The following is a 57671-nucleotide window of genomic DNA, read 5'->3' on the forward strand; positions in this document are numbered from 1 at the left end:
GCCGGCAGCTTCCAATCGACAGATCAGGCGCTGATCGTTCGCGCAGAAGCAACGGCGTCTACACCGGAGCGCATTAAGGAAGTCATCATCCGAGATGATATCCAGATTGGTGACGTTGCGGAGGTAACGCTTGCACCCGCCAATGCAAACAACCTGCTTCGCTTGAATGGCGAGCCAATCATCGGCCTCGGGGTGGTGCGTCAGGCGCAGTCCAACACAATTCAGATTTCCGACTCCGTTCGAGAAGCGGTCGAACGCCTGAATAACCGGATTGAGGGCGTCACGATCAGTGTCACGTCCGACGATGCCGTGTTCATTCGAAAATCCGTTCAGGAAGTTCTGATCTCTCTTCTGATCACAGTCGCTATCGTAATCGCAACGATCTGGGTGTTCCTCGGATCATGGAAAGCGACGATCATTCCAACTGTAGCGATTCCGATTGCGCTTGTTGGCACGCTGACCGGCATTTGGTTGATGGGTTTCTCGATCAACCTCCTCACCCTGCTTGCTCTGGTTCTGGCAACCGGCCTGATTGTAGACGATGCTATTGTTGTTCTTGAAAACATTCAGCGACAGCAATCTCAGGGCGTTCCAAAGCGCGCCGCAGCCGCCATAGGCACGCGTCAGGTTTTCTTCGCTGTAATTGCGACCACAGCAGTTCTTGTGGCGGTGTTTGTGCCACTTTCATTCCTGCCGTCTACTGTCGGTCGTTTGTTCCGTGAGTTTGGTTTTGTACTCGCTTTTTCTGTGATTATTTCTTCGTTCGTCGCGCTCACGCTATCACCGGCAATTGCCGCGAAATTCACGCTCGTGGAAAAGTCAGATAAACCGAACTTTTTCGCACGCATCGGCAATCCGCTTCGTGACCTTTACGGCCGAATGCTCAAGCTCTGTCTCACCTTCCCGCTGATAACTTTCTTTGTCAGCCTCGCAGCAGCCGGTGGCGCTTTCTTCGCATATCAGAACATCTCATCACAGCTCGTCCCGAGCGAAGACCGCGGACGTATTGAAATCTTCGCATCCGGCCCTGACGGCGTAGGACTCAATTTCATGGAACGTCAGGCCGACGAGGTCGAGACGATCCTTCAACCGTATCTTGACTCAGGTGAAATCCGCTCAATCTTCACCGTCGTCGGTCGCTGGGACCCTAACCGCGTGGGCGTGACCGCCGAACTCGCTCCATGGGAAGAGCGTTCGCGTTCTCAGGAAGAAATTGTCGCAGAACTTCGCCGCCCGCTTTCACAGGTTCCGGGTATTCGTGCCAGCGCCTTCGGACCTAGCAGCCTGAGCTTTGGCCGTGGCGGACGAAGCTCCGGCCTCGAAGTTGCTCTCACCGGGCCAGACTACCAGTCAATCTATCTTGCGGCGCGCCAGCTCGCTGACACAGTCGAGACAGAATCGACCATCCTCTCAAACGCCGAGATTTCTTATCAGCCAACACAACCACAACTATCCATTCAGGTGGATCGCCGGCGCGCGGCAGATCTCGGCGTGTCACTCGACCAGATCTCATTGACGCTCCGCGCGATGGTTGGCGGTGAAGACATAACCGACCTCAATGTTCAGGATCAGGCTATCCCAATCATGTTGGAAGCAGAAACCAACGCCATTGAGACGCCAACTGATCTTAGTAATCTGTTTGTGCGCTCTAATAGCGGCGAGCTGGTTTCACTTTCAAGCCTGACAACACTCGTCGAAGAAGGCGTCGCCGCCGAGCTGGACCGTGTCGAGCAGCGCCGCGCGATTGAAGTTCAGACGGATATTGCCTCTGGGGTTCCTCTTGCTGATGCGATTGAGGAAATGCAGCGACTAGCGGCGGACACCTTACCTGAAGGCATCTCTATGATCTTCCGTGGTGAAGCCGAAACCCTAGGCGAGTCCAACCGCGATCTTTTGATCACCTATGGGTTTGCCCTTTTGATCGTCTTCCTTGTGCTGGTCGCCCAGTTCGAGAGCCTGTCCAGCCCGCTCATCATCATTATCACTGTGCCTTTTGCTCTGGCTGCCGCGATCTATGCTCTTTTCCTGTCCGGCGTATCACTGAACATCTATTCCCAGATCGGGCTCGTTCTGCTGATCGGATTGATGGCAAAAAATGGCGTCCTGTTGGTGGAGTTTGCAAACCAGCTGCGCGCTGAAGGACTGGCGCTCAAAGACGCGGTCTATGAGGCTGCAACGGTGCGCGTACGGCCAATCGTAATGACAGTCATCTCGACCGCATTCGGAGCGATTCCCCTTCTCCTCTCAAGCGGAGCGGGCGCAGAGGCGCGGAATGCTATTGGCTGGGTTATCTTTGGCGGACTTGGTCTGGCGTCGGTCTTCACGCTATTTCTCACACCGGTTCTGTATCTCTCAATTGCGCGTTTCAGCTCGCCTAAAACGCAGACTGACGATGAGCTCGACAGCGATCTACAACGATACAGCGAACAGGACGAGCAACCTCATGCGGGGCCCGCGGAGTAATGACATCAATTCGAATTTTAGCACTCGGCGCCACTGCGTTCTGCGCAGCCTGTGCCACGAACACCGTAGAGCCAACGTTAGATCAATCTCTTCCGGAAAGTTACGTCACAAACCTTCCGGCAGAAAAAACAACTCTCTCCTATGCTGACTGGTGGCTTGGGTTCAATGATCCAGTTCTGACTGAGCTGATAGACCGTGCTCAGGCAAACAACATCAGCGTCGCCCAAGCGCTTTTACAGACGGATATCGCGCAGCTTCAGCGAGATGCATCTCAATCAGATTTGCTTCCTACGCTAGACGCGTTCGTAAACAACCAGCTGAGCGGCGTCATCACTAGCGGCTTAGATGGAAACTTTACTGGCTCAACCGGCATTGGCGGCACTTTCGATCCTGACCTGAATGGACGAACTGCTGCTCGCATCGCCTCGGTTCAGGCGGCTTTGGAATCAAGCGCTTTGAACGCAAATGATGTTCGTCGTTTGATAACCCGCGCAATTGCGCTCCAGTATATCGAGTATCGCCGCGCCAGCGCCCGATTGGCTTTGCTTGAATCCACGTTGGAACTTCAGCAGCGAACGCTTCAGATCGTGGAGTCCCGCTATCGCGCCGGCTTGTCACCAAAACTCGACGTAGACCGCACCCAGGCAGATTATGCCCGCACAGCTGCCCAGCGTAGCCAGATCATTGCAGCACGCAGGCAGGCGGAATTTGAAATCCAGCGCCTGATGGGCGAGCCGTCCGCTCTGGACCAGATTACAAACCCAGACAGAGAGACGATTCCTCAAATCCAGTTTGCCTCTGATATCGGTATTCCAGCTGATCTGGTGAGACGTCGCCCGGACGTTCGTGCCGCGGAAGCTGACTATCGCTCCGACTTGGCCTTGATTGATGCTGAACGCGCAGACCTTTTGCCGTCCATTCGGATACCAGGGCAAATTCAGGCAGGTTTTGGTGACGTTTCAGGTCGCTCTGACGAGATCGGTTATAGTCTGTCCGCGGTCGTAGACATTCCTGTATTCGATTTTGGACGCCGTCAGGCAGAAGTCGACATACAGATCGCGCGTACGGAATTTGCCGCTCTCACGTATAGAGCGACATTGCTGGACGCGCTTCAGGAAGTTGAGATTGCACTGGTCAACATTGAGGCCATTCAGGAGACACTTGAAGGACAGCTACGCGCAGTGGAGGCCAGTCAGGCGGCGTATGACCAGCTCGACGCTCTATACCGCGAGGGTCTTGCCAGCTTCATTGATGTTCTGGATTCCCAGCGCACACTGATTTCCAGCCGTGAAACCATTGTTCAGACCGAAGCCAATCTTGCTGCTGCAACCGTTTCTTTGCTCGCCGCGCTCGATGCAGGATGTGAAGAGACAGGCATAGTGGCTTGCGAAGGCGACTAGTTCGCCTCCGCAAACTGCTTTTAGATTACACGAAGCGCTCTTTAAGCTCACCCTTCAGGATTTTGCCGTTCGCATTCCGTGGCAGAGGTTCACGTTCGAACTCCACTCGTTTTGGGACTTTGAACGCAGCGAGTTTACCTGCAACGAAGTGACGAATTTCCTGCTCGCTTACGTCCATGCCTGGTTTCAGCTGTACCACGGCGCCTACTTCTTCACCAAGCACCTTGTCCGGAATACCCACGACGGCCGCATCCATAACAGCCGGGTGTTCGTAGAGCGTGTTCTCAACTTCGATACAGTAAATGTTCTCGCCACCACGGATAAGCATATCCTTGGCGCGGTCTACCAGATACAGGAAGCCCTCTTCATCCATACGCGCCAGATCACCTGTAACGACCCAGCCATCAATAAAGGTTTCCGCCGTTGCGTCAGGCCGGTTCCAGTAGAGTTTTGCATTTGATGGGCCGAAGCACCAAAGCTCTCCAACCTCACCGCGCGGCACTTCCTTACCGTCCGGACCAACAATTTTGAGAGACATTGCGAAGCCCGGAAGACCAGCACTTTGCGGGCGCATAATATAGTCTTCTGCAAGATTCAGCGTAGCAGTGGCGCAGGTCTCGGTCATGCCCCAGCCATTCGCCGCATGCGCATCTTTGAAAGTGCGTTTAATCGTTGCGACAAGTTCAGGTGCAGACGGCGCGCCGCCATATGAAACGCCTTCCACTGATGAAAGATCGTACTTTTCGCGATCCGGATGTTCCAGCACCTGCCATGCGATCGCTGGAACGCCGCCAAATGTCGTGATCTTTTCCCGCTCAATGATAGGGAGCGCTTCACCGGCGTCCCATTTGTACATCGAGACGATCTTCTGACCGTTATGCATCGTCGGAGCCAGCACGGCAAAAGCGCCCGTCGCATGGAAAAACGGGATTGCGAGTAGCGTCGCCTTTTGTGGCTCGTCAGGACCGTTTACCGGGATCTCGTCACCACGTCGCAGAAGCGCGCGCGCCTGATTACCCATCGAATTGAACATGTTGGATACGATCGCCCGGTGCGTCGCCAGAATGCCTTTTGGACGACCTGTAGTTCCTGACGAATACATGATTGTTGCGTCGTCATCCGGCAGAAGTTCAACCTCTGGAAGCCCGATGACCGGTAGTTTGGCCCAGTTGCCGACATTGCCGATAACTTCTTCGAGAGCCGTTACATTCGGGTCCGCGTAATCGTCCTGATCCGCACGCGCCACGATCACTCGCTCAAGAATTGGAACATTTGGCCAATGCTCCTGAATCCGCTCGAAAATCTGCGGATCGACAATAGCGACGCGCGCGCCGCTGTTTTCGAGACCGTATTCGAGCTCTTCACCCTTCCACCAGGAATTCAGAGGCGTAGCTATGAGCCCGCTAACAAGGCACGCCCAGAATGCGACCGGCCATTGAGGGTAGTTACGCATACAGATCGCGACGCGATCGCCTTTCTTCAGACCAAAATCGTTGAGCAATGCCTTTGCCAGATGTTCCACAGCCCGGGCATTTGCCTCGAAGGTTACACGTTCGTCTTCGAACACGACCATATCGCGCGGTCCCCAAGTCGCACGACCATACTCAAAAAGAGCCCGCATAGTAGGATAAGCGTTCTTGTACACAGGCATACGAACGCCATTGACGGATTGCATCTCCATCTCAAACGGCAGGCCTGGTGATGTAAGAACTTTGCTTGCGTCCTCAATGGACATAACGGGCCAGCCTTCTGGTAAGGCGGCTACTGGTTGACCGGACAATGATATCTCCCTCAGACGATTTTTATATTTCAATCTGAGTGCCGGTCATCACCATTAAAATCAAGGGGTGCCGTAAGGTGAAGGCGGCTAGACTGCCGCCTTGTTGAGCTCCGCTACACTTCCCCGGCCGAGAGCAGAAATGGCTTTCTCGGCGATATGTCGAGCACTGAGGCCTGCAAGTTCGTACATAGCCTCAGGCTTGTCCTGATCAATGAAGATATCAGGCAGCGTCATAGTGCGTACTTTGAGCCCCTGATCGAGATGACCTGCATCCGCGAGATAGTGCATCACGAACGCACCAAAACCGCCGACAGATCCTTCTTCCACAGTTATGAGAACCTCATGGTGACGCACCAGCTGGTCGATCAGAGCATGATCCAGAGGCTTTGCGAAACGAGCATCTGCCACAGTGGCAGTCAGGCCCTGCGCATTGAGCAAATCTGCTGCCTTGAGGCACTCTGCCAGACGGGTCCCCAATGACAGAATGGCGACCGAACTTCCCTCACGAACAATACGGCCTTTGCCGATCTCCAAAGGCTTAAGGAGGTCGCCGGTCGGAATTTCGACACCCACGCCCTCTCCTCGCGGATAACGGAACGCAGACGGAGAATCGTCAATCATAGAGGATGTTAGAACCATACGCGCAAGCTCAGCTTCATCCGCCGCAGCCATAACCACCATATGCGGCAAATGCCCCATAAAGCTGATATCGAAGCTGCCCGCGTGTGTTGGACCGTCCGCGCCAACAAGACCAGCACGGTCGATTGCAAACCGTACAGGTAGCCTCTGAATAGCTACGTCATGTACCACCTGATCATAGGCGCGCTGAAGGAAGGTAGAATAGATCGCGGAAAACGGCTTGAAGCCATCTGCCGCCAGCCCCGCCGCAAACGTTACCGCGTGCTGCTCTGCAATGCCTACATCGAATGTGCGCTGGGGAAACGCGTCCGCAAAGAACGAGATGCCCGTACCAGAAGGCATCGCAGCCGTGATACCTACGATTTTATCATCGGTCTTTGCGAGTTCCGTCAGCGTCTGACCAAATACTTTCGTGTAGCTCGGCGCAGCCGGTTTCGCTTTTGCCTGCTCGCCGGTTACGACATTAAACTTGGAAACACCGTGATATTTGTCGTCAGCATTTTCAGCCGGCTCATAGCCCTTGCCTTTTTGCGTCACGGCGTGGATCAGAACAGGGCCATCAAAGCTGTCCCGAACGTTTTCGAGCACAGGGATCAGGACCTCAAGATCATGTCCATCGACCGGACCGATATAGTAGAAGCCAAGCTCCTCGAACATGGTGCCGCCCATCGCGAAACCGCGCGCGTACTCTTCCGCCTTACGAACCGGCTTTTCGAGCCCCATAGGTTTTACGAGGTTTTTTGCGAGCTTGCGCAGCGAGCGATACGGCTTACCAGAAACCAGCTTGGACAAATAATGGCTCATCGCACCGACCGGCGGCGCGATCGACATATCATTATCGTTCAGAATAACGATCAGCTTCTTGTTGAGCGCGCCAGCATTGTTCATTGCCTCATAGGCCATGCCAGCAGACATCGCGCCATCGCCAATCACACAGACTGTCTGGTCTTCACGCCCATCGAGAGCGCTGGCAACAGAGAACCCCAGGCCTGCTGATATAGACGTCGACGCGTGAGCCGCGCCAAACGGATCGTACTCGCTTTCCGCGCGTTTAGTGAACCCCGACAGACCGCCGCCCTGACGAAGCGTACGGATACGATCGCGGCGTCCCGTCAGAACCTTATGCGGATAGCACTGATGCCCAACATCAAAGATCAGCTTGTCATTCGGCGTGTTGAAGACGTGGTGAATTGCCACCGTCAGCTCTACGACACCCAGACCAGCACCCAGGTGACCACCCGTCGTCGAAACGGCGTTTACGACTTCGGTGCGTAGCTCGTCACAGATCACCTTCAGCTCGTCGCGGGATTTATCGCGGAGGTCTGAAGGCAGGTGAATTTCGTCCAGATGCGGCGTGGCAGTCATTTCAGCAATTTCCGACTATAATCGTCTTATTATCTAGTTCTGTCGTTCTAGTACAAAATCAACGGATTGAAGCAATAAGGTGGCACTATTACGGAATATTGCGAGATGTTCTTTGGATTGTGTGGCTAAAAACCGCACACGCTGGCGTGCATCTTCAACACCCAAAACGGATACAAAATTCGCTTTGCCGGCCTCTTCATCCTTCTGAGTCTGTTTTCCAACGACTTCCGGATCGCCTTCGACGTCCAGCAAATCATCGGCGATCTGATATGCCAGACCGAGATCATGGGTAAAGCCCTGAATTGCATGTCGCTCGGCATCGCTGGCTCCGCCAAGTATGCAGGCTGCTTCACCAGCATAGGAAATCAGTGCGCCTGTCTTAAGGCGCTGCATTCTGGTGATGGAGTTGAGATCCTGTCGCACATCGCCGGACAGCATATCGATCATCTGTCCACCGACCATACCTTGAGCGCCTGAAGCCTTCGTCAGCTTTTCTATAAGCTTGCAACGGACATGCGCATCCGGATGGGTTTCCGGGCTAGCCAGAATTTCAAACGCAAGCGTGAGCAGAGCATCCCCAGCCAGAACTGCAGTCGCTTCGTCGAACTTTTTATGAACCGTCGGCTGACCGCGCCTCAGATCGTCATCGTCCATACAAGGAAGATCATCGTGAATCAGCGAATAGGTATGCACGCATTCCAAGGCAGCCGCGGTGCGCATCAGAGATTTTTCCGGTGCATCAAACAGTGATCCGAAAGTCAGCACATAGAATGGACGCAAACGCTTACCCGTTGCGAGCGACGCATAACGCATGGCGCGCATAAGCTGCGCCTCTGGCCCGTCCGCTGGCGCAATCAGACGGTCAAGCACGACAGTTACTTTGTCAGCGATTTCAGAAAGCTTGGTTTCAAAATCCGTCACAAAAACACCAATCAGCTGTCTGCAGAGACGGGAGCCGCCGAGACGTCACCGTCTTGATTCAGCACGATCTGCTCGACCTTGAGCTGGGCGTTTTTCAGCTTTCCGAGGCAATGCGCTTTAAGCGCAGCACCGCGTTCGTAAATCTTGATAGACTCTTCGAGTTCGACATCGCCGCCCTCAAGCTTCTCGACAATTGTCTCAAGCTCTTTCAGCGCGTCTTCAAAACTCAGGTTTTCAACGGATGTCTGATCACCCATGTTTTACTCCTACAGGAAAAAAGCCGAACATCTTACGCTACAGGGATACACGTCATTCGTCGAATGTGTACAGCCGATATGACCAATACCGATCGCCACCATCCTGCTTACACGTCCAGCCGCGCTTCCTGAGACGCGGACGCAGCATACGATTGAACCAACCATGCGCGGCCAGAAACACTTGTCCCTCCTGAGCGCGATCGATCAGGTAGTCTACAGCCTGTTCAGCGCGCTCTTCAGCTTCGCGTATGCCTTCACCGTCCAGTTTGTGCCCGCGAAGCCATGCAGCTCGCGCGAGGATATTCCATGTTTTCGGCAAAAACCGCACTCGCTCCCAGGTCGGGGGCGGTAAATTAGCTTCCCAGAACAGCTCAGATGATTCGATATCAGCCCAGGGTGCGGCCTTCATTGCTGTCTCGCGTGCCCGAGGACGGCTGGAAGACAAAACGACATCACTATCCGCGACTATGTCTTTGAGCTTTTGAGGCGCCTCCTGACCTTCGGCGAGACTGCCGACTTCATAACGCGCCCACCAGTCTTTGTATTCCTGCCAAGACAGGCGTGGACCCGCGGCACGATCAAGAGCAGGACGACCATGGCGCGCCACGATAATCGGTCCCGGCTTCTTTGTTGAAGCCTGCGTCTCTTCTGAAGGACTTTGCGTCATGTGACTGTCCGTTTCTGTCGCCACATGGACCTCCCCGAAAAACGATACCATTCAGGTGTTAACCGTCGCTCCGGACATGCGCAAGCCATTGCGGGCACAGATCGGTAAACGTCTTCAGGTTTCCGTATCTTCAGGCAACTCTGATAAACGTTTTGATCCACTGACAACATTTTTTGCAGCACTCGCCACACCGGCCATGCGACCACTGAAGCTCGGTTCAGCGGAGCGGATAATCTCATAGCGGCGCCGAATCTGCCCCATTACGTGACTGACCTTCGGAATATGCGCGTCTTCCAGCTTCAACCAGAGCCGTTCATTTGCCCCGCCCAGTGTCGACATAACCGAAGAAGACCGGATCGCACCTCGAATGACAGGTATCTGATACTCGACATAGTATTTCTTATAATGACCGGCCGAGACACCGAGATCATAGAAACTCAGACCGTAGTCTTCCATTCCCTCGATAATGAAATCCTGCAGCATATTACCCGGAGAATAGCTGTGAAACTCCGGGTCATAGGAAGGAACCCAGCCGTGAATCGTGGATTTGTTTCCGAGGTTGAACTCAGCAGCTACGAGCCTGCCCTCATGGGTCAGAGTATGTAGATACCCTCTGCAATCGGCGTCATCGCTTTTCCAAAGCTTGTAGAGCATGTCCTGGACCCATTTCGGGCCAAGCACATTATGGCGCCCAGTCTCATTGTACTGGCGCTGCTTCCAGCGCATCAATGTTGACCAGTGCTCTTCATTTCGATCATCAAAATCGAAACTGATCGGACCGACCTCACGCTCCATCTTTCGCTTGATGCGCCGCTGCTTTTTTGCGTGCCGTGAATAGAGTTCTCGCTGCGTGTCAAAATAGGCATCCACGCCCTTACGAACATCAACGACAAATGCGCCATCAAATTCCTGCGCATAGTCGTGCAGTCGACACGCCGGGTCATGCACACCCATCATTCTGATCACGCTCAGGCCCACAGCATTGATCAACTCTTCCGGATCAAAATCTGCACCGACAGCCACAATGGGGCCGTGATAGTCGGAGAATGGCGCCCCAACTGGCTCAGCTACTCGTCCGGCCTTTTGCATAGGCCATATGAGTTTCAATTTGCCGTCTTCGCGACCAAGGGCAATCCAGACATCATCTCGAACTTCAGATACAACGCGCGTAAAGGCGGGCTCAAAGAACGGGCTGGAAAGCGCAATGTCGCCGGAGATGATGGATTTCCAAACGGAAATATCATCGTCTGACAAGTCGGCGAAGCGAACGAATTCATACAACATTGAGCAGTCCCTCTACGCGAAGGAGGCTCTCATAAACTGGCTAATTAAGGGATAATCAGGCCTACAAACTTTTCCAGACCCGACCTTCCGGACAGCCCGATTCGTAACGGCTACAGAAGTTCAGAGTGAACAGAACCGTATCCGCACGACCAATCAGGTTATCAAACGGCACAAAGCCGATACTAGCTTCCTGACCATAGCGGCGCGCCGGCGTGCAACCTGCACGATCAATCACGCCTTCCGAATTCTGCGGACAATGTCCCGACAGAGCGCGCGCGTCCGTAGAGTTGTCACGATTATCGCCCATGAAGAAGTAATGCCCCTCTGGCACGACAAACACCGGTGTTGCGCGTGGCTGACGGTCGCCCGGCATTTCTTCTACAATGTCATGCACGAGATACGATACGCCATCAGTTGTCGTCTCCATCAGTTCGTCAGCATTTAGCAGCTGGCCGTAGCGATGCTCATGATAGCTGACACGGCGCACAGGTTCCTGACGCATCGGTTCACCGTTGAGGAGTATCAGGTTATCCACCACCTGAATTCGGTCGCCCGGCAAACCAATCAGTCGCTTGATCATCACGCGATCCTGGTGGGGATGGCGAAACACGACGACGTCACCACGTTCAGGATCACCTGCGAACATTCGCCCCTCACCCAAAGGCAAAAACCGGCCTACGCCGAGCGGAAGGGAATAGCGGGAATAGCCGTATGCGAATTTAGATACAGCAACGCGGTCACCAACCTGAAGGTTCGGCACCATACTTTCACTCGGAATAGAGCGGAGTTCATAGAAAAATAGCGAAACGAAAAACCAGACCGGTAGAAATACCGCGATGGTGACAATCAGCTCTTTCAGTTCGCCAAGACCACGCTCAAGAAGCGATGCCTTTTCCTGATTGTCCTCAGTAATATCGTTCATTTCAGACGTACCGCCGTTCCATAGGTCATGATCTCAGATGAGCCTTGCATGATAAGGGATGTCGTGAACCGGACATTCACGACGGCATCTGCACCCATTTGCCGCGCAGATTCAAGCATGCGGTCGTAAGATTGTTCACGCGCTTCGGCCATAAGCTTGGTGTATTCGTCGACTTCACCGCCGACAAGCGTTCTGAAGCCTGCGATAATGTCCCGCCCAACGAAGCGTGCACGCACAACATTGCCCTTGGCGATACCAATCACCTCAGAGATTTCACGGCCGGGAATTGTCTCAGTTGTCGTGATAATCATATCAGCGCTCCACATTCTTCGAATAATAGTCGTCTTCTTTGCTGTTCAATCGGTCTAAGACGACCTGAATGAGCAGAACGAGCATGCCCAATCCCCCACAAATTGGTAGCAGTGCGCTGAACACCAACGATGATTGAACAGTGCCCGACGATCCCGCAACGAAACCGAAGAGCTGCAGGCCGATCACGGCAATCCAGCCCAGAACGCTTAGGCCGATCAGCCCGATACCTATGCGATACATCCGCTTCTTTTCACGTAACATCAGCTCACCCTTTCATACCGCCATACGCCATCGTCCCCGAGCGTACGAACAGCCTGACCACGTCCAATCAGACAATTGAGATGGGCCAGAGTTTCGCCCGTCGCAAGCGAAAGTATGTCCGGACTGATTTCACGAACAAAAATTGCGCCGAAACACTCCGGTACCGTTTTTGGTTCGTCCAGCCTGCGTAACAACCTGCGCAACGACTTCTCATGTCCATCAATCAAAGCCTGAAACCGCGCCTTTGCTCCACGGAATGGGAGATTATGCGCTGGCAGAACCAGAACATCTTCCGGCAATGCATCACGTAATCGAGCACAACTCTCGATCCAGTCAGTCAGGGGATCAGCGTTTGGCTCGGTTGGGTGCACTGAAACATTGGACGAGATCCGCGGCAGCAACTGATCGCCCGAAATGAATAAATTCTTTTCAGCATTGAATAGACACGCATGCTCCGGCGAGTGCCCGGAGCCGACTAAAACCTGCCAGTCACTTCGATCGATAGAAAGCACGTCTCCATCAGATAGACGCTCGTAGGAATCAGGTAGTCTTGAAACGGCGAGCCCAAACCGTCCGAAACGGTCCTTGTAGGTTTGAATTGCCTCATCATCCCAGCCTGACGCCTTGAAGAACCGTATGCCCGCTTCAGGTGCCCTACGACCGGTATCGCCAACAAGCGTGCGGCACATAAGATATTCTAGCTGAGACATATGAAGTGGCGCATCGAACTTTCTCGATATCCACCCAGCCAGACCGACATGATCCGGATGCATATGTGTCACGATCACACGCTTGACCGGCAAACCTTGCAGATCGGTGTCAAAAATAGTCCGCCAGTGCTCACGGGTCTCTTCCATTCCCATGCCGGTATCGACAACCACCCAACCGTCATGATCGCGCAAGAGCCAGAGGTTGATCCATTGCAGAGAGAATGGCAGCGACATACGCACCCAGAAAACGCCGTCAGCGACTTCTTTTACCGTCCCCTGCTCGGGTGCTTCGCTCTCTTCGTATGGATAGTCCAACTTCACCTTGGGCGATTTTCCGATCTGCTCGTCAGGTGATGTTTTTGCATCCATATCTCTATTCCCTTATATTTTTTATATGTCGTATAATGCTGGTACAACGAGCCGTCCGCTGACGTCAAAGGTAGCAACCAACAATAAGAGTTTATGTCGTCCTCTTAATCCGGTATCAGCCCCGCATGACAAACTGCACCGCTGCAATAGAATTGCTCTACGTAGGCGAATTGATCGGCCTCCCTACCGAGACCGTTTACGGGCTTGCCGCGGACGCGACCAATGCGGACGCTGTGGCAAAGATTTTCGCGCTTAAAAATCGCCCGCAGTTCAATCCGTTAATCGCGCACGTCAGCTCAACGGATATGGCGTTGGCGCAAGCAGAGTTCAGCGGAAAAGCATTGCAGCTCGCCGCGGCCTTCTGGCCCGGCCCCTTCACTATGGTCCTTCCGAAATCCGCTTCTAATACAATATGCGATCTGGCGAGAGCTGGTCTCGGTACGCAGGCGCTGCGCTTTCCGGCCCATCCCGTTGCGCAAGAAGTGATCGACGCCTTCGGAAAGCCGGTCGCCGCCCCGTCCGCCAACATTTCCGGCCATGTGAGCCCGACTTCAGCGCAGCATGTTAGGGATGAGTTTGGGGCCAATCTCCCACTTGTGCTGGATGGTGGAAGTGCTCGGATCGGGCTTGAATCGACTGTCGTCGCTGTACTGAACGACGAAGTGACACTGTTGCGCCCCGGAAGTGTATCAAAAGACGATATCGAGGCCGTGGTCGGTAAGATAGGCTCATCCTTGCACGACGATAACGCGCCAAAATCACCTGGCATGCTGTCGCGGCACTATTCTCCGGAGGCCAGACTTCGCCTCAACGTCACATCTCCGGAATCTGACGAAGCCTATATCGGTTTCGGACCTGTCGCTGCAACGACGACGCTGTCGCTCTCTGAGGCAGGTGATCTCACCGAAGCAGCTTCTAACCTGTATGCGATGATACGTGAACTCGATCACACTTATGACGCTATCGCCGTTGCTCCCATCCCCGAAGAGGGAATTGGCGCTGCCATAAACGATCGACTTCGTCGAGCCGCCCTGTGATTCACTAAGCTCAGTTATTATCTAATCCACATGACCCACGACGCCCGAAGCCTCCCGCAAGCCTTTTTCGACGAAATCAAGTCTGCTCTTAGCGAAAAGAGCTGGAGTATCGATCCTGAGGAAATAAGCCCGTACCTCGAAGACTGGCGCGGAAATTATCGGGGGCATTCTCAACTTCTTATAAAGCCGGCATCGACTGAGGAAGTAGCAATCGCAGTCAAAATATGCGCCAAACATAACATCCCGATTACGCCTCAAGGCGGCAACACAGGCCTTGTAAACGCCGGCCTCGCACACGGTGAAATTGTCTTATCTCTAAAACGTATGAACACAATTCGTGACGTTGATCCGCTGAACAATTCCATCACGGTTGATGCCGGATGCATTCTGACATCAGTGCACAGCGCCGCCGAAGACAATGACCGTTTCTTTCCGCTTTCACTCGGAAGTCAGGGGACTGCAACAATTGGCGGCTTAATTTCTACCAATGCAGGCGGCGTCGCAGTCCTCCGTTATGGAATGATGAGGGACCTCTTACTCGGTATCGAAGTCGTCACAGCGGATGGCGAAATTTGGGGCGGCCTTCGCGGGCTTCGAAAAGATAATACCGGCTATGATCTGAAACACCTTTTTGCCGGTGCTGAAGGCACACTAGGAATTGTAACTGGCGCTTGCCTCAAACTGTTCCCGACACCGCGGACGGCAACCGCATGGTTGGCACTGGAGACGCCGGAACACGCAGTAGACCTCCTGTCACTATTTCGCAGTGAAGCAGGCGATACGGTCACCAGCTTCGAACTCATGCACAAAAGCGGTGTAGAACTCGCAGCCGCTGAGATAACCGGATGCAGAGACCCTCTGCCAAATGAGCTTCCCTGGCGCGTTCTCGTTGAGCTTTCCTTTGCGGACGAGGCGCTCGCAAAGAGCACTCTGGAGAGAACACTAGAAAAAGCATTCGAGAGCGGCCTTATCGCGGATGGCACTATCGCCGCGTCTCTCACTCATGCCGAGGAATTCTGGAAAGTCCGGGAAAGCCTTCCGCTCGTGAAGCGCGGCTTCCTGACGTCGGTAAACCACGACATTTCAATCCCAGTATCACGTATCGCTGAATTCCTGAATGAGTGCGAAGCCAGGCTGAAATCCGACGTCGGAGATGTTGATATTTTTGCATTCGGCCACCTCGGCGACGGCAATCTTCACTACGCCGTGGCGGAGCCTGCCTCCGCGGAGCGCCCTATCATCAAGGCGCAAGCTGAACACATAACGGATCTGGTCCACACGCTGGTAACCTCAATGGGCGGTTCGATTTCAGCAGAGCACGGGATTGGCCTTTTGAAACGCCACGAACTTCCAGACCATAAAAATCCTGCAGAGCTTGAGACCATGCGGCGGATCAAACGCGCACTGGATCCCCAAAACATCATGAATCCAGGCCGAATTTTCACAGTCTAGCCGGTGATCAGCCTGCTTGTGTTCGAATCGGGGCAGATAACACCAACGCTTGGGTTTGCTCGCGCCATTCGAGCGCTACATCCAAATCTCATAAGGATTACGTCACAAAGTATCGAAAGCGCCAGAAGAGCGCGTTATATCAGGGTAAAGACACAACAATGCTCGTACTTCTATCACCAGCCAAAAACCTGAACTTTGAAGAGATGCCTGTAGCGCTCGACAAGACAGCTCCACGGCTGGAAACGGATACAGCGGAGCTCGTTGAGCGCACCAAAAAGCTAAGCCGCTCTGAAATCGGCTCGCTGATGAAACTGTCTGACGATCTTTCAAATCTCAATTTTGAACGATATCAGGCGCTCGCAAAAGGCATGTCTGAAGACGAGGCGCAACCTGCCCTATTGGCATTTAACGGCGACGTTTACCGTGGATTCGACGCGCGTAACGCGTCTACTGAAACGCTCGACTATGCCCAAAGCAATCTGCGCATCCTGTCAGGCCTGTATGGCCTCCTCCGGCCTATGGACTTGATCCACCCGTATCGACTTGAGATGGGCACTCGGTTGAATACAAAGCGTGGCCGGAACCTGTATGACTTCTGGGGCGAGAAAATCACTGATCTTATAAATAGCGACCTGAAATCCGCCGGTGGTCCGGTAATCAATCTCGCTTCAAACGAGTATTTTTCGTCCGTTAAAAAGAAGCATCTCAATGCTCCCGTTCTGGAAATGGTCTTCCGAGAGGAGAAAGATGAGAAGTCGCGCGTGATAAGTTTTTATGCAAAATACGCACGCGGCCTGATGGCTCGATGGATATGCGACAATAAGATTACTTCCGAAGACGCGTTAAAAACTTTCGCGCTGGAAGGTTATTCTTATAATGAAGCGCTAAGCACCAACACAAAATATGTATTCAGCCGACCGCAACCCGACCCTAAATAGTAGGTAGACCATATCGCGCGGTTATTCGTTGTGTTGTAACGCCCGGCACGGGGACAGATATCTAATATGGCAGCACAACCGATCAGCCTTGCCCTTCAGGGGGGCGGCGCCCATGGCGCTTTCACCTGGGGGGTTCTCGATTACCTACTCGAGGAAGGCTCACTCGACATCAAAGCAATCACCGCGACCTCTGCAGGCGCCATGAATGCTGTCGCCCTTGCCTACGGGCATGCTGTAAACGGCCGGGATGGCGCACGCGAAGTGCTGGAAGCCTATTGGCGTGACGTCTCACAACGCGGAGCCCCGCTAGCGGCAGCGAGCAGCATGTCTCCCGCATTCGGTCCGTTTACGCCATTTGCTATGTTTCAGGCGCTGACAAATGTTGCCAGCCCATATGACCTGAACCCTTTCGACTATAATCCGCTAAAGCAAACGCTGCGAAAGATTATAGACTTTGACGTGCTTCGCGCGGAAACCGAGATCGATCTCTTCATCGCTGCGACGAACGTTGAAACCGGTAAAGCCCGCATTTTTAAAACCAATGAGATCACAGAAGACGCCGTTCTAGCATCCGCCTGCCTCCCGCAGGTATTCAAAGCTGTAGAGATCGAAGGCACACCGCTTTGGGATGGCGGCTATGTCGGGAACCCTGCCCTTTATCCGCTATTCTATGCTGACGTGCCGAAAGACATTCTGATCGTCCATATCAACCCTTTGGTCCGGAAAGGAACGCCCAAAACGGCCTCTGCAATTCTGGACCGCTTGAACGAGATTACGTTCAACGCGTCTCTGATATCCGAACTACGGTCCATCGCTTTCGTACAGAAGCTTTTGGATGAGAACTGGCTCGCTGATCGGATGCAGTCGCGGTATCGCCGCCTGTTTATTCATGCGATCCGCGCAGACCAACAACTTTGCAAGCTATCGATTGAAACAAAATACGAAACCAGCTGGCGCTTCCTGACCGAACTCAAAAACCGCGGACGCGACGCAGCCCAGACTTGGATTGCAGACCATAGAGGCGTTGTTGGTACGAAGTCGTCTGTCGATATCAAAGACGAATTTCTGGATAATCTCAGCTAAGCTTGCGGCGAATAACGGTAGATACGGACTTTGGTATCTCCGTAGAGCCGCTCATCCAGCTGTTCCCAGTTGGCGATCTCCAGCTCTTCTTCAGCGTCGGTTTCAACGATAGCTACCGCGTCAGGCGTGATCCACTCACCATACTCGAGCTGTCTAAGCGCCGGCGCGACCAGCCCCTGATTATATGGCGGATCCAGAAAAATCAGATCGAACGGATCGCTAAGCCCCGCAGGCTTTTTACCGAGATCTGTAGCTGATCGTCTATGAATTCGGGTGATACCGAAAAGCTGGAACTCCTCGATATTTTCACGAATGATCCCGCGCGCACCCGCCGCGATCTCAACGAAAAGACAGAAGGATGCGCCGCGCGAAATCGCTTCAAAGCCAAGCGCGCCAGAACCCGCAAACAAATCAATCACACGAGCCCCATCGAGGGACGGCATATCTTCATTGTGTTCAAGTAAGTTGAAAACAGACTCACGAACGCGGTCTGTCGTCGGCCGGGTGGACTTTCCGTCAGGTGTTCTGATCAAGCGACCTTTAAGTTTACCAGCAACAATTCTCATTGAACTCAAATCTCTGTAGTACGAAACGAAGCTGTACCGCTTAAACACACATTCGATAATGTCCATAGCCGCGATCAGGAGCACAGTCAGAATGTCGGATAAATCGACCTACATGCGCAGGGCTCTGGAACTTGCAGAAGAAGCAGCGGATGCAGGAGAAGTCCCCGTGGGAGCCGTGCTGGTCGATCCGGAAACCGGAGACATCGTTGCCGAAGGTCGAAATGGACCAATCGAGCGTCATGACGCGACAGCACATGCAGAAATCGTGGCCATGCGGGCAGCTTCAATTATTCGCGAAAATTACCGCCTCATGGGGCTACACCTCTACACCACGCTGGAACCTTGTACGATGTGTGCTGGTGCTATTGCGAATGCGCGGATTGAACGGATAATCTATGCGGCCGAAGACGTAAAAGGTGGTGCGGTAGCGAATGGCGTAAAGTTCTTCGAACAACCCACTTGCCATTGGCATCCGGAAGTCGAACAAGGCCCGTTCGCAGAGGATTCTTCTGCGCTTCTACAGTCGTTTTTCCGCGCGCGCAGGAAATCAGGCAAACCTCAGATAACGGGCGACGACAACCAGTCGGAATAAACCTCCCAACGAGCCCTGAGCCGATCCGCCGCTTCGTCCGGAGTTCTTAGGATAAAGCGAACCCTTGCACCGGGTTTGATCTGGCCCAATTGGAACCGGTCGCTTCTGATCACCTGAAGAATATGCGGATAGCCTCCCGTCGTTTGCGCATCTGCAAGCAGAATGAACGGCTTGCCTTCCGGCGGACATTGAACACTTCCAGGAAAGACCGGTGAACTTTGCTTCTCTGGCGCATTGCAGCTAACCGCACGGTCTCCGGAGAGCTCAACACCCATTCGGCTGGAGCGCTGGGTTGCCTTCAAACCTTCTTCGAAAAGTATTGTTTGCGCATCCTCATTCAGAAATTCGAACTCGGATGACGGGCACGCTTGCAACAGGACGTTGTCATTGAACAGAGGACGAAGTTCGCGCGGCGTTTCGACCTTTGCGGCCGACCGAACATCTAACACGTCAATACGGTCCCCGGGTTTGAGCGCTCTGCCTTCATGTCCTCCAAACCCTCCCGGAAGGTACGTGGACCTCGAGCCCAAAAATTCCGAGGCATCTATTCGCCCCGATACCGCCAGATAGGACCTGCAGCCATGTCGGACCGGAGCAACCTCCAGCACATCTCCCGCTGCTACCGGAACGGTTGCATGCATAGGCACTTCGACACCATTCAGTGACACTCCCGTGTCGGCGCCGGTCACAGACACCATAATCGCTGAATGGAAGCGAAAGCTTGCTCCCGTCAGCGTCATCTCAAATGCCGTCTGCGTAGCGTCCGCCCCTACTAGCCGGTTCGCGAGCGACATCGATAACGGATCAGCAGGACCTGAGCCAGGAACACCGAAATGTCGGTGACCTGTTCTGACGCCTGCCTGAATCGTTGTCTGGAGCCCTGCATTTAGAATTTCAATCATGCGTCGCTCCGGCTCACAACGCGAACTTTTTGCCCGGCAGACAAGAGGAATGGCTGTTCACTTTCCGGATTGAACAGACGGTTCACCACGCGACCGATCAGAGGCCATCCTCCAGGCCCCTCCAGTGCATAGGTACCGCATTTTCCAGCCGCGATGCCGAAAGAACCCGCTGGGACACGTTTTCGAGGATCCTTCAATCGCGGCACTGTAAGCGCCTCTGGAAGACCGGATATGTAAGCAAAGCCCGGGGTGAACCCAACGATGTCGACACGAAGCTCAGCCTCACAAATCGCGGAGATCAATTCCTGTTCCGTCAGTTTCAATTCGTCACAAACGGCTCTGAAATCCGGGCCGTTTTCTTCGCCAAACTCCACCTGAAGACAAACCTCCGGAAGTTCGGCGTCGCTTCTAATCTCGGCGAGCAGCTTAGAAGACAATAAATGGCGTACAGCTTCGTCCGGTCGTAAGCTTAAAGGGTCGAACTGGACAACGCTGTCTTCAATTCCATCGACGACCTCCAACCATTCGCGGCTCGCGCGGAGCTCGCGACCCAGTGTCCGCAGCTCCGGCTTGGGAAGGCCGGTAACGCGGATTAGATCGTCGCCAATCAATCGGATGTTGTCTTCAGTCAGAGCCAATCGAAACCCCCGTCGCCTCAAGCGCCGCCCGAATTGCTTTGGCGGCTTCAAATGCCCCCGGCGTGTCGCCGTGCAGACAAATCGTTTGAACGTCCAATGAAATATGTTCGCCTGAAAACGCCGTCACGTTCCCACTGACAAGCTCCAACGCCTGCCTCGCTTGCTGATTCGCATTATCAAGCACAGCGCCATTTTTGGTGCGCGCTCTCAGACTTCCATCGTCTTCATAAGCTCTATCGGCAAAGCCTTCAGCGCAGAATTGAAGGTTATGAACGATTGCAGAGTCTCGCACTTCACTGCTCGGTAGCCCAACTATCGTGGATATACCGTACTCAGCCGCGACGCCCGCTATCACGACAGCAAGATTCTCGTCTTTCGCTGCATCATTATAAAGGGCGCCATGAGGTTTCAGGTGAGCGATCGATACTCCCTCATCCTCCGCTATTTTTATAAAAATCTGGACTTGCTGCCTCAGGCTCGCCCGCAACTCTTCAGGTAAAATGGCCATGGACACACGGCCGAAGTTTTCACGGTCAGGATAAGATGGATGCGCCCCAGCTTTAACGCCAAGCCGCTTAGCTAGCCTTAGAGTCTGTCGCATACTCTCTTCATCACCAGCATGACCGCCACACGCGATATTGCATGACGTAACCACGCTAAGGATGTCAGCATCCAAACTGCGGCCCTTGTCGCCCTCAAGCTCTCCAATGTCTGCGTTGAGATCAATTGTTTTCGTCATGGCCAGAACCCGACGGCGCGCCCAATCCCGCGTATGCCCATTAGAAGGGTAATCAAAACAACACCCACGCCCAGGATGTTCGAAAGCAGCCCATTAACGCGGTCACCAAGCAGAGACTTTCTGTTCATCGCATAAAGTAAGCTTGCCGCAATGATCGGCAGAAGTAGCCCGTTTGCGATCTGCGCAATGAAAATCACATCGGTCGGACGGATTCCCGAAATGGCTAACCCCGTTCCGATCAGTAATGTGATGAGCGCCACCCCCTTGAACACGCTTTCCTGAATGCGCGGGTCATCACTTTTGAAAAGCTCGGTAACAGCGAAGGCTGTAGCCATTGGTGCTGTAATCGCTGAACTCAATCCGGCTGCCAGTAAACCCACGCCAACAAGCCAACGTGCAAACTGGCCATAAGTCGGCTCAATAGCTGCTGCCATATCCAGCGCGTTCGAAATCTCGCTTCCCGTTCCAAATAAGCTAGCGGCAGCAGTGGTCAGGACAAAAATCGAGATCAATCCACCAAGCCCGACCGAAATCACTGTGTCACTCTGTGCTTCGCTGACTGCAACATCACTAGTCTCAGTCCAGCGCTTACGCGCAGAGGCCGCATGCAGAAACAAGTTATAAGGCACGATGGTCGTACCGATGAGCGCGATCGCAGTGAAAAGGCCGCTTTCCGGAATCGACGGAACCAATCCTTTCACCATCGCGCCCAGATCAGGCTGCACCAACACAGCGGCGACCAAGAACGCCAAAGCCATCAAGATTACGACGGATACCAGTGCCTTCTCGATCAGCTTATATCCGCCAAGCATTAGAAGCGCAGCCGCGAGCGCCGATAACGCAAGAACCACGGCTTTAAACTCGTCCTCGTTCAGATCACCCAATAGCGCTTCGGCGCCCAGCGCTCCGCCAGACAAATTACCGCCTTCATAAGCGGCATTCCCCAGCCCAAGTGCCGCAAGCACGAGTCCCGCGATCACGTAACGAACCGGTGTTTTACCCGCGCCCGCCATCAAGGCTTCTCCCAGCCCCAACCGCGCGCCCACACCAAGGCGTGCAGACATGGTTTGCAAAATCATGGTGGCGAACGTCGCAAAAACGAGTGCCCAAAGCAGTGCGAATCCGAAATTTGCACCGGCAAGCGTGCAGGCAGTAACGGTCCCCGGCCCGATAAATGCTGCGGCAACAAGAGCGCCTGGCCCGATGCTAAGTTTCATTCAAACCTCTGATCAAAAACGTCGCATACAGTGAACCGTCACCATGACCGCTACACATCCCCTGAACGAAGGAGGGACGTTCCACGGCTTGCATGTTTTACTGACTTCATTCCTAATCATTTGAGGGACGTGGCCTGAGAGGGTCAAGGGGGAAGAATGATCAAGCACGTATCAGCGGTCATGTTTGCTACCGCAACACTCGCAGCCTGCACAACAACACCATCTCCAACGGAACCTGAAGCGCGCGCGCCGCTCGCCGCATCAAGCAGAACGTTGAATATGTTTCGCGAAGGTCTGGATCAGGCCTGTTATGATCGTGCAACGCAGCCTTCAACTTTCGTTGTCGATACCCACAACCACTTCCGCCCGTTTGGAGGCCAGCCGCGACCATACGAGGAGGTGCTCGCCTATCTCGAGGATAGCGGCGTGCTCTTCGCTAACATTTACGGCATTGGTCAGTCGCTGCCGTACACGAGCAGCTGCACCTATTATCTTGATTGTCCCGGTGTTCCCGCAACGCCGTCCATCCAGAACGACATGGCCAATGCCGCCAACCTCGCTACGAACCGCCCGGATAACCTCGTGCTGACGCTATCGGCGACCTTCCCCGACCTCGCCAATCCAGAGAACGTAAATGACGTGCTGGATTTGTATGATGCGACTTATCCCGGACTCTTCCAGTGGATGGGCGAAGTGAACCTTGTGAAGCAGGCCCTGTTTGGCAATGGCCATGTTCCGGCTACTCCCGAAGATATCGACGACTGGCGAGGCTTTATGGAGCGCCTTCGACATTTCGATATGCCAATCGCAATCCACTCGGACCTTGGCTCCGATAATGACCCGACGGAATACCTCGCGCTGATGGATTATGCGCTGCAACGCTATCCACACAACAAGATCATCTGGGTGCATATGGGCTTGTCGCGCGAACTCACGACAATACCGGCCGACGAACACATCGCATTGATGTCCGACCGTCTGGACCGTTATCCGAACCTGATGCTCGATATAACCTGGCGCGTGATCGCTGATAATTACTTTGACACGCCTGAAAATGTCGCGGCTTACACGGCCTTCTTCAATCAGTATTATGATCGCATCCTTACAGGAACGGACTTCGTTGCCAGCTTCAACAAAACCTTCAACGTTTACGCCGAAGAGGTTGAGGTAAATTCCATGATACTGTCAGAGCTGGATAACCGTGCGTTCCGCCATATTGCACTCGGACAAGCCTATTTTGATCTACTGGACCTGCCCTATCGCGCACCTGACATCTGCACTGCGAATTAAATCGAACAACTCCACGAGGCGCCAAACGGCGCCTTTTATATGCGACGCACAGTCTCGCACTTGAACTCATCTGCGTTCACCTCCAGCTTTCAAATCAAGAAGCACACAAGGATGTACAATGCGCCTGCAACTTTCCACCTGGCCTGAAGTCGAAGCCTATCTCGAAAAATCGAAGGCAATTCTGATACCCGTCGGCTCTACCGAGCAGCATGGTCCGAACGGCCTGATCGGCACAGACGCGCTCTGCCCGGAGATCATTGCCTTCGCTGCTGAGCAGAAAACAGACATGCTGATCGGGCCAACCTTCAATGTCGGTATCGCTCAACACCATCTCGGCTTTCCCGGCAGTATGACGGTGCGGCCTTCAACCATGATTGCTGCAATGAAGGATTGGACCGACTCCCTGATCCGCCACGGCTTCGAACGTATCTTCTGGTTCAATGGCCATGGCGGCAACACAGCAACGCTTCAGGCTGCATTTGCCGAGCTCTATGCCGAACGAAGCTTCCAACGCCCGGACAGCAATTCACTTCCAGATCTACGCCTGAAGGCCAAGAACTGGTGGGAGATGCCCGGCGTAATGGACGAATGTCGACGTCAGTTTCCGACCGGAGACGGCATGCACGCAACAGCATCAGAGGTCGCGGTCACCTATGCGGGCTACCCGGATCAAGTGCGGAATGTAGAGATGTCTCCGAAAGTCGCACCGGTTTCGGATTTCCGCGACGCTGCCAATTATCGCGATAATTTCCCTGATGGCCGGATCGGTTCAGACCCGTCTCAGGCGACAGTGGAAAAAGGTGAGATTATCATTGAGGCTGCCTCCTCTTCTCTCGCACGTGTCTTCCGGAGCTTCGCAGACGAATCCTAGCTATAGTGCATCAACACGTCATCAATGGCCCTCTCCAACTGCTTCAGGTTGGAGAGCATTGTGACAGTAGAACAATGCGGGAAATAGCGCAGCATTTCGCTATCACCTGTTCCCCAAAGCGGACGCGCTTCGGGATTGAGCCAGACAATACGCTTCGTCTTGGCAGCCAGTTCTTCAAAAACATCAATGCGCGGATCGCCGTGATTGGACCGCGCATCACCAAGAACGATAACGGTCGTACGTCGATCGATCTTGGACCAATGATCCACCTGAAGGTCTGATAGCGCCTGGCCGTAATCGGTGGAACCCCAACCGATTTCTGCCAGAATCCGCTCCATCGCGCTTTCAAACCCGTCCAGTGACGTGTCGAGATATGGTCCAACGTCCTTGAGGCGAGCCGAGAACGCGTAAGTGTGCAGGTCCGGCACGACATCGCGAACGCAATACAGGAACAGGAGCAAAAACCGAACAAACCGTGCAACTGAGCCAGAAACATCACAAATCAGAACCAGCTTTGGACGGTCCTTTTTTGTCTGCCTCCAATGGACATCAAACGGCACGCCGTCGCGACCTGCATTGGCCCTCAGCGTTTTACGGATGTCGAGCTGCCCTCGATTCTTCTGGCGCTTCCGCCTTGAATGTTTGCTGACGAGACGTTTGGCAAGTTTCTGAATGAGCGGCTTCATACGCTCCACATCAGATCGGTCCATCTCGTTGATACGCTTGTCCGCAAGAAAGTCTTCGCGGAACTGCTGTGTAGCACCAGCTCCAAAGACTTCAAATTGCTGTTTCGCAAACTCGATGGCGCGCGCCGTCATCTTTTTACGCGCATCCATCATGCGTTCAGCTTCAGCATCGCCTTCAGGTGTGTGAGCCTGCAACTGCTCCAGAAGCTCTGCTTCCATCTCGCGGACGCCCATCTCTTTGAGCATTTGCTGAGCATAATACGAGGTCTGGGTAGAGAAGCGTATATCCTGAAGACCTGATGCCTGCCCTGCACGCTCCAGCGCCATCTCAATGGCTGCTTCATCAGAACTTTCAGCGATATCCATGAAGTTCTGCGGTTCGCCAGAATCTTCGTCAGTATCCTGCTCTAAAGTCGTTGCTTCTTCGCTCTGTTCTTTCTTCTTCCTTTGAAAGAACAGTTCGAAGAGCCTGTCATAAGTATCTTTTTCGGCTTCGGACTTTGCCAGAACCGAGCGGAGCGCCGTTTTCAGAAACTCACGATTTTCATATCCGACGAGATCAACAGCTTTTACCGCATCCAACGTTTCAGCCGTTGAAACCTTCACATCAGCCGAGCGCAGCGCCCTCACAAAATCCGTGATGGTGCGTTCTGCGCTCATGACAGGCTGGGATATCCACTCGGAAGACGTTTGGATTCAGATGCAGAAGCCGCGTTACGCGCCATAGAGCCGACCGCATTGGAAGTAGCTTCAATGTCGCTTTCGTATTTCAGAAGCACATTGAGTGTCTTACGGACCATCGCCTCATCAAGGGAATCTGCATGCATAAGCAGGAGCGTTCGCGCCCAGTCGACAGTCTCTGAAATCGAAGGTCGCTTTCGAAGGTCCTTAGTCCGGAGATCCTGAACGAACGACACCAGCTGCGTCAGGAGACTATCGGAAACATCCGGCACGCGCGCTCGCACAATTTCGCGTTCACGTGCTGCATCGGGAAAGCCGATATAGAGGTGCAGACAGCGGCGTTTAAGTGCATCCCCGAGGTCTCTTACATTGTTCGACGTAAGAATAACGATAGGCGGCACGTTGGCTTTAATCGTGCCTATCTCCGGCACCGTCACCTGATAGTCCGAGAGCACTTCCAACAGAAAAGCCTCGAACTCTTCGTCAGACTTATCGATTTCATCGATGAGCAGCACAGAGCCACTTGTCTGCTCCATAGCTCGAAGCAATGGGCGCGGCTCAAGAAAGTCGTGCGAGAAGAATAGGTCTTCAAACGTCGCCAGACGACCTGTAAGATCGGCAATCGTGCCGGCATCGCCAACGACGTCATTGAGGCGGTCTTTAAGAATCTGAGTGTAGAGAAGTTGCTTACCGTATTTCCACTCGTAGAGAGACTTGCTCTCATCAAGACCTTCATAACATTGCAGGCGCTCAAGCGGCACATCTAGATATCGAGACAGAGACTGCGCGAGGTCTGTTTTCCCCACGCCAGCCGGACCTTCGATTAGAATGGGCTTTCGAAGGTGCACGGCGAGATAAATCGCCGTCGATATTTCTTCACTGGAAATATAGCCAACTGAAAGCAGGCCTTCGGAAACCGCGGCGACGGAAGAGAGAGCCGAATACGTCTCCGCGATGAGGTCTTTATCTATCGTCATATCCCATGCCTATGGCGTGAAAATCGATAGAGCAAGCTATTTCCACTCGGTCATGAGAGGGATTTTTCAGGTCTTCTTTTCGTCCTCAACCGCTTCCGTTACGTCAGCTTCGGCCGGTTTCTCTACATCTTCGGCTGGTAAGGTTGATGCATCAGTTTCATCCGTTGTTTCAGTCTCTTCCGACGCGTCCTCGGTGCTATCAGGTTTGGATTCTGCTGTTGTGCTCTCGGCCTTCGTGGCGAAGCTCGGAAAACCGCCTGCGAACAGACTGATCGCACCTGATATAGCGATGTAAAAGAAGAGTATGATCGAGCCGTACAACAAAAGCGTCGGCAGTGAGGCGAGATCAAAAAGTAGTGGCAATCCGAATCTCAGTGCGAGAATCGCCGCCACAACAACATGCCCAATATCGAGCAGACGGTTTTCGTCCTTTGCGATAAATCGCTGATAAGACGCAAGCAGTAAGCTTGCTATAGCCAGTATTATCGTAAAAATATCGAGTGGCTGGAGTTTGAACTGATATCCGATCATGATCATCCCGACGATGAATGCGATCGTTGCTACAAAAATCAGTCCGGTTTTCCGATATCCGGATTTTTCCGACATAAGCTTCCCTCTCTCTAATTTTCAGGCTCTGCAGGTTGGAAATATCTGAGCATGCGATCTCTGAAACGCGCCGCCTGTTGCGCGGCAATATCGCCAGCAGAATCTTCCTGTGGCTCAAACAGGTTGGTCTCCGCGAGCCGCGCAGCAGATGAGGCCCGCCACGCCGCAAGATCGTTTTCAGGCGGGGTACCCAATCTCTGAAGCATGACCTGAGACGTCGCCCGCAGGTAATCGATTATGGTAAGCGTGCGCCCCTCGGATCGGGACACAATGCTGGCCAATGTCAGTCCCAACTCCATATCGTCGCCAGACACGGGTATCGTCTCACCACCGCCTGCTGACGCGATACTGCTAATCGAATCCTGAAGCGCTGCGTTCTCGGCGTCAGCCAGTCCAACAATGAAAAAGTTCGTATCTGTTTCTTCGACGTCTTCCGACTGCTGCGGGCGGAAATTCGCTCGAATCTGAGTTCGTAATTCGGCGTTTGGTCCCGTCACTCGAAGGAGGTAACGTCCCGCTTCTAGGCTGTACGCGAGAATACCCGTTTGGGAGTTCCAGTTGCCGCTTATATAGCTGTTAGTATCCGCCTCAGGATAAAGATATGCCGTCGGATATCCGATGTCAGTCGGTTCGACGGGCCGGAAGCTAAATTCAAGATGCCCCGCCGCATCCAGCTCTACCGAAAGCCAGTCTGTATCGCCCCTATAGGTATGAACATCTGAAACGGACTGATTAAGCGGAAAATGGCTCGCCATATCAGGCGTGTCGTTAGGTTCAAACGCATCTCCAGGTGCACCGAGTGAGAACGACACACGCGCCGGGCCTTCAGGCGCACCGTAACGGTTTAACTGTACCTCATATTCACCCGGGAACAAAGGAACGAACGCTGAAGGGTCTACATCGCCTATGTCAACAAACGGCAGTATCGAAACCGTTTCTCCCGTCTCGGTATTCAACACCTGGCCGGCAAACTGCGTTTGCACATCAGAGAGGTTTTCATACCGGATAACAAGCGTACTGAAATCTTCCACCTCAAGTGAGAAAATGGTCGGCGCGTTGCTGCCCTCAAGATGGACAGGATAGCTACCGCTTGCGCTGGGTGTTTCGACAACATTAGCCCAATAGGCTTCCCCTATCGAGAGCGGCGCCAGATCCAGTTCAAAGCCATACTCGCCCGCGACCGTAGGACTACTCACTCCGATAAAATGAATACCCGGCTCGACAATCGCACTTTGAGAGACGGTGCCGGAATCGTCCGTAATCAGAGAAGAAAGAGCCAGCTCTTCATCATTACTCGTCAGCGTGAATTGAGGGAGGGCGCCTGCCTCTTCTCCCGCTGAAAAACTCACAATGAGGCGTCCGGGACGGGTGACATCGAGACGGAACCAGTCGATATCATCGACACCTGAAACCTCTGTTGTCATCTCGAAATTGAGATAGGCAGCCCTTGCAAATCGTGTGTCGTCATCAGGTTCCTGCGGGAACGCCGGCAACACGAGGACACAAGCTGTCAGGAATGCACTCAAAACGCGGATCATGGCGCATCCCCCAACGCGCGATACGCCTGTTGTAGTGCTGATGACCTGGCAGTTTCGAAGTCGCTTCCGGATAAGTCAGCCCATTGAGAACGGATACGATCCATTCCGTCCTGCCCACGAATGCATAAAGCAAAATCCAGCGTATCGGAGCTCGATGGCGTGCTGTTAACGCCGAACCGACGGCGTTCAGTTCCGTCTGCTGCCTGTGAAGCGCCATAATACGTGTAGAAACGTTGCTCGGTCACTTGCGCGGCGCATTCATTGTCGCGCCCCCACTCTCGAAACCGGGTCTCGATCAGGACGAAGGTCGGCATGGACTGGCTACCCACCTGCTCTACACGCCATGCTGTACGCTCGTCTGGCTGAACAGCGACGACTTCTTCTTCCTCATCTTGTTCAGGCGGATCAGCTGGCTCGTCTTCACTCTCGCCCGGATCGGTCTCAGCAGAACTATTTCCAATATCGCCTAAGAGATTAGCGTCATTTCTGAACTGAGCTGCTGCCGCTTGCGGGTCACCACTGCAGCTTTCCTCTCCATCAGTGAGAACGATCAGGCTGCGCCTGTCGTAATGTGCAGACTCCAGAAGGAAGTTCCCACCCGTCGTGATCGCAGCAGCGAGTGGCGTTCCTGAGGCGTGATTGATGCCATCAATTGTCTGGAGCACAGCGGCTTTATCGCGCGTAAAATCTGTCAGAAGCTGGATGTTTCCGCAGTCAAAAAACGCGAACACCGCGACTTCGTCGGCATCCTCCATACTTGCCAGAAAACTACGTGCGCTGCGCCGTACATTCTGAATACCCGGCCCCGCCATCGAACCGGATGCGTCCACAACGAAGACATAGCTTGTTCCGCCAGTACCAATGACATTGAGCTCGTGCCAAAGGTCCGGGCCGCCGCTTCCGATCGCAGTGCCACTTCTTACCGCTTCAGAATACGTCCAGTTTCCGTATTGGTTGGTGCGAGCCGAAGTGCGCGGGTCGGCATCCAGATTTTTACCTGCCGCATCTGTTGCTGAGACTGTGACCTGAAGCGGTTCATTGCGCTCGAACTGGCCTCGCAAAGGCCGAAGCGGAAAGCGACCGCTCCAGCTGGCACCGCTTCCGGACAACTCAGCGAGGACTGAGCCCTCCATGTCGGGAAGTGGCAATCCGTCACCGGCTGGTGCATCACTCCACGCGACGGCCGCTCCAGCGCCAATCTGAGCCATGGGCGTCGCCGTGACCGGTTGTGAGAAAGTCAGCTGAATTTGCGCATAGCCGGAATTATCCTGTCTGAGCTGCTCATTGGTATGAACTGTAAGCTTGCGCACCGCGGCCCCCGGAAGCTCTTCGCGCAGTTCACGCAGCCGGTCTTCAGTCTCTGAACGTAAGTCAGCAAGCCTTACAAGGTCCCGCTCGACCATTCCCACGAAACCGCGGTATCCGTCCCGCATAGCTTCCCAATAACGGATTTGGGCCAGATCATAAGCCATCGCGATATCAGCATTAGTTTCCCAGATATGGCCAACTAGCAAAGTGCGCGCCCAGGAGTTTTCCCGATCTCTTATGGCAGAGTTTACGTCTTCCAGTGCCCAGCCCGCCATCAGACTCGCCTGCATCTCATACTGACGGCGCGCATTCATTGAAGCTGAAAAATCAAGCACATCATTATTGTAGCTATCGATACGACGAATAGCTCGACGCATACGCTCTTCAAAGCGACGTTGGTCGGCATCATTATATCGCTCGGACACAGATTCGGCGAACAACGACCCGTCGACCGCTCCACTCACACCGCCATAGGTCTGATACAAGGTTATGCCAGCAGCAATCGGCTCAGTCAGGGTGTTTGCTGTCATGAGCATTTGACGGGCTGTGTTTACATTCGAGACCACACCGAAAAAACGTCCCACCCGTTGGGCATATTCAGGCCAAACGAGAAAATTCGGCAACCCGCTGGATCCAAGCGTCAGCCCCACGTTTAGCGCCGTCTGTCGAGGAACCTCGCGAGCAATAAATTGCGTGAGCGCCGCCCGTGTCACGTTGGCTCGACCGACTGTCGCGATCATTGCCGTGGTTTCTAGATATACACCTTCAACGATGCTGGCAGGCGTGGCGATTAACAGCAGGAGCTGACCAAAATTATACAGGCGGTCCGACCACAGAATGACGTCTTCATTCCATTCCAGCTCCTCACGAAGACCGGGAAGCTCTGCGAGCGCTATATTCACGGTACGTTGATACGTCGTCTGCTCCCTTAAAAGCTCTGCGCGCAGGTTCTCAAATCCGCGAAGCTGATTTTCCAGATCCTGAATGCTTGCAACAACCAGATCGTATTCTTCAGTATTCTCACTCCAGGAGGCGCGATAAACTTCGCGACCGTCCTGGGAAATGACGATCTCTTGCACGAATGGCGGGGCCGCATTTTCAGAGAGCTGCGCAGCTCTCTCCAGCAGGCCACCCAACTCTGCCTCACGCGCCCTCTTTTGTTCTTCGGCGCGAGATAGCGCTGCAGTCGCGGTCCGAACCTGAACCGTGGCCGTTTCGACCTCTGCATTAGCCCTGCTAACAGCATCTAGAGCCCTATCCATTGCAGATTGGCGCCCCTGACTGGCTCGCCCGTAGCGACGGGCTTCCTCATCCAATTGGCGGCGCAAAGCTCTGATCTGGGCATCGAGAACATCCCGCTCATTACCAGTGGCTGACGCACGTTGCCGCCGCAGGTCATCAAGCGCCTCCCGTGTCGCAGACAGATAATCAGAGGCAGATTGAGACGACAACGATCTGTCGCGTGCAATGCGAAGCTCTGTTTCCGCTGAGCTCACAGCGCTACGCGCATCGCGCAGATTTTGTCGGGCGGCTTCAAGTGCGGAACGCCTTGTGTCGATAACCGTTTGAGCTTGCTGGATTTCAGAGCGCTTCGCCGAGATCTCCTGATAAACAGCCTGCACGGCTTGATCGTCGGATTCCTGCCCTGACGCCAATGGAACCAGCATCAAAAAGGCAAAAAGGAACCACGCGCTAAGATATAGCGGCTTGTTTGAAGCGCGATGGCCAGACAAAAGACCTTGCATCATTTCCACCCCGGATCTGCTTATCGTCCGCCCGTATGTTGGCGCGGATAAGCTGAATTCCCGGCAACAATAGTGCGCCTGAAACCGTATTCTTTCAAGTTTGACCGAATTATCGAGCAAATCCCGAGCATTTTCAGACGCGTTGACTAAACAAGTTCACCTGACGTTACGGCATCAATTTCCGTAACCGCCAAAAATCGGAGTCATCCCGACTCAGCTGTTTCATCCGCCGGAAATCTCATTTACTAAGTTAGCGAGCTATAAGAATCTGAACTCGAGGGAGACAATAATGGACGACATGCAACAGCCACTGGATACGCACTCACCGGAGATGAACGATCTTCGTATGTCCGATGCTGCACGCCCGCTCTATGAGCACGTGAAAGCTTTCATCAAGGACGTAGTGAACCCGATGAGCGAAGAGTTCCATCGTCTTGGTGAGGGCAAAACCAACCCGTGGAGCTATAACCCGGGCCAGCTGGAAGCACTTGAAGCGGCGAAAGACGAAGCAAAGAAGCAAGGCCTCTGGAACTTCTTCCTTCCTGACGCGCACACTGGCGAAGGCCTCAAAAACCTCGACTATGCGTATATCGCAGCTGAACTTGGTAAGAACCCGCTCGCATCCGAGACGATGAACTGCGCAGCGCCTGACACCGGAAACATGGAAGTTCTCGAACGCGTCGGCACGCCGGAGCAAAAAGAAAAATGGCTCAAGCCTCTTTTGAACGGTGAAATCCGTTCTGCTTTCGCGATGACCGAACCGGGCAAAGCCTCTTCTGACGCACGTAACGTTTCAATGTCTGCGGTTCTCGACGGCGATGAATGGGTCATCAACGGCGAGAAATACTACATCTCAGGTGCGGGCGATCCACGCTGCCGCATCATGATCTGCATGGTCAAAACCAGCCCTGATGCAGAACCACACAAGCAACAGTCGCAAATCCTCGTGCCGCTGCCACACCCTGGCGTAACGATCGTCGACGGCATGATGGTATTCGGTGATTATGATGCGCCGCACGGCCACATGCACCTGAAATTCGACAATGTCCGCGTTCCTAAAGAGAACATGCTTCTCGGCGAAGGCCGCGGCTTTGAGATTTCTCAGCTCCGTCTCGGCCCAGGCCGTATCCACCACTGCATGCGCTCTCTCGGCGCTGCGGAACGCGCACTCGATCTCATGGTCCGTCGCGGCCTGACACGTGAAGCGTTCGGTCAGCCTCTCGTCAAACTTGGCGGCAACCGTGAGAAAATCTCACGCGCGCGTATCGAAATCGAAGCAATGCGCCTGATGGTTCTCAAAGCTGCAAAAGCGATGGACGTCCTTGGCAATAAAGAAGCACGCGTCTGGATTTCCATGGTGAAAGCTATGGTTCCTGAGAAGGTCTGCAAAATCATCGACGATGCGATCCAGATGCACGGCGCGACAGGCGTATCCCAGTGGTCGCCTCTGTCTCGCATGTATGCGCAACAGCGTACGCTGCGTCTTGCCGACGGCCCTGACGAAGTGCACCACATGGTTGTTGGTCGTCACGAAGAGCGCAAATACACAGGCTCTGAGGATCTGGAAGATCCGGTTCTCGCGTCTGTCTGGCGCAAATAAAACCTTCCATTCAAAACGCGCGATCATGGATCGCGCGTTTTTTCTTTTCTCTCCGTTCACCGACTTTTGAGAACGGCAGGGTTTCGCAATATCCGCCATCAATGCATAGATACCGCAGATGACGAGCGTTCAATCGACATATGAGGCGCACGCGCAGGATGTAATCGCGCGACTTCTGGACTGGCATAAGTCCGGGAAGCGCGTCGCAATCGCTGTGATAACCGAAACGGTAGGCGGCGGCGTCAGAGCGCCCGGTTCGCTCATGGCCATCACAGCGGACGGCCTCTCAGCTGGCTATCTTTCGGGTGGCTGTATCGATAGCGATATTGTTCTCCAGGCAAAGCGTTCGCTCGAAGAAAACTCTCCTTTGGCTTTGCACTATGGTCAGGGCTCTCGTTTCATAGATCTGCCCCTACCCTGCGGGGGCGCAATACATGTCTATATCGAACCGATAGATGACCCGTCAAAGCTGCGCACCACGCTATCAGCGCTCCAGGCGCGGTCTGTCGGTTCGCTCGAATTTACCGTTGGAAACGAGACTATAAAATTCGATTATAAACCTAAACTACGACTTCGCATTGCGGGGCGTGGCGCCGACTGTCTCGATCTCGCACGTCTGGCGACAGCAAGTGGCCTTGAGGTTCATCTGCAGCTGCCAGACACAAATGATTACGCCGTTGCAGATCAGATAGGTGTTTCGAAAATAGAGCTACTGAAAACGCCCGAAACACTTCCGCTCGTTTCAGATGACCCATGGACGGCTTTCGCATTGATGTTCCATGACCGCCATTGGGAAACGGCACTATTACAGCAAGCACTTGAGTATCCATCTTTCTATATCGGCGCAGTCGGTAGCCCACGTACGCACGCAATCAGGTGCCAGGAACTCAGCTTGTCCGGCGTACCACAGCATGAGATCGCTAGAGTACATGGGCCAATAGGACTCGTTCCATCTCTTAGAGAGTCATCCTCCATCGCTGTTTCGACGCTAGCAGAAGTCATCGCCGCGTTTCAGACCCGAACCCACAACATTTACGCAGAATCCGCTGTTCTTCTGCTCGCGGCAGGGCAATCATCTCGCTTCGAAGATGGCGACAAACTACTCGCAGACCTACGCGGACAATCAGTATTGGCTACTGTAGCGTCTAAAGCTGGAGAAAAGCGCTTTCGCTCACGCATTGCCATTACGGGCAAAAAACAGAACGAGCGCCAATCCACCCTCAAAGCCAATCACTGGTCCATCGTAGAAAATCCCGCACCGGAGCAAGGCCTGTCTTCGTCCTTAAAGCTTGGCATTCAGGTGGCGCAGGCAAACTCTGAAATCCAATCAGTGCTCGTCCTGCTTGCGGACATGCCTTTTGTGCCGGACGAACACATTGAAGCGCTTTATGCAGCGCTCAAACCGGGCGTAACTGCCGTGATGAGCGAATTTGAAGGTAAGCTGACGCCGCCAGCCCTTTTCGCGCGGGCAAGTCTTGGTGAAATTCTTGAGGCCGAGGGGGATCAGGGCGCTCGCAAGATATTCAAATCACTGTCGAATACAGCCACTGTGCCTCTGCGACCTGAACACGCTATAGATATCGACACGGTTTCCGATCTGGAATCCATGAAGGAAGTTATACATGGCTGATGATCTGAAACAGCCAAGGATGAATTCACTCATCGACCCGTTCGGGCGGGAGATCACTTATCTGCGCCTGTCCGTTACGGACCGTTGCGATCTGCGATGCACGTATTGCATGGCGGAGAACATGACATTTCTTCCGAAGAAAGACCTTTTGTCTCTCGAAGAAACAGAGATGGTTGCAAATGCCTTCATCGATCGAGGCGTGTCCAAAATCCGTATCACTGGCGGCGAGCCACTCGTGCGCCGCGATATTATGAAGCTGTTCCGCGCGCTGGGTGACCGGCTGGGTCGCGGCCTTGAAGAGCTGACTCTCACGACAAATGGCACACTTCTCGCGCAATATGCCGAAGAGCTCTACTCTGCGGGTGTCCGGCGTGTGAACGTCTCTCTTGATACTCTCGATGAAGACCGTTTTCTAAAGATCACGCGCCGTGGCAAACTCACACCTGTGCTGAAAGGCCTGGAAGCAGCGCAACGCGCAGGACTTAAAGTGAAGCTCAACACCGTCGCGCTGAAGCATGACAATCTGAACGAAATTCCGTCCATGGTGCAGTGGGCCCATGGAGAAGGCTTCGACATGACGCTCATTGAAGTCATGCCTCTTGGAGAGACCGGTGAAGACCGTTTCGATCAATATGTGCCGCTGCCCGAAGTCCGCGGACAACTCGAAGAACGTTGGACATTGGAAGACCTGCCGTATTCTCCGACGAATGCAGGGCCGTCTCGTTACGTCCGCATCACTGAGACCGGCGGCAAACTCGGCTTTATCACGCCGCTAACCAACAATTTCTGCGCCGGTTGCAACCGCGTTCGGGTTACGTGCACGGGACGCATTTACATGTGCCTTGGTCAGGATGACTGCATTGATCTGCGAGCCGCGGTTCGCGACACCGAAAACCCGCAAGCCGCGCTTGATACCGCACTCGACCGCGCGATCCGGAAAAAGCCGGAGAAGCACGACTTTGAAATCGGTGCGAACGGTCAGACATCCGGCGTATCACGCCATATGTCGACGACCGGAGGTTAGCTTATGGCTGATATTCTCTATTTCGGTCGCCTCAGCGACGTTACCGGAAAACCGTCCGAGAGCGTTGCGCTGCCATCGAATGTCTCGCATGCACGCGATCTCAGATCATGGGCTGAAGCTCGATTCCAGGCAGAAGGTGTGTTTCTCGAACCGACTGTCCGCATCGCCGTAAATGGCGAAATTGTCGATGACGCACATCCTCTGGCCAATGCAAACGAAATCGCCTTTATGCCTCCCGTTGGTGGCGGATGAGCATGAGCGTTCACATCAACATTTCCGATCAACCAATTTCTGCTCCCGAGCTTCTGAACGATTTCGAAGCGAGGCTAACGTCATCCGGTGGCGTCGTGAGCTTCTCTGGAGTCGTTCGGCCCGGCGGCAAGGATAGCCGCGTGCTGGGGCTATTTCTCCAATCCTACTCTCCAATGACCGAGAACGGAGTGGAAGGAGCCGTGGAGCAAGCATTCAGCCGCTGGCCGCTGGAAGCGCTGGCTGTATATCACCGAACGGGGGAAATCCGTGCAGGTGAAACCATCGTTTTTGTTGCGACAGCATCCAGACATCGGCGCGCAGCTTTCGAAGCCGCAGACTTTCTTATGGACTATCTGAAAACCGAAGCCGTTTTCTGGAAAAAAGAGATTACGGAAGCCGGTGAAGTCTGGATCGAACCACGCGAACAGGATTATCAGGATAACCAGCGCTGGCAGCAATCGGAGACCAACTGAATGGCCGGAATAGATGATTCACTGAGCTTCAAACCAGTTCGCATCGCCGTTCTGGTAGTCAGTGATACCCGCACCATGGAAACTGACACGTCAGGCCAGACACTCGCCGAACGACTGACCGAAGCCGGCCATGTTCTGGCAGACCGTAAAATTGTCATCGATGACCGGCAGCTGGTTCGGCAGGCCGTTCAAAACTGGATCGCTGATCCTCAGGTCGACGCGGTCATCACCAGTGGCGGCACAGGCCTGACTGGCCGCGACGTCACAGTCGAAGCTCTTACGCCATTCTTTGATAAAGTTATTGATGGCTTCTCAGCTGTTTTTCATCAGGTCAGCTTTCAAACGGTCGGCCTATCAACTCTGCAATCACGTGCAGTTGCGGGCCTTGCTGGCAGCACGTTTGTATTCTGCCTTCCGGGCTCGACCGGTGCCGTAAAAGATGGCTGGGACCAAATTCTGAAATACCAGCTCGATAGCCGCTATCGCCCGTGCAACATGGTCGAACTTATGCCACGCCTGACGGAGGTCTGATGTCCAACGACCTGACACATATTGGCCCTGACGGTCGCGCTCGGATGGTAGATGTAAGCGCCAAGGCGGAGACTGAGCGCGTTGCTGTTGCGATCGGTTATGTCGAAATGAAGCCCGAGACGCTCTCAATTGCCCTGCAGCGTTCCACCAAAAAAGGTGACCCGCTTGCGATATCCGAGCTCGCAGGGATTATGGGGGCAAAAAAGACCTCTGACTTGGTCCCGCTCTGTCACCCGCTGCCGCTTACAGGTGTAAATGTCGAGATCAGCGAGGCGGATCGCCCGAATAGTCTCGCTGTACGAGCAACTGCGAAAACAACGGGGAAAACCGGAGTGGAGATGGAGGCTTTGACAGCCGTCTCTGTCGCCTGCCTGACGATTTACGATATGCTCAAAGCCGTGGACAAAGGCATGGTCATCACAGGTGTCGAACTGCTTTCAAAAACGGGCGGCAAATCAGGCGACTTCCACAAAGCTTAAGGCGGCAAATTCGACGCCGCTCACATTTTTGTTAGACTGGCCGCTAAACGAGTTCACATTGAACTGTAGGCAGGTTGGATAAATTAAACTATCCTCAAGTGAAACAGAGCGTATCGCTTAGGGGAGACGGAGCGTTCAGGGCCGAAAGAGTAGTTTCAACTATCTCTTTCGAACGTTTGGACCTTCGACAAATCAAGAAGGGCTATCGGAATGGCAAGACTGCATGTGAACGGTCAGGTGGTAGACGTCGAATTCGACGACGACACACCTCTGCTTTGGGTACTGCGCGAACAACTCGGCCTCACCGGCTCGAAATACGGATGCGGTGTCGCAGCGTGCGGCGCATGCACAGTCCACATTGACGGCATGGCTGTTCGCTCTTGCGTATACCCGGCATCTGCTGTGACTGAGGAAGAGCAGATCACGACGATTGAAGGTCTTTCCGAAGATGGAAGCCATCCGGTTCAGGAAGCCTGGAAAGAGCTCGATGTCCCTCAGTGCGGATATTGCCAACCCGGCATGATCATGGCTGTCGCAGGAATGCTCAATAACAATCCTGAAGCGTCAGACGAAGACACAGACGCAGAAATCACCAACATCTGCCGCTGTGGCACCTTCCAGCGTGTACGCCGCGGCGTGCAGCTCGCGAAAACCAAAATGTAAGCGGAGGCATTAATATGACCAATTCTATTTCGCTTTCCCGCCGCGGTTTTCTGATCAGTTCTGGCGCCGCTGGCCTGACAATTTCTTTCCTTGCAGGTTGTGCGGGCGCAGACGACAACACATCTGCTGCCGCTGACCTGCCGCCAAACCCCGAAGTAAACGCCTGGGTCCACATCGGCCGCGATGACGTTGTCACAATCCGTATCGCTCGCTCTGAGATGGGTCAGGGAACACTGACCGGCCTTGCGCAGCTTGTTGCAGAGGAACTCGAAGCCGACTGGGACAAGGTCGTCACAGAATATCCGACGCCGGGTGAAAACCTTGCGCGGGACCGTGTGTGGCGTGACTTCTCCACGGGCGGCAGTCAGGGCATCCGCTCGTCCCATCAATATGTTCGCGAAGGCGCTGCCGCAGCACGCATGATGATGGTTCAGGCCGCTGCAAATGAATGGGGCGTTCCAGTAGGCGAATGCTCGGTCAGTAAAGGTGTCATAACTCATGGTCCATCAGGCAATGAGCTGACCTTCGGCGCCGTTGCAGAAGCGGCTTCTCAGCTCGAAGCACCTTCCGATATCACGCTCAAAGATCCATCCACATGGACGATCATTGGCCAACCGGTCGCGCGTCTCGACACCGCTGATAAAGTCACCGGCGCACAACAATACGGCGCTGACATCGTGTTGGACGGCATGCTGCTCGCATCTATCAAAGCTGCGCCTGTGCGCAATGCGACGGTAGCCAGCTTCGATGCCTCTGCTGTTGAAGGTATGCCGGGCGTCGTCAAAGTCATGCAGGTTGGTGATAATGCTGTAGCCGTTGTCGCTGACACATGGTGGCGCGCCAATAAAGCTGTCGAAGCACTCCCGATCGAATGGGTAGGCGGTGATCGTTTCAACTCGGCAGACTTCGAAGCTGAGCTGGATGAAGGTCTCACTGCCGAAGCAGCCGGAATCGGAAATCAGGGCGGCGATGTAGATACCGCATTTGCGAATGCGGCTCAGATTGTGGAGGCAACATACAACCTACCGTTCCAGAGCCATGCGCCGATGGAACCAATGAACGCGACAGCGCTCTACACTGATGAGAGCTGCGAAGTCTGGTGTCCAACACAGAACGGTGAAGCTGCACTTGCCGCAGCATCTCAGGCCTCCGGTCTTCCGATTGCGCAGTGTGAAGTTTACAAGCAGCTGCTTGGTGGCGGTTTCGGACGCCGAGGCATGTCTGACTATGTCACGCAAGCCGTTCTAATCGCGAAAGAGATGCCGGGCACACCAATCAAGCTTCAATGGAGCCGTGAGGAAGACCAGCGTCAGGGCTTCTATCACCCGACAACGAAAGCACGCGTACGCGGCGCACTGGATGATGACGGCAATCTGACTGGCGTGAACATCCGTATTTCCGGCCAGTCGATCCTCGCAGGCATCATGCCTCAGGCCATTGTCGGAGGCATTGACATTGCGACCTTCCAGGGCCTCGCGTCACCGGATAACCCGCGCACAGCTGACCAGAGCCTGAAATACACTTTCCCGAACTTCCGCGTAGAGCACGCTATGCGGAACCCGCCAGTGCGACCGGGCTTTTGGCGCGGCGTAAACGCCAACCAGAACGCGATCTATCTGGAGTGCCTGATGGACGAGCTGGCTGTGGCCGCTGGTCGTGATCCGCTGGAATTTCGTCTCGCTCACCTTCAGGACAGCCCGAAATCAGCAGCGGTATTGCAAGCCGTAGCTGACCGGTCCGGCTGGGGCTCAGATGACGGCAAAAACCGCGGCCTCTGCGCGTTCTATTCATTCGGCTCCTACACGGCGGCATGCGCTGAAGTCACAGTCGATGATAATGGCCAACTGAAGATCGACCGCATCGTTGCTGCAACTGACCCGGGTCATGCGGTAAATCCACAGCAGATCGAAGCTCAGGTCGAAGGCTCCTTCGTCTATGGCCTGTCTGCAATGCTTTACGGAAATGTGAATTTTGTAGACGGCGAAGTGCAGGAAACGAACTTCGACACCTATAATGTGATGCGTCTTTCAGAGATGCCGGAAGTCGAGACACTCGTCATGCCGTCAGGCGGTTTCTGGGGCGGCGTAGGTGAGCCTACAATTGCTGTGGCAGCACCGGCCGTTCTGAATGCGATCTACGCTGCAACGGGCAATCGCGTGCGCGAACTTCCGCTGAACTATCGCAATCTGCGCGAGGCCTGATTTGCTTCGTCCGATTTCATTTCTCATCATCGCTGGGGCGCTCTTCCAATCCGGTTGTAGCACCCTCAGCGTTGATGCCGAGGTCGACACAAGGCCCGCTTCCGAGCGCAATTACCCGAACGGTCTTTCCGTTTCGGCTCTTTCATGTACCGGCTGTCATGCAGACACAGCCGGTCAGGGCATTCCGTCTCTTGCCGGTCGCAGTGCCGATCAATTACTCGCCTCGCTTCGTGTCTATGGCCAGCCAGATACCGGAACTACGGTAATGCACCGTATTGCTCGCGGCTACACAGACGAACAGCTCACGGCATTAGCGGACTATTTCGCAGAACAGGTCTGACGACATGGCGCTCGATACAAATCTGCTTTCGAGACGCAAATTACTGGCCGCAATCGCCAGCGTAACACTAATCAGCGCCTCCGATTTAAAAGCCTTCGCCCAGACACGCGCTAAGATCGTTGTGATTGGAGGCGGTTTTGGCGGCGCAACAGCTGCTCGGTTCATAAAATCCTATCTACCCAACACGTCCGTAACGCTCGTTGAGCCGAACCCGGTATTCACGGCCTGCCCTTTCAGCAATCTTGTCATCGGCGGGCAGCGGTCACTTGCCGATCAGGAGTTTGGTTATCGTGGCCTTCTCGGAGACGGTATTGAGATCGCGCAAGCGCTCGCGACCGACGTCGATAGTCAGGCACGTACAGTCACTTTAGATAATGGCTCAATTCTGAGCTATGACCGGCTCATTATGTCTCCGGGCATATCTATTCGTTGGGACGCGCTGGAGGGTTACGACCGGGCTGCTGCAGAGCTAATGCCTCATGCTTGGAAGGCAGGGACGCAAACGGTTCTGCTGAGACGCCAACTCGAAGCGATGGAAGATGGCGGCACTGTCGTCATGTCCGCGCCAGCTGCCCCGTTCAGATGCCCTCCCGGCCCATATGAGCGGGCAAGCCTTATCGCAAATTATCTCAAGACCGAGAAACCAGCGTCCAAGCTGATCATTCTGGACTCAAAAGACACGTTCTCGAAAATGCCGCTCTTTCAGGAGGCTTGGGCAGAACATTATCCAGATCATCTGGAATGGCGCGGTGCCTCAAATGACGGACGCGTGAATCGCGTCGCAGCTGACACCAAAACACTCTACACTGATTTTGATGAAATCCGCGCCGACGTGGCCAATGTGATCCCGCCTCAAAAGGCAGGCGAAATTGCCGAACGGGCCGGCGTAACAGATGCCACAGGATGGTGCCCGATCAACGCAACGAGCTTTGAGTCTACGCTCCAGCCAAACATTCACGTTATTGGTGACGCCACCATTGCGAACCCAATGCCAAAATCAGCGTTTTCCGCAAACCTGCAGGCAAAAGTGTGTGCAGCCTCCGTCGCGCGACTTCTCAGCGGCGACGCAGCGCTACCTACGACGCTCGCAAACACCTGTTATTCGTTCATCACGTCAGACAGAGCCGTTTCAATTGCAGGCGTATACCGGAATGATGACGGCGCATTTAGCTCAATCGAAGGCGCTGGCGGCATCTCACCTTTGGCGGCAGACGCGGGCATTCGCCAGGCAGAGGCGCTTCAGGCAGAAGACTGGTTCAGAACCATTACAAGCGAGGCGTTCGGTTGATCAGAGCCTGCGCCCTATCCAGCCTTGTGGCGCTTCTCTTCTCCGGCGCCGAAGCATTCGCGGAACGACTCGTCACCCCGGATATGATTGTTGGCGATACTATCCCCGCACCGCTCACGGACACTGCCTCCTCTACTGAAATAGGTGAAACTGTATTCACCGAGCGCGATCAGGGGCACTGCGTGCTCTGTCATCAAATCGATGATTTAGATGCAGAGTTTCAGGGAAATGTCGGGCCGGACCTCTCCACCGTCGGCGACAGGCTTTCACCTGCTCAGATCAGGTTCAGGCTCGTAGACTTACAAAGCCTAATGCCGGATACAGTCATGCCCTCCTATTACCGTCTTCATGACCTAAATCAGGTACAGGAACAATTCCAGGGCCAGACTATCCTCAACGCCGAGCAGATTGAACATCTGGTCGCTTATCTCGCCAGCCGGACACAAGACTGATGACAACGCATACGCCTCTATTATCCCGAAGGACCATGCTGCGACTAAGTGCCGTCGGTGTGAGCATGCTCATGATTCCACGAGTTGCCGCGGCCACCGAAGACGAGATGAATGAGGCCATTAGCGGGATGTTCGGAGACCGGGTGATCACTGAAGGTCGTGTTAACGTGGATCTACCGCCCATTGCTGAAAACGGCTTCTCCGTACCCATTGATATCTCCGTCGACAGCCCGATGACAGAAGACGACTACGTGAAACAGATTGTGGTTCTCTCTCCGCGAAACCCGCTGCCCGTTCTCGCTCAGTATCATCTGACTCCTATGTCAGGACGCGGTGATGTTTCAGCGCGCATACGGCTCGGCGGCACGCAGTCAATTCGCGTTATAGCCGAAATGAATGATGGAACACTCTGGTCTGGCGCGAAACAAACTCTGGTCACCCTCGCCGCCTGTGTGATTGATTGAGGCCGCTATGACAACGATACGACTTTCAGTCCCAGAGACAGCCGACCGCGGTGAAATCATCGAACTGCGCGCCATGATCCAGCACGAGATGGAAAGTGGCTTCCGCTTTGGTCCACGCGGTGAAATGATCCCGCAGGACATCATCACAAAATTTGAATGCTTCTACAATGGAACGCTCATTTTCTCCTCGGATTTCCACCCGGGCGTAGCTGCTAACCCGCTCTTGAAGTTTTATGCCCGCGCTACTGAATCCGGCAGTTTCGAATTTGTCTGGACGGATCAGAACGGACAAAGCTGGTCTGATAGCGCGCAAATCGAGGTAAGCTAATGCGGCGACTCGCTGCTTGCTTCCTGTTTGTCGGTGCAGCCTGCTCTCCGGAGACCACGCAGCCGGAACCGGACTTTCCTATCGAAGCATCTCTGCGGGTTTCCGGCTCTAGTTTCCTGACACCTGAAACTGTAGCTCAGCAAAATGATGATTTTGAAAACCCCGGATATCTCTGGGTAGAACGCGGGGCCGACCTCTTTGAGCAAGGCGAAACCAGCTGTGCAGGCTGCCATGAAAATGGACTGGAAGGCGTTGCGACGCACTATCCAGCCTTCGACACGGGAACGCAGACGCTTGTCAATCTAGAGGGGCGGATCAACCTGTGCCGAACCCGGCATCAAGGCCTCACCGCACTGCCCTATGAAAGCGACGAGCTACTCTCGCTGACTGCATTCGTCGCCGAACAATCGCGCGGCATGCCAATGCATGTAGAACTCACGGAGCAAACCCATTCAGCGTTCGAACGTGGCGCGGACTATTTCATGACACGCCGCGGCCAGCTCAACCTGGCTTGCACGCAATGTCATGATGACAATTGGGGCAAGCAATTGCGTGGGGATACGATCAGTCAGGGGCACAGCAATGGGTTCCCCGCCTACCGTTTTGAGTGGGAAGACTTCGGCTCGTTGCACCGCAGGCTCCATGACTGTGATACCGGCGTCCGCGCTGAACCTATGGCGTTAGGTTCCGGGGAATATATCGATCTTGAATTCTATCTGGCCGTTCGCGCATCTGGCCTCGAATTGGAAAGCCCCGGTATTCGCAGATAACAAAAAAGGCGGGCCAAAGCCCGCCTTTTTAATTCCAGAAGATTTATCCGGTTTAGTTCAACGGCGGCGCATACTGCGTCAGGTTGATGCCTTCTACAGCCGCTTTGTACTCTTCTACGCTCGGCGTGCGGCCAAGAATTGTGGACAGAACAACAACCGGCGTAGATGCAAGAAGTGACTCGCCCTTCTTGTTGTCGGCGTCTTCCACGACACGGCCTTGGAAGAGACGCGTAGATGTCGCCATCACTGTGTCACCTTTAGCCGCCTTCTCCTGGTTACCCATGCAGAGGTTACAGCCCGGACGTTCCAGATAGAGCATGTTTTCATACTCGGTACGCGCTTTAGCTTTCGGGTGCGTGTCGTCGAACTCGAAGCCCGCATATTTGCGCAGAACGTCCCAATCGCCTTCCGCCTTGAGTTCGTCGACGATGTTGTAAGTCGGCGGCGCAACAACGAGTGGCGCAGCGAACTTAACTTCGCCATTTTGCTTCTCAAGGTTTTGAAGCATTTCAGAAATGATCTTCATGTCGCCTTTGTGGACCATACAAGACCCGACAAAACCAAGATCAACCTTCTTGTCGCCGCCATAGTAAGACACTGGGCGGATGGTGTCGTGAGTATAACGCTTGGAAACGTCTTCGTTATTGACGTCTGGGTCAGCGATCATTGGCTCATTGATAGCGTCGAGATCCACAACGAGTTCTGCGAAGTATTTCGCGTTGTCGTCCGGCTTCAGAGCCGGCTTCTCGCCAGAACGGATTTCAGCGATACGCTTGTCCGCTTTGTCGATGAGGCCCTGAAGGACCCGGTTCTCGTTGTCCATGCCTTTATCGATCATGATCTGGATGCGGGATTTCGCGATTTCCAGAGATTCAATCAGCGTTTCGTCTTCTGAGATACAGATAGAGGCTTTCGCCTTCATCTCTGCCGTCCAGTCGGTGAATGTGAAGGCCTGGTCAGCGAGCAGAGTGCCGATGTGAACTTCGATGATACGGCCCTGGAAGACGTTATCGCCGAACTTCTTCAGCATTTGAGCCTGTGTCGCGTGAACCACATCACGGAAATCCATATAGTCGGCCATTGTACCTTTGAAGGTCACTTTGACGGACTCAGGGATTGGCATAGTCGCCTCGCCGGTCGCCAGCGCGAGCGCTACCGTACCGGAGTCTGCACCGAACGCGACGCCTTTAGACATACGTGTGTGGCTGTCACCGCCAATGATGATCGCCCAGTCGTCAACAGTGATGTCGTTGAGAACTTTGTGGATCACGTCCGTCATCGCCGGATATTCGCCCTTTGGGTCACGTGCTGTGATCAGACCGAATTTATTCATAAAGCCCATAAGCTTTGGAATGTTGGTTTGAGCTTTGATGTCCCAGACAGAAGCGGTGTGACAACCAGACTGGTAAGCACCGTCTACGACCGGAGAAATCACAGTCGCGGCCATCGCCTCAAGTTCCTGAGAGGTCATCAGACCAGTCGTGTCCTGAGAGCCTACAATATTCACTTTCACGCGGACATCTGAACCGGCATGAAGTGTTTTGCCCGGCGTTGTGCCCGTTGCGTTCGCGTTGAAGATTTTCTCAACAGCCGTCAGGCCCTGACCTTCGTGCGACACTGCTTTGGACGCGGCGAAAACAGATGGCGCTTCGACGCCGAGCGTCTCAGCAGCAAACGTTTGAAGCTTCTTACCGAAGACAACCGCGTAAGAGCCACCCGCTTTGATGAACTCCATTTTCGGAGCCGTCAGCGCGGAAGAGATGTCTACGAGTTCTTTGTCGCCTTCGTAGAGTTTCTGGGTCTTCGTGTTGATGGTCAGAACTTTGCCTGTTTCAACAGAGTAAGCCTGCTCCAAAACCGCGTCGCCATTCTCGTCGAGAACCGGCTTGCCGTTCTCGTCCAGTTTCTTGACCCAGTTTTTGAGGTCGATGCCGATGCCGCCGGTTACACCAACCGTCGTAAGGAAGATTGGCGAAATACCGTTCGTACCAGCCACGATCGGCGCGATGTTGACGAATGGTACGTATGGGCTCGCTTTCTTACCTGTCCAGAGAGCCACGTTGTTCACACCCGACATACGGGACGAACCAACGCCCATTGTACCTTTTTCAGCGATCAGCATTACACGAGCATCAGGATGTTGCTTTTGCAGCGCCTGAATTTCTTCCTGTGCTGCAGGGCTGATCATGCACTTACCGTGAAGCTCGCGGTCAGAACGTGAGTGGGCCTGATTGCCCGGCGAAAGAAGGTCGGTAGAGATGTCGCCTTCTGCAGCGATAAAAGTGACGACTTTAATTTCTTCTTCAACGTCCGGAAGTTTCGTGAAGAATTCCGCCTTCGCATAGCTTTCGAGAACATCTTTCGCGACAGCGTTTCCTGCGTCAAAAGCAGCTTTGAGGCGCGCCATATCAGCGTCGTAAAGAAAGACCTGGGTTTTCAGGACGTCTGCAGCTTTAGCTGCGACAGTAGCATCATCACCAAGCGCAAGGTCGAGCAGCACGTCAACAGATGGCCCACCCTTCATGTGAGAGAGCAGTTCCAGCGCGAAATCCGGTGTAATCTCCGCCACGCTTTCCTCACCCAGAACGATCTGCTTAAGGAATGCCGCCTTAACCCCTGCAGCGCTCGTGGTGCCCGGAAGGGTATTGTAGATAAAGAAATTCAGGGAGTCCGCGCGATGTGCGTTACCTGTGTCTTTGATCTGTTCGATCAGCTCAGCAACCAGAGCGCCATCATCAATCGGCTTAGGGTGAAGGCCATCCTTTTTACGGGCTGCGATCTCTTCGAGGTATTGTGTATATAGGCTCATGATAATCCTGGCTTATGTTGGGGTGATTTCGCTCGCCAGGCAGGTCTGATGACATCCCCCGCGAACGAGCCATGGCTGTTCGCGCACAGGACTATTTAAGAGGGGGGTGAGTTGCAAGTGCTTTGTTATACGAAATAAGTCTCAAACTGCGCTATGACGGCGTTTTCGATACACGGAGCGGTACAAACGACCCGAGTTGGAAGGTTGATAACTGACCGTTATCCAAAAGCATTTGCAACTAACGTCATCAACTGCCGAAAAAGGCCAACTGGAAGACTTTCGTATAACACACGGTCGCAAAGACGATTCCTGAACAGCACTCAGGGAAGCCGGGATAGCTCGAAATGTCGGAAAAAAATAAATGGTGCGGATGAAGGGACTCGAACCCCCACGCCTCTCGGCGCCAGAACCTAAATCTGGTGCGTCTACCAGTTTCGCCACATCCGCACTCGTAGAGCGCGCTTACTGACGCTTTTTAAGACAGTTGGCAACCTGTTTTGGCAAAGAAATAGATTTCAAATTCATCCCGAAAGGTCAAAAGCTACTGTCAATCCATTATTCAGGGGAAGTATTTTTCGCAAAACACCACAAAGCGTGCAACAGACCAACACTCATCAGATAATAGAAGAGCTAAAGCATGCTAAACGATTGTATAAACGCCAATTTTCGGAATCAGCCGACGCATTCCCCAATGCATTGAATCAATACTAAAACTTCCCTGCGCCCTGACTTGCGCCCCTGACGACGCACGGACATCACTCGAGCTCCAGCTCCGCCAGAAATATTAGTCCATTTTTTAATCAGCGACGCCCATTTTTTAGCCCCGCAACCACAATCGAACGTCTGGCGCTCCTCAATCTCTTATCAAGCCTGCACTGAGTGGTAGGCCACAGTGCCAGATTATTGAAATAGCGAATTGGTACCGGGATGAAAAAAATCGAGGCAGTGATCAAACCGTTCAAGCTCGACGAAGTGAAAGATGCGCTTCAGGAGCTGGGTCTTCACGGCATGACGGTTGTCGAAGCGAAAGGCTTTGGACGCCAGCGTGGGCATACCGAACTCTATCGCGGAGCGGAATATGTCGTAGATTTCCTCCCGAAACTCAAAATCGAAATCATCGTTTCCGATGACATGGCGGAAGAAGCCATTTCGGTGATCACGAAAACGGCACAGACCGGTAAAATTGGTGACGGAAAGATTTTCCTGTCCACAATTGACGATGTCGTGAGAATTCGAACTGGCGAACGTGGTAATTCCGCGGTCTAATCGGGCTAACTGAATACGCAAAACCCAAACTTGGAGGGAAAAGTGTCTGAACAATTTTTCAAAGAAATGAAAGAGAAAGACGTAGAGTACGTTGATCTGCGCTTCACAGACGTTCGTGGTAAGCTGCAGCACGTGACTTTCACGGCTGATGCTGTTGACGAAGCGATGTTCGAAGACGGCACAATGTTTGACGGCTCATCCATTGCTGGCTGGAAAGCCATCAACGAGTCCGACATGGTTCTGATGCCAGACGCATCTACAGCGAAGATCGACCCGTTCTTCCAGCAGACCACTATGACCGTCAAATGTGACATCCTGAACCCAGGCACGATGGACGCTTATAACCGCGATCCACGTATGACTGCGAAAAAAGCAGAAGCCTACCTCAAATCTACAGGTATCGGCGACACCGCTTTCTTCGGTCCAGAGCCTGAATTCTTCGTATTCGACGACGTCAAATGGTCCGTTCAGCCGCACAAAACCGGCTATCAGTTCGACTCTACAGAACTACCAGTGAACACGGACAAAGACTACGAAATGGGCAATATGGGTCACCGCCCGGGCCCTAAAGGTGGATACTTCCCGGTCCCACCAGTCGATTCCGAACAGGACATGCGATCCGAGATGCTTTCAGTGATGAAAGAACTCGGCATGAAGCCAGAGAAACAGCACCACGAAGTTGCACCTGCCCAGCACGAACTCGGCATGGTCTTCGGAACGCTTCTCGAAATGGCTGACCGCGTTCAGGACTACAAATACGTAGTTCACAACGTCGCTGCATCTTACGGCAAATCAGCGACATTCATGCCTAAGCCTATGTATCTCGACAACGGTTCCGGCATGCACGTCCACCAGTCTATCTGGAAAGACGGCGGACCAACATTCGCAGGCGACGGCTATGCAGGTCTGTCTGAAACCTGCCTTTACTACATTGGCGGCGTCATCAAGCACGCGAAAGCACTGAACGCTCTGACAAACCCACTGACCAACTCTTACAAGCGTCTGGTCCCAGGTTTCGAAGCACCAGTTATGCTCGCTTACTCCGCGCGTAACCGTTCCGCGTCTATCCGTATTCCTTACGGTTCTTCACCAAAAGCTAAGCGTATCGAGACACGTTTCCCTGATCCAGGTGCAAACCCTTACCTCGCATTCGCTGCTCTGCTCATGGCTGGCCTCGACGGCATCCAGAACCAGATCCACCCTGGCGACGCTATGGACAAAGACCTCTACGATCTTCCAGCGGAAGAAGCGAAGTCTATCCCACAGGTTTGCGGATCCCTGCGTGAAGCTCTCGACTCTCTGTCTGCTGACCGTGACTTCCTCAAAGCTGGCGGCGTATTTGACGACGATCAGATCGACGCATACATCGACCTTAAAATGGAAGAAGTTATGGCATTCGAAATGCACCCTCACCCGGTCGAATTCGAAATGTACTACAAAGTTTAATATCGGCAGTTTCTTCCGATATTTCGCTAGAACAGCCGCCGGCATCGCAAGATGTCGGCGGTTTGCTTTTTATTGGTAACTCCGTGCGACACTGCGTCGAACGGAGTTCCATATGCGCTTTTCAACATTCATCCTTGCTCTGGTGACAACCACGCTACCGGCGGCGGCGGCTGAAAGCATGACGCCTTCAGAGGCGCTCGCTTGCCGTGTTCTAGATGATCGCCCCGACTGGATGGACATTATGGAACACACGCAGACGCGCTGGGGGCTGAGTGTTGAAGCACAGCTCGCACTATTTGCTGAGGAATGGCAGCTGGAGGCGGATAATCTGCCGTCACGTTGGCGCCCTGAGTGGACCATACTTGACCGCAATGAACCGGGTATTCCTGCCGGTTACCTTGATGCTACCTGGAACCGTTATGTACACGAAGCTGGCAACCGCGGCGCATCCACACGAAGCATGCACGATGTATCAGATTTCATGGGCTGGTACTTCGCGTCTTCATACGAATTTGTGAACATTCTTCCCGGGGATGCTTCGGCTTTCTACATCGCGTGGCGCAGAGGACCGGAATATCTCCGTTCCGGAGCGTGGCGCTCAAACACCGGGCTCATCTATCGATCCCAGACCTTTGCTGAAAATGCCGCCCAGATTTCTGAAGGATTGCAAACATGCTCTGCTGCAGCCGAGTTGGCATCAGCGACCGCAGACAGCTCTGATGATCAATCTTTCATATCACGCGTCGGCACTGCCATGCGCCCCTGGTCCTGGCAATACCGCAGAACTGCCGGTGGACAGCGCGTAAGAGACCTCGCCGACTAGCGCTGACGCGTCGCCCTCAGAGACTTTCGAAATGATCTCAGTGCGGACAAAAGCCCGACTGACGCATCACTCTTCAAACCTTCGGACAAGCCTGCCATCTGGACTGAATGCCATGCGATCAATCCTTCGAAGTGGACCTCTCGGATAAATCCATAGCGAGAGTCAAAGCCGAAACGGCCTCCAGAAACAAAACCTTCCGGCTTTACGTCATCAATTACATCCACGTCCCCGGACAGAAGTTTCTCCGATAGTTTGTCATCCAGACACATGGGGCGTCCAAAGCCGACCATATCCGCGACACCGTGCGAAATGATGCGCTCTGCATCCATCCGCCGCCTCACCCCTCCCGTCACCAGAACCGGCATAAGCGCGACAGCTTTCACTGCTTTAGAGAAGCCACCAAAATAGGCCCCGGTCTCATTATAGCCGGATGCAAGTCTACCATCTGCTCCGTAAAAATCAGGCTGCATCAGCCCGAACATTTGGGGTTGAACCCGACTTCCTCCAGAAATCTCTATTAAGTCGACACCAGCACCGTTCAGCCACTCGACCACGCCAAGGCAGTCATCAAAGCTGAAACCATCCTCCATGAAGTCGCTAGCGTTCAATTTAACACTGATCGCAAAGTTATCGGGCAGCCTTGCTCGAACCTCGTCGATAATCTCCAGCATGAGCCTAGCTCTGTTATGAAGAGATCCGCCCCAGTCATCGGTGCGCCTATTCAGCCGTGGTGACAAAAACTGGGAAATCAGGTGACCGTGACCACACTGAATTTGGACACCGTCGAACCCGGTGTCAGACGCCATATCTGCTGCAGCAACGAATTGAGCTACAATGGACGTAATCTCGTCTTTCGTAAGCGCCCTGCAGGGCGCGCTTTTAAAAGCGCCAGTTCCTGGTTTTCCGCGTCGGCGCAAACTAGGAGCAACCGGACGCTCGCATCCTTGTTTTGAAGCGAGCGCGCCTGCATGCGAGAGCTGCATCAAAACAGCACTTCCCGATGACTTTCCCGCTTCCGCAATAGCTTGCAAACGAGATCGGCCCAGCGTTGAAAGCTTGCCGTTCAGAACCACATTTCCCGGCGCCTCGATGTAACGAGGATCAACCATCACATTTCCGGTTATGATGAGGCCCGCGCCGCCTTCGCCCCACCGTCGATACAGCGCAATCATATGTTCCAAGGGCGTGCCACCTGAATCCGCCATGAACTCGGAGAGAGCTGCCTTGGCGATACGATTTGGCAGCACCAATCCACAGGGAAGTGTCAAAGGGTGCCCCAGAGGCGTTGTCATCCAGCATTCCTCGGGCGATTAAATGTCGTTCTGCGCGCCGACTCAGTTATGGTTATCACATGTCAACGTCTTCTAATCCCGATCGTCAGGAAACTGAAACCTACTCCGCAAAGGACATCGAAGTCCTTGAGGGTCTTGAGCCGGTTCGCCGTCGCCCGGGTATGTATATTGGTGGCACGGATGAACGTGCTCTGCACCACCTATTCGCCGAAGTGCTCGATAACTCCATGGACGAAGCCGTTGCAGGGCATGCGAACTGGATTGACGTGTCGCTTGGCATAGATGGTTTTCTGATCGTGTCCGATAACGGCCGCGGTATTCCCGTCGACCCGCATCCTAAAATGCCGGATAAGTCGGCCCTAGAAGTCATTATGACGACGCTGCATGCAGGCGGTAAATTCTCATCCAAAGCATATGAGACTGCCGGCGGTTTGCACGGTGTCGGCATCTCGGTTGTGAACGCGCTTTCCGAGCGCGTCGAAGTCGAAGTTGCGCGCAACAAGACGCTTTACAAACAATCGTTCGAGCGCGGCCACTCGACAGGACCACTGCAGAACGCCGGCCCAATGCCGAACCGACGCGGTACGACTGTACGCTTTAAGCCGGACCCGGAGATTTTCGGCGAAAACTGCGCATTCAAGCCGAAACGCCTTTATCAGATGGCCAAGTCCAAAGCCTACCTACAGAGCGGCGTAGAAATCCGCTGGCATTGCGCTCCAGAGCTTCTCCCTGCTGATGGCTCAGTACCCGCAGAAAGCGTTCTGCACTATCCTAATGGTCTTGCTGACCAGCTTTCAGAATGGCTTAAAGACAAGTCCACCATCACCGAGAACCCGTTCACCGGCAGCGTCGATGCCGGCAAATCCGGAAAGGTTGAGTGGGCGCTATTCTGGACAGGCCGCGGTTTTGGCGACCATGACAGCCAGGTCCGGTCTTTCTGTAACACTATCCCTACACCCGAGGGCGGTACGCATGAGGCCGGCCTTCGCTCCGCGCTAACAAAAGGCCTTCGCGCTTATGGCGAACTCAAAGGCCATAAGAAAATGAGCCAGGTGACCGCGGAAGACGTGCTGGGCACAACCGGCACCCTGCTCTCAGTGTTTGTTCCAAACCCCGAGTTTCAGGGTCAGACAAAGGACAAGCTGTCCACGACGGCTGCCTTCCGTCTCGTAGAGAATGCGGTACGGGACCGTTTCGACCACTGGCTCGCAGCGTCGCCGAAAGAAGCCGACAAGCTTCTGGAATGGGTCGTAGCGCAATCTGATGACCGTCTGAAACGACGCAAAGAGAAAGAAGTCTCTCGCCAGTCTGCAACACGCAAACTGCGCCTGCCGGGTAAGCTGGCTGACTGTTCGAGCAATTCACCTGAAGGTACAGAGATCTTTCTTGTAGAGGGTGACTCGGCTGGTGGCTCAGCGAAACAGGCTCGCAACCGCGCGACACAGGCGATTCTGCCTTTGCGTGGTAAGATCCTCAACGTCGCAAACGCCAGCGCCGATAAATTGTCGAAGAACCAGGAGCTTTCTGATCTCGCGCTCGCGCTGGGCTGCGGCCTGGGGAAGAAGTTTGATCTCAGTGCACTTCGGTACGAACGCGTTATTATCATGACCGACGCGGATGTAGACGGAGCGCATATCGCGGCCCTTCTCATCACCTTCTTCTATCGCATGATGCCCGAGCTGGTTCACTCCGGCCGCCTCTTCCTTGCCATGCCGCCCCTCTATCGTCTTACGAGTGGAGGAAAAACCGTCTATGCGATGGACGACGCCCATAAGGATGAAATCCTCGCCAGCACATTCAAAAACAAGAAAGTCGATCTGGGACGTTTCAAAGGTCTTGGTGAGATGATGCCTGCGCAGCTCAAAGAAACGACCATGAATCCAGCAACACGCACACTCGCACGTGTCGTGATTCCGGAGCATACAGAGATCGCACCAGACGATCTTGTCGAAACACTGATGGGCCGGAAAGCCGAACTCAGATTCCAGTTTATTCAGGAAAATGCGCAGTTCGTAGAAGAACTCGACATCTGATTTACCAGAAAATCTCAGTCGCTATGCTAGGGAACCAGTCGTTTTATTTGACTTTAACGACTTGGCGGGTATTTTGCGCGCAGATGGGCAACATTGATAATGTATACCCATCACAATAATCACAAAGGAATGTATTTACCCGATGACGTTTGACGAAGTTGGATTGAGCGAGGAACTGCTCAAAGCCGTCACTGCAGCCGGCTATAGCGAACCTACACCGATCCAGGCTCAGGCCATTCCTAGCGTGCTCAGCATGCGCGATGTCACGGGTATTGCACAAACCGGTACAGGTAAAACTGCGGCCTTTGTGTTGCCTATGATTGATCGCCTCGCGCAGGGCCGCTCCAAAGCACGTATGCCGCGTAGTCTGGTCATCGCACCCACACGCGAACTCGCTGCTCAGGTTGCCGAGAACTTTGAAAAATACGGCGTGAATCACAAACTCACCATGGCGCTTCTTATCGGTGGCGTCTCATTCGGCGATCAGGACAAACTTCTGATGCAAGGCGTTGACGTACTTATCGCTACGCCGGGTCGTCTGATTGACCAGTTCGAACGCGGCAAGCTGCTTCTTACTGGCGTTGAAATGCTGGTGATTGACGAAGCCGACCGCATGCTGGACATGGGCTTCATTCCAGACATCGAAAGAATCTGTAAGCTGCTGCCGCCTCGTCGTCAGACACTGCTATTCTCAGCAACGATGCCGCCTGAAATCGCACGGCTTGCAGCCCAATTCCAGACGGATCCGAAGCGCATTGAGGTATCCCGTCCTGCGCAAACAGCGGACACGATCACCCAGTATAAAATCCCGCTTAAATCCAGCGATCACAAAGCTCGCCGCACCGCGATCCGTCGCGTAATCGAGAGCCGCGACGTCACAAACGGTATCGTTTTCTGTAATCGGAAATCCGAGGTCGATATTGTCGCAAAATCACTGACCAAACATGGTCATGATGCGGCACCGATCCATGGTGACCTGCCGCAGGCCTATCGAACACAAACATTGGACAAATTCAGGAATGGCGAACTGAAGCTTCTCGTCGCCAGCGATGTCGCAGCGCGAGGGCTCGACATTCCAGCTGTCGGTCATGTCTTCAACTATTCGCCGCCACCAAACTCTGACGATTACGTCCACCGTATCGGCCGCACAGGTCGTGCGGGTCGCACAGGCGAATCCTTCACACTTGTGTGCCCGGAGGATGAAAAACTTTGGGACGCCGTCGTAAAGCGGGTCGAGAAGTCTGTAGAAGACTATATGCCGGAAGGCCTCGCCGAGGAGCTTGAGGCCCTGCCATCAGATGGTGGCCGCTCTTCACGCTCCCGTGGTCGCCGCAATGACCGAAATGATCGTAGCGATCGTAGCGAGCGCCCAGCACGCAGTGAGCGTTCGGAACGAAGCGAGAAATCAGCATCCCGCGAAAGTTCTAAAGACAAAGAGAAAAAGCAAAGCCGCGGGAACAAATCGCGCGGCGATTCAGAGCTTCTACCACCTGCACCGGCGGGTCCAGTGGTTGGTCTCGGTGATCACGTTCCAGCGTTTCTGCAGCGCCCGATCTAAATCTAATAGCTTTTTCAAGTGGGAGGCCCGTAAGCTTCCCACAGGCCTAACCGGCTAAATCTTAAGAAAATTCGATGCGTTTAGATGAAAAAGCTGACGCTGTTTTTCTTTGCCTTTACCTTTTTATGTTTGATTACGTCATCGTTGCTAGAACGGGACGCGATTATGAAAATTGGTGAACTCACCGGCGACAAAGGTCGCACAACAGGCCATCAGGCAGTTGATGGCGTGATTGATCACGAACTCTCCGCGTCTCCACAGAACTATGAGCTATGGCTGCACTACCAGAATAACTGGACGCCAGGCCTGCGCAACGAAATTGAATCTTACATCTCCGATACGGGGCATCTGGACGAACAGCAGACTGAGATTCTCTACGACAAATACTTCAATTCCAGCCGTTTCAGCGCTCACGTTGCACAAACAGGCGCAAAGCTTGCCAGCGAGCTCACAGCGGCGCTTCAAGCCCTGAATCAGGCGGGACACCGTACCGAAGAATTCTCCGGTCATCTTGATGATGCCGCTGAGAAGCTCGAGCAATCCAGCCTGTCTCCGGATAAGATCCTCGAAATCGTTTCCAAACTGTCGTCTGCGACCCAGCAGATGTCTGAACAAAATGCCGAGCTCACAAAGAAGCTCGAAGAATCGTCTTCAGAAATCAGCGATCTGCGTGAACACCTACAGACAATCCGCACTGAAGCTCTCACGGATGCTCTTACCGGCGTCGCAAACCGCAAGCAGTTCGACAATATGCTGCGCTTCCGTACGCACGAGGCGCGCAACCTTGGCTACCCGCTCACGCTTGCGATCTGCGACATTGACCACTTCAAATCGTTCAACGACACTTGGGGCCACCAGACCGGCGATCAGGTCATTCGCTTCGTCGCCGCAACGCTTGAACGTCTTGCGCTGAAAGATCACCTCGTGGCTCGTTATGGCGGTGAGGAATTCGCTATCATTATGCCTCGCGTGACTGCCGAAGAAGCCTGCGGCATTCTCGAACGCATGCGCAAAGCAATCGAAGTGAAGAAGCTGAAACGCAAATCTACAGGCGACTCGCTTGGAAACGTCACCATGTCGTTCGGTGCAGCCGAACTCACTGACGAAGACTCCTGCTCAACCCTCATCCGCCGCTCGGATGAGCAGCTCTACGCCGCAAAACGTGCCGGCCGTAATCAGGTGAGCGTTGAACTCCAGAAAGAAACACGCGCCGCATAGACCAGCGCTGAACGACCGGCATTCTGCGCCCGCCTCAATGTAAGTGATCAATCACTTGCAGAGAACTCTTATCCGTGCTACTTGGATCAGCATGGAGATTACTATGCCCACTCAGACAAGAACAAGAAACGCCAAGCCTAAAATCGAACGCGCAGCCATCGAGCTCTTCATTTCTGAAGGGATTGATGCAGCAACGACACGGCAGATTGCCGAACGCGCCGGCGTTTCCGAGGGGGCGTTATATCGCCACTATAAAGGCAAAGAAGAGCTCGCCGAAGCACTCTTCATGCAGCTGCACGACCGCTTATCGCGCCTGCTTATTGAGGCGGCCCTCGCAGGAAACGACCTCAAAAGCCGCGTCGGTGCCATTGTGGGTGCGTATTGCGAACTTGCTGACGAGGATTGGGAATACTGCTGTTATCACCTCCTCTTCCTGAATCGCTTCATCAAGAATGACGTCCGCCGCGAAGATGACCCTGTATCTCTGACAGAGGCGATGATCGCGGACCTGATGG

At 53.9% G+C, this 57671-nt stretch carries 53 protein-coding genes and 1 tRNA gene (2 of these 54 only partly in view); 31 read left to right on the top strand and 23 right to left on the bottom strand.

Features of this window, described 5'->3' with window-relative positions; all coding sequences use genetic code 11:
- Nucleotides 1-2463, top strand: partial view of an efflux RND transporter permease subunit gene (locus P1U45_RS13380; protein ID WP_301059513.1) — the 3' portion only. 663 nt of this gene lie to the left of the window's left edge; 2463 of the gene's 3126 nt are visible here — the last part of the coding sequence; its start codon lies off the left edge, out of view; the stop codon is at nt 2461-2463.
- Nucleotides 2463-3863 (top strand): TolC family protein, encoded by a 1401-nt coding sequence (locus tag P1U45_RS13385; RefSeq protein WP_301059514.1) that lies wholly within the window; start codon nt 2463-2465, stop codon nt 3861-3863. The genes P1U45_RS13380 and P1U45_RS13385 overlap by 1 nt, the downstream gene beginning before the upstream one ends.
- A gap of 25 nt (nt 3864-3888) precedes the next feature.
- On the opposite strand, the gene P1U45_RS13390 is transcribed toward P1U45_RS13385, so the two are convergent.
- The 10 genes from P1U45_RS13390 to P1U45_RS13435 all read right to left on the bottom strand — a co-directional run bounded on the left by P1U45_RS13390 (nt 3889) and on the right by P1U45_RS13435 (nt 13350).
- Entirely contained in the window at nt 3889-5598 is a 1710-nt protein-coding gene (locus P1U45_RS13390; protein WP_366145009.1) for a class I adenylate-forming enzyme family protein, read from the bottom strand.
- A gap of 132 nt (nt 5599-5730) precedes the next feature.
- A complete protein-coding gene (dxs, locus tag P1U45_RS13395; protein WP_301059516.1) occupies nt 5731-7647 on the bottom strand; it encodes a 1-deoxy-D-xylulose-5-phosphate synthase in 1917 nt (638 codons plus the stop codon).
- A gap of 33 nt (nt 7648-7680) precedes the next feature.
- Nucleotides 7681-8568, bottom strand: a complete 888-nt coding sequence (locus P1U45_RS13400; RefSeq protein ID WP_301059517.1) for a polyprenyl synthetase family protein — start codon at nt 8566-8568, stop codon at nt 7681-7683.
- Nucleotides 8569-8579: 11 nt separating this feature from the next.
- Entirely contained in the window at nt 8580-8825 is a 246-nt protein-coding gene (locus P1U45_RS13405) for an exodeoxyribonuclease VII small subunit (RefSeq protein WP_293608099.1), read from the bottom strand.
- A gap of 52 nt (nt 8826-8877) precedes the next feature.
- Nucleotides 8878-9492, bottom strand: coding sequence for a histidine phosphatase family protein (locus P1U45_RS13410; protein WP_301059518.1), 615 nt, complete (start codon nt 9490-9492; stop codon nt 8878-8880).
- Nucleotides 9493-9606: 114 nt separating this feature from the next.
- Nucleotides 9607-10776, bottom strand: coding sequence for a GNAT family N-acetyltransferase (locus tag P1U45_RS13415; RefSeq protein ID WP_301059519.1), 1170 nt, complete (start codon nt 10774-10776; stop codon nt 9607-9609).
- A gap of 61 nt (nt 10777-10837) precedes the next feature.
- The gene (lepB, locus tag P1U45_RS13420) at nt 10838-11698 is read right to left on the bottom strand and encodes a signal peptidase I (protein WP_301059520.1); all 861 of its coding nucleotides are present in this window, start codon (nt 11696-11698) and stop codon (nt 10838-10840) included.
- Nucleotides 11695-12009, bottom strand: coding sequence for a heavy metal-binding domain-containing protein (locus P1U45_RS13425; protein WP_301059521.1), 315 nt, complete (start codon nt 12007-12009; stop codon nt 11695-11697). The genes lepB and P1U45_RS13425 overlap by 4 nt, the downstream gene beginning before the upstream one ends.
- Before the next feature lies 1 nt (nt 12010).
- On the bottom strand, nt 12011-12271 hold the full coding sequence (locus tag P1U45_RS13430; protein ID WP_301059522.1) for a hypothetical protein: 261 nt from the start codon (nt 12269-12271) through the stop codon (nt 12011-12013).
- A complete protein-coding gene (locus P1U45_RS13435; protein WP_301059524.1) occupies nt 12271-13350 on the bottom strand; it encodes an MBL fold metallo-hydrolase in 1080 nt (359 codons plus the stop codon). Before P1U45_RS13435 ends, P1U45_RS13430 begins: the two co-directional genes overlap by 1 nt.
- Before the next feature lie 125 nt (nt 13351-13475).
- Here P1U45_RS13435 and P1U45_RS13440 point away from each other — a divergent pair, with 125 nt between their 5' ends.
- The 4 genes from P1U45_RS13440 to P1U45_RS13455 all read left to right on the top strand — a co-directional run bounded on the left by P1U45_RS13440 (nt 13476) and on the right by P1U45_RS13455 (nt 17860).
- Nucleotides 13476-14387, top strand: coding sequence for an L-threonylcarbamoyladenylate synthase (locus P1U45_RS13440; RefSeq protein WP_301059525.1), 912 nt, complete (start codon nt 13476-13478; stop codon nt 14385-14387).
- A gap of 30 nt (nt 14388-14417) precedes the next feature.
- Nucleotides 14418-15839, top strand: a complete 1422-nt coding sequence (locus P1U45_RS13445; RefSeq protein WP_301059526.1) for an FAD-binding oxidoreductase — start codon at nt 14418-14420, stop codon at nt 15837-15839.
- Nucleotides 15840-15997: 158 nt separating this feature from the next.
- Nucleotides 15998-16777, top strand: a complete 780-nt coding sequence (gene yaaA, locus P1U45_RS13450) for a peroxide stress protein YaaA (protein WP_301059527.1) — start codon at nt 15998-16000, stop codon at nt 16775-16777.
- 66 nt (nt 16778-16843) lie between these two features.
- Nucleotides 16844-17860, top strand: coding sequence for a patatin-like phospholipase family protein (locus P1U45_RS13455; RefSeq protein WP_301059529.1), 1017 nt, complete (start codon nt 16844-16846; stop codon nt 17858-17860).
- Here P1U45_RS13455 and rsmD read toward each other — a convergent pair.
- Nucleotides 17857-18426 carry a 16S rRNA (guanine(966)-N(2))-methyltransferase RsmD gene (rsmD, locus tag P1U45_RS13460; RefSeq protein ID WP_301059530.1) on the bottom strand — a complete coding sequence of 190 codons (570 nt, stop codon included), beginning with the start codon at nt 18424-18426 and terminating at the stop codon, nt 17857-17859. The two genes, P1U45_RS13455 and rsmD, sit on opposite strands and share 4 nt — an antisense overlap.
- Nucleotides 18427-18517: 91 nt before the next feature.
- On the opposite strand from rsmD, the gene tadA reads away from it, so the two are divergent.
- Nucleotides 18518-19018 (top strand): tRNA adenosine(34) deaminase TadA, encoded by a 501-nt coding sequence (gene tadA, locus P1U45_RS13465; RefSeq protein WP_301059531.1) that lies wholly within the window; start codon nt 18518-18520, stop codon nt 19016-19018.
- Here tadA and P1U45_RS13470 read toward each other — a convergent pair.
- Genes P1U45_RS13470 through P1U45_RS13485 form a run of 4 tightly spaced genes read right to left on the bottom strand, consistent with a single transcriptional unit; the run spans nt 18985 to nt 22514 of the window.
- Nucleotides 18985-19920, bottom strand: a complete 936-nt coding sequence (locus tag P1U45_RS13470; protein WP_301059532.1) for a biotin-dependent carboxyltransferase family protein — start codon at nt 19918-19920, stop codon at nt 18985-18987. The genes tadA and P1U45_RS13470 overlap by 34 nt on opposite strands.
- Nucleotides 19917-20558 (bottom strand): carboxyltransferase domain-containing protein, encoded by a 642-nt coding sequence (locus tag P1U45_RS13475; protein WP_301059533.1) that lies wholly within the window; start codon nt 20556-20558, stop codon nt 19917-19919. The genes P1U45_RS13470 and P1U45_RS13475 overlap by 4 nt, the downstream gene beginning before the upstream one ends.
- Nucleotides 20545-21297 carry a 5-oxoprolinase subunit PxpA gene (pxpA, locus tag P1U45_RS13480; RefSeq protein WP_301059534.1) on the bottom strand — a complete coding sequence of 251 codons (753 nt, stop codon included), beginning with the start codon at nt 21295-21297 and terminating at the stop codon, nt 20545-20547. Before pxpA ends, P1U45_RS13475 begins: the two co-directional genes overlap by 14 nt.
- Nucleotides 21294-22514, bottom strand: coding sequence for an Nramp family divalent metal transporter (locus P1U45_RS13485; RefSeq protein WP_301059535.1), 1221 nt, complete (start codon nt 22512-22514; stop codon nt 21294-21296). Before P1U45_RS13485 ends, pxpA begins: the two co-directional genes overlap by 4 nt.
- A gap of 156 nt (nt 22515-22670) precedes the next feature.
- On the opposite strand from P1U45_RS13485, the gene P1U45_RS13490 reads away from it, so the two are divergent.
- Together P1U45_RS13490 and P1U45_RS13495 are read left to right on the top strand one after the other, a co-directional pair.
- Nucleotides 22671-23804, top strand: coding sequence for an amidohydrolase family protein (locus P1U45_RS13490; protein ID WP_301059536.1), 1134 nt, complete (start codon nt 22671-22673; stop codon nt 23802-23804).
- Nucleotides 23805-23922: 118 nt separating this feature from the next.
- Nucleotides 23923-24675, top strand: coding sequence for a creatininase family protein (locus P1U45_RS13495; RefSeq protein WP_301059537.1), 753 nt, complete (start codon nt 23923-23925; stop codon nt 24673-24675).
- On the opposite strand, the gene P1U45_RS13500 is transcribed toward P1U45_RS13495, so the two are convergent.
- From P1U45_RS13500 to P1U45_RS13520, 5 genes are all read right to left on the bottom strand, one after another.
- Nucleotides 24672-26021, bottom strand: coding sequence for a VWA domain-containing protein (locus P1U45_RS13500; RefSeq protein ID WP_301059539.1), 1350 nt, complete (start codon nt 26019-26021; stop codon nt 24672-24674). The two genes, P1U45_RS13495 and P1U45_RS13500, sit on opposite strands and share 4 nt — an antisense overlap.
- Nucleotides 26018-27019, bottom strand: a complete 1002-nt coding sequence (locus P1U45_RS13505; protein WP_301059540.1) for a MoxR family ATPase — start codon at nt 27017-27019, stop codon at nt 26018-26020. Before P1U45_RS13505 ends, P1U45_RS13500 begins: the two co-directional genes overlap by 4 nt.
- 66 nt (nt 27020-27085) lie before the next feature.
- On the bottom strand, nt 27086-27625 hold the full coding sequence (locus P1U45_RS13510) for a hypothetical protein (RefSeq protein WP_301059542.1): 540 nt from the start codon (nt 27623-27625) through the stop codon (nt 27086-27088).
- Nucleotides 27626-27639: 14 nt separating this feature from the next.
- Complete coding sequence (locus P1U45_RS13515) at nt 27640-29163, bottom strand: hypothetical protein (protein WP_301059543.1); 1524 nt, start codon at nt 29161-29163, stop codon at nt 27640-27642.
- Nucleotides 29160-32219, bottom strand: coding sequence for a VWA domain-containing protein (locus P1U45_RS13520; RefSeq protein WP_301059545.1), 3060 nt, complete (start codon nt 32217-32219; stop codon nt 29160-29162). Before P1U45_RS13520 ends, P1U45_RS13515 begins: the two co-directional genes overlap by 4 nt.
- Nucleotides 32220-32505: 286 nt before the next feature.
- Here P1U45_RS13520 and P1U45_RS13525 point away from each other — a divergent pair, with 286 nt between their 5' ends.
- From P1U45_RS13525 to soxA, 15 genes are all read left to right on the top strand, one after another.
- Nucleotides 32506-33816, top strand: coding sequence for an acyl-CoA dehydrogenase family protein (locus P1U45_RS13525; RefSeq protein WP_301059546.1), 1311 nt, complete (start codon nt 32506-32508; stop codon nt 33814-33816).
- A gap of 118 nt (nt 33817-33934) precedes the next feature.
- Nucleotides 33935-35446 (top strand): NTP transferase domain-containing protein, encoded by a 1512-nt coding sequence (locus tag P1U45_RS13530; RefSeq protein WP_301059547.1) that lies wholly within the window; start codon nt 33935-33937, stop codon nt 35444-35446.
- A complete protein-coding gene (moaA, locus tag P1U45_RS13535; protein WP_301059548.1) occupies nt 35439-36470 on the top strand; it encodes a GTP 3',8-cyclase MoaA in 1032 nt (343 codons plus the stop codon). The genes P1U45_RS13530 and moaA overlap by 8 nt, the downstream gene beginning before the upstream one ends.
- 3 nt (nt 36471-36473) lie before the next feature.
- Nucleotides 36474-36722 (top strand): MoaD/ThiS family protein, encoded by a 249-nt coding sequence (locus tag P1U45_RS13540; RefSeq protein WP_301059550.1) that lies wholly within the window; start codon nt 36474-36476, stop codon nt 36720-36722.
- Nucleotides 36723-36724: 2 nt separating this feature from the next.
- Nucleotides 36725-37195, top strand: a complete 471-nt coding sequence (locus P1U45_RS13545; RefSeq protein ID WP_301059552.1) for a molybdenum cofactor biosynthesis protein MoaE — start codon at nt 36725-36727, stop codon at nt 37193-37195.
- On the top strand, nt 37196-37726 hold the full coding sequence (gene moaB, locus P1U45_RS13550) for a molybdenum cofactor biosynthesis protein B (protein WP_301059553.1): 531 nt from the start codon (nt 37196-37198) through the stop codon (nt 37724-37726). It begins immediately after the preceding gene.
- Nucleotides 37726-38205, top strand: coding sequence for a cyclic pyranopterin monophosphate synthase MoaC (gene moaC, locus P1U45_RS13555; RefSeq protein WP_301059554.1), 480 nt, complete (start codon nt 37726-37728; stop codon nt 38203-38205). The genes moaB and moaC overlap by 1 nt, the downstream gene beginning before the upstream one ends.
- A 210-nt stretch (nt 38206-38415) precedes the next feature.
- On the top strand, nt 38416-38868 hold the full coding sequence (locus P1U45_RS13560; protein ID WP_301059556.1) for a (2Fe-2S)-binding protein: 453 nt from the start codon (nt 38416-38418) through the stop codon (nt 38866-38868).
- Nucleotides 38869-38882: 14 nt separating this feature from the next.
- Nucleotides 38883-41069 (top strand): molybdopterin cofactor-binding domain-containing protein, encoded by a 2187-nt coding sequence (locus tag P1U45_RS13565; RefSeq protein WP_301059557.1) that lies wholly within the window; start codon nt 38883-38885, stop codon nt 41067-41069.
- 1 nt (nt 41070) lies between these two features.
- On the top strand, nt 41071-41409 hold the full coding sequence (locus P1U45_RS13570) for a hypothetical protein (RefSeq protein WP_301059558.1): 339 nt from the start codon (nt 41071-41073) through the stop codon (nt 41407-41409).
- Nucleotides 41410-41413: 4 nt separating this feature from the next.
- A complete protein-coding gene (locus P1U45_RS13575) occupies nt 41414-42697 on the top strand; it encodes an NAD(P)/FAD-dependent oxidoreductase (protein WP_301059559.1) in 1284 nt (427 codons plus the stop codon).
- Nucleotides 42694-43149, top strand: coding sequence for a sulfur oxidation c-type cytochrome SoxX (soxX, locus tag P1U45_RS13580; RefSeq protein ID WP_301059560.1), 456 nt, complete (start codon nt 42694-42696; stop codon nt 43147-43149). Before P1U45_RS13575 ends, soxX begins: the two co-directional genes overlap by 4 nt.
- A gap of 71 nt (nt 43150-43220) precedes the next feature.
- Nucleotides 43221-43613 (top strand): thiosulfate oxidation carrier protein SoxY, encoded by a 393-nt coding sequence (locus P1U45_RS13585; protein ID WP_301059561.1) that lies wholly within the window; start codon nt 43221-43223, stop codon nt 43611-43613.
- Between the two features lie 7 nt (nt 43614-43620).
- Nucleotides 43621-43941 carry a thiosulfate oxidation carrier complex protein SoxZ gene (gene soxZ / locus P1U45_RS13590; protein ID WP_301059563.1) on the top strand — a complete coding sequence of 107 codons (321 nt, stop codon included), beginning with the start codon at nt 43621-43623 and terminating at the stop codon, nt 43939-43941.
- A complete protein-coding gene (gene soxA, locus P1U45_RS13595) occupies nt 43941-44711 on the top strand; it encodes a sulfur oxidation c-type cytochrome SoxA (RefSeq protein ID WP_301059564.1) in 771 nt (256 codons plus the stop codon). The genes soxZ and soxA overlap by 1 nt, the downstream gene beginning before the upstream one ends.
- A gap of 52 nt (nt 44712-44763) precedes the next feature.
- Here soxA and P1U45_RS13600 read toward each other — a convergent pair whose 3' ends face one another.
- Together P1U45_RS13600 and P1U45_RS13605 are read right to left on the bottom strand one after the other, a co-directional pair.
- Entirely contained in the window at nt 44764-47520 is a 2757-nt protein-coding gene (locus P1U45_RS13600) for a bifunctional aconitate hydratase 2/2-methylisocitrate dehydratase (protein WP_301059565.1), read from the bottom strand.
- Nucleotides 47521-47882: 362 nt separating this feature from the next.
- Nucleotides 47883-47967, bottom strand: a tRNA-Leu gene (locus P1U45_RS13605).
- A gap of 480 nt (nt 47968-48447) precedes the next feature.
- Between P1U45_RS13605 and P1U45_RS13610 the strand changes: the two genes are divergently transcribed.
- From P1U45_RS13610 to P1U45_RS13620, 3 genes are all read left to right on the top strand, one after another.
- Entirely contained in the window at nt 48448-48786 is a 339-nt protein-coding gene (locus P1U45_RS13610; RefSeq protein ID WP_022695567.1) for a P-II family nitrogen regulator, read from the top strand.
- 42 nt (nt 48787-48828) lie between these two features.
- Nucleotides 48829-50232, top strand: coding sequence for a type I glutamate--ammonia ligase (gene glnA, locus P1U45_RS13615; protein WP_293608137.1), 1404 nt, complete (start codon nt 48829-48831; stop codon nt 50230-50232).
- A gap of 112 nt (nt 50233-50344) precedes the next feature.
- Nucleotides 50345-51055, top strand: coding sequence for a hypothetical protein (locus P1U45_RS13620; RefSeq protein WP_301059567.1), 711 nt, complete (start codon nt 50345-50347; stop codon nt 51053-51055).
- On the opposite strand, the gene P1U45_RS13625 is transcribed toward P1U45_RS13620, so the two are convergent.
- Entirely contained in the window at nt 51052-52323 is a 1272-nt protein-coding gene (locus P1U45_RS13625; RefSeq protein ID WP_301059569.1) for an NADH:flavin oxidoreductase, read from the bottom strand. The genes P1U45_RS13620 and P1U45_RS13625 overlap by 4 nt on opposite strands.
- An 83-nt stretch (nt 52324-52406) precedes the next feature.
- Between P1U45_RS13625 and parE the strand changes: the two genes are divergently transcribed.
- The 4 genes from parE to P1U45_RS13645 form a co-directional block, all read left to right on the top strand.
- Complete coding sequence (gene parE / locus P1U45_RS13630) at nt 52407-54380, top strand: DNA topoisomerase IV subunit B (protein ID WP_301059571.1); 1974 nt, start codon at nt 52407-52409, stop codon at nt 54378-54380.
- A gap of 142 nt (nt 54381-54522) precedes the next feature.
- A complete protein-coding gene (locus P1U45_RS13635) occupies nt 54523-55938 on the top strand; it encodes a DEAD/DEAH box helicase (protein ID WP_301059572.1) in 1416 nt (471 codons plus the stop codon).
- 165 nt (nt 55939-56103) lie between these two features.
- The gene (locus tag P1U45_RS13640; RefSeq protein ID WP_301059574.1) at nt 56104-57156 is read left to right on the top strand and encodes a GGDEF domain-containing protein; all 1053 of its coding nucleotides are present in this window, start codon (nt 56104-56106) and stop codon (nt 57154-57156) included.
- Between the two features lie 103 nt (nt 57157-57259).
- A protein-coding gene (locus P1U45_RS13645; protein ID WP_301059575.1) for a TetR/AcrR family transcriptional regulator crosses the window boundary here: on the top strand, nt 57260-57671 show its 5' portion. 182 nt of this gene lie beyond the right edge of the window; 412 of the gene's 594 nt are visible here — the first part of the coding sequence; it begins with the start codon at nt 57260-57262; its stop codon lies off the right edge, out of view.

The sequence above is a fragment of the Ponticaulis sp. genome (assembly GCF_029210165.1).
Taxonomy (GTDB): Bacteria; Pseudomonadota; Alphaproteobacteria; order Caulobacterales; family Hyphomonadaceae; genus Ponticaulis.

What these genes read in the sequence shown, in the direction of transcription:
- tadA (WP_301059531.1), top strand. Translation starts at nt 18,518, where the DNA reads ATGTCGGATAAATCGACCTACATGCGCAGGGCTCTGGAACTTGCAGAA.
- P1U45_RS13485 (WP_301059535.1), bottom strand. Translation starts at nt 22,514, where the DNA reads ATGAAACTTAGCATCGGGCCAGGCGCTCTTGTTGCCGCAGCATTTATC.
- P1U45_RS13405 (WP_293608099.1), bottom strand. Translation starts at nt 8,825, where the DNA reads ATGGGTGATCAGACATCCGTTGAAAACCTGAGTTTTGAAGACGCGCTG.
- P1U45_RS13640 (WP_301059574.1), top strand. Translation starts at nt 56,104, where the DNA reads ATGAAAATTGGTGAACTCACCGGCGACAAAGGTCGCACAACAGGCCAT.
- P1U45_RS13575 (WP_301059559.1), top strand. Translation starts at nt 41,414, where the DNA reads ATGGCGCTCGATACAAATCTGCTTTCGAGACGCAAATTACTGGCCGCA.
- P1U45_RS13385 (WP_301059514.1), top strand. Translation starts at nt 2,463, where the DNA reads ATGACATCAATTCGAATTTTAGCACTCGGCGCCACTGCGTTCTGCGCA.
- rsmD (WP_301059530.1), bottom strand. Translation starts at nt 18,426, where the DNA reads ATGAGAATTGTTGCTGGTAAACTTAAAGGTCGCTTGATCAGAACACCT.
- P1U45_RS13600 (WP_301059565.1), bottom strand. Translation starts at nt 47,520, where the DNA reads ATGAGCCTATATACACAATACCTCGAAGAGATCGCAGCCCGTAAAAAG.
- P1U45_RS13470 (WP_301059532.1), bottom strand. Translation starts at nt 19,920, where the DNA reads ATGATTGAAATTCTAAATGCAGGGCTCCAGACAACGATTCAGGCAGGC.
- lepB (WP_301059520.1), bottom strand. Translation starts at nt 11,698, where the DNA reads ATGAACGATATTACTGAGGACAATCAGGAAAAGGCATCGCTTCTTGAG.
- P1U45_RS13510 (WP_301059542.1), bottom strand. Translation starts at nt 27,625, where the DNA reads ATGTCGGAAAAATCCGGATATCGGAAAACCGGACTGATTTTTGTAGCA.
- P1U45_RS13560 (WP_301059556.1), top strand. Translation starts at nt 38,416, where the DNA reads ATGGCAAGACTGCATGTGAACGGTCAGGTGGTAGACGTCGAATTCGAC.
- P1U45_RS13430 (WP_301059522.1), bottom strand. Translation starts at nt 12,271, where the DNA reads ATGTTACGTGAAAAGAAGCGGATGTATCGCATAGGTATCGGGCTGATC.
- P1U45_RS13585 (WP_301059561.1), top strand. Translation starts at nt 43,221, where the DNA reads ATGATTCCACGAGTTGCCGCGGCCACCGAAGACGAGATGAATGAGGCC.
- P1U45_RS13445 (WP_301059526.1), top strand. Translation starts at nt 14,418, where the DNA reads ATGACCCACGACGCCCGAAGCCTCCCGCAAGCCTTTTTCGACGAAATC.
- P1U45_RS13415 (WP_301059519.1), bottom strand. Translation starts at nt 10,776, where the DNA reads ATGTTGTATGAATTCGTTCGCTTCGCCGACTTGTCAGACGATGATATT.
- P1U45_RS13490 (WP_301059536.1), top strand. Translation starts at nt 22,671, where the DNA reads ATGATCAAGCACGTATCAGCGGTCATGTTTGCTACCGCAACACTCGCA.
- P1U45_RS13500 (WP_301059539.1), bottom strand. Translation starts at nt 26,021, where the DNA reads ATGAGCGCAGAACGCACCATCACGGATTTTGTGAGGGCGCTGCGCTCG.
- soxA (WP_301059564.1), top strand. Translation starts at nt 43,941, where the DNA reads ATGCGGCGACTCGCTGCTTGCTTCCTGTTTGTCGGTGCAGCCTGCTCT.
- dxs (WP_301059516.1), bottom strand. Translation starts at nt 7,647, where the DNA reads ATGACTGCCACGCCGCATCTGGACGAAATTCACCTGCCTTCAGACCTC.
- moaC (WP_301059554.1), top strand. Translation starts at nt 37,726, where the DNA reads ATGTCCAACGACCTGACACATATTGGCCCTGACGGTCGCGCTCGGATG.
- P1U45_RS13505 (WP_301059540.1), bottom strand. Translation starts at nt 27,019, where the DNA reads ATGACGATAGATAAAGACCTCATCGCGGAGACGTATTCGGCTCTCTCT.
- P1U45_RS13515 (WP_301059543.1), bottom strand. Translation starts at nt 29,163, where the DNA reads ATGATCCGCGTTTTGAGTGCATTCCTGACAGCTTGTGTCCTCGTGTTG.
- P1U45_RS13565 (WP_301059557.1), top strand. Translation starts at nt 38,883, where the DNA reads ATGACCAATTCTATTTCGCTTTCCCGCCGCGGTTTTCTGATCAGTTCT.
- parE (WP_301059571.1), top strand. Translation starts at nt 52,407, where the DNA reads ATGTCAACGTCTTCTAATCCCGATCGTCAGGAAACTGAAACCTACTCC.
- P1U45_RS13635 (WP_301059572.1), top strand. Translation starts at nt 54,523, where the DNA reads ATGACGTTTGACGAAGTTGGATTGAGCGAGGAACTGCTCAAAGCCGTC.
- P1U45_RS13455 (WP_301059529.1), top strand. Translation starts at nt 16,844, where the DNA reads ATGGCAGCACAACCGATCAGCCTTGCCCTTCAGGGGGGCGGCGCCCAT.
- P1U45_RS13495 (WP_301059537.1), top strand. Translation starts at nt 23,923, where the DNA reads ATGCGCCTGCAACTTTCCACCTGGCCTGAAGTCGAAGCCTATCTCGAA.
- P1U45_RS13410 (WP_301059518.1), bottom strand. Translation starts at nt 9,492, where the DNA reads ATGACGCAAAGTCCTTCAGAAGAGACGCAGGCTTCAACAAAGAAGCCG.
- P1U45_RS13390 (WP_366145009.1), bottom strand. Translation starts at nt 5,598, where the DNA reads ATGTCCATTGAGGACGCAAGCAAAGTTCTTACATCACCAGGCCTGCCG.
- P1U45_RS13620 (WP_301059567.1), top strand. Translation starts at nt 50,345, where the DNA reads ATGCGCTTTTCAACATTCATCCTTGCTCTGGTGACAACCACGCTACCG.
- pxpA (WP_301059534.1), bottom strand. Translation starts at nt 21,297, where the DNA reads ATGACGAAAACAATTGATCTCAACGCAGACATTGGAGAGCTTGAGGGC.
- P1U45_RS13435 (WP_301059524.1), bottom strand. Translation starts at nt 13,350, where the DNA reads ATGGATGCAAAAACATCACCTGACGAGCAGATCGGAAAATCGCCCAAG.
- P1U45_RS13540 (WP_301059550.1), top strand. Translation starts at nt 36,474, where the DNA reads ATGGCTGATATTCTCTATTTCGGTCGCCTCAGCGACGTTACCGGAAAA.
- P1U45_RS13440 (WP_301059525.1), top strand. Translation starts at nt 13,476, where the DNA reads ATGACAAACTGCACCGCTGCAATAGAATTGCTCTACGTAGGCGAATTG.
- P1U45_RS13425 (WP_301059521.1), bottom strand. Translation starts at nt 12,009, where the DNA reads ATGATTATCACGACAACTGAGACAATTCCCGGCCGTGAAATCTCTGAG.
- P1U45_RS13525 (WP_301059546.1), top strand. Translation starts at nt 32,506, where the DNA reads ATGGACGACATGCAACAGCCACTGGATACGCACTCACCGGAGATGAAC.
- P1U45_RS13610 (WP_022695567.1), top strand. Translation starts at nt 48,448, where the DNA reads ATGAAAAAAATCGAGGCAGTGATCAAACCGTTCAAGCTCGACGAAGTG.
- moaB (WP_301059553.1), top strand. Translation starts at nt 37,196, where the DNA reads ATGGCCGGAATAGATGATTCACTGAGCTTCAAACCAGTTCGCATCGCC.
- P1U45_RS13520 (WP_301059545.1), bottom strand. Translation starts at nt 32,219, where the DNA reads ATGATGCAAGGTCTTTTGTCTGGCCATCGCGCTTCAAACAAGCCGCTA.
- soxZ (WP_301059563.1), top strand. Translation starts at nt 43,621, where the DNA reads ATGACAACGATACGACTTTCAGTCCCAGAGACAGCCGACCGCGGTGAA.
- yaaA (WP_301059527.1), top strand. Translation starts at nt 15,998, where the DNA reads ATGCTCGTACTTCTATCACCAGCCAAAAACCTGAACTTTGAAGAGATG.
- P1U45_RS13545 (WP_301059552.1), top strand. Translation starts at nt 36,725, where the DNA reads ATGAGCGTTCACATCAACATTTCCGATCAACCAATTTCTGCTCCCGAG.
- moaA (WP_301059548.1), top strand. Translation starts at nt 35,439, where the DNA reads ATGGCTGATGATCTGAAACAGCCAAGGATGAATTCACTCATCGACCCG.
- P1U45_RS13530 (WP_301059547.1), top strand. Translation starts at nt 33,935, where the DNA reads ATGACGAGCGTTCAATCGACATATGAGGCGCACGCGCAGGATGTAATC.